Origin of the sequence: Paenibacillus ottowii (assembly GCF_050516475.1) — a bacterium.
GTDB lineage: Bacteria > Bacillota > Bacilli > Paenibacillales > Paenibacillaceae > Paenibacillus > Paenibacillus ottowii.
The window spans coordinates 4690384-4748054 of the sequence record NZ_CP191577.1 but is presented as its reverse complement, the minus strand read 5'-3'; the positions used below and the strand labels follow the sequence as shown (position 1 = coordinate 4748054).

Here is a 57671-nt window from a genome sequence, read left to right as displayed (position 1 = left end):
ATGAATTCCAATTACGCTTTGCATGAGATGCTGGAGGTTCATGAAATAGCTGCGTTTAAGACCGTTTGCAACACTAAATCCAAAACCATGCAAGCTCTCGTGACAGACCCGGAGCTCACGCAAATTTTGCAGCAAGACGTGCAATTATCACAGCAGCAACTTGAGGAGCTCAATGGAGTGTTGTCTAAAATGAACCTATAGGAGATAAAAACATGAACACAATATTAGAACACATGACAGGGCTTCATACACTGACCGACGAAGTCATCGCAATGGATTTTTTGATGAACGCCAAGAGCGGTGTCAGAAACTACGCTATGGCCGTGACCGAATGTGCCACCCCCGAAATCAAGCAAATTTTGATGAAACAGCTCGACGAAGCCTTAGACTCCCATGAAAAGATAACAATCTACATGATGGAGCGAGGGCTATACCATCCTTACCATGTTACAGAGCAAATTCAGCTCGATCTGAAAAACATTCAGACCGCTATGAACATTCCATCCTGACACCGTATTTCGTTCCGGCAAAACGCGCAAAACCACAAAGGTTTGGGCGCGTTTTTGTTCGATTAGACTTCACCGAACAAAATATTTCCAGTGTCAAGAATTCAACATAACTTAAGGAAGCGTTCTGTTTTACTCTATTAATTTTAAGCCAACTAAGAGTCAACTAACATTAATTTTATAAATCCTTAAAAAGAAAAACGAACTTATTCCCTAATAGGAGCAGTTTTTCTACTATTTGAGCAATACTTCTATCCATTTCTGCAATCGTGTATGCATCCAGGACAAAGCAATATAATTTATCCTCAGGCAGGTACTTGACGGTACAACTTCAATGCAATTCTCCGTTTCCAATAACTCTATGATCAAAGGTCATTAAGCTATCCCTGTATCCCGTTTTTCTTGGATTCACCGAGTGAATCTCTTCCCTATCTTAGTCTCGAAACGAAAACTCAACATCTTACTCCTTGCACCATTCAAGTTAGTCTTTTTAATGTAACCGTCATTCCGTGCGACGTTGTATAACTACCTGCCAGCTCCTCTATTTTGTTCTGCTTGTTTGCCTTTTTCATACCAATGTCAAAGCTAAAATCCCAATTTCCTTTTATTAAGGTTTCGTTCCTTCGTTCAAGCGATCCAATACTCCCTTCTATCTTATTCGCATCACCAATGGCCAGTTTCTGGCGATCATGCTTTCCATTTTTATCAGAAGTGCAATTATCACTCGATTCTTCCCCCAGTAAGGTGCATAAAAAAATAGTATCGAGGGAAAATAAGTAAAAATCGATTACCGAGGTTACTATTATGCAATTTAAATGGCTTAAGAAGAAATTGAAAAATTGGGAGATTATCCTTCCAAACTCCGACACACCTGTAACAACTCAGCAGAGTACGGAGCCGCATACAGCCGATCTGGATCTAAGATTAGACTGGCTCAAACAGCATCTCTCGAATTCTTCAGATCTTGCGAGTCATACCTTTGTTGCCGGAGCGGGGTTGAAATGCGCCCTTCTATATATCAAAGGAATGATTGATCTAAAAGCCATCGAACAGCATGTACTGAATACGGTGGGAGAGTTTGACCCATCCTGGACAGCCGAGGATATCAGCATGCATATCTTTGTGTATAAGCGGCTCCCAATTGCTCATCAAAGTGTTTACTTCAGTATGCAGGAAGCCTACCTAAGCCTGTTGGAGGGAGGAGCATTACTGCTTATGGACGGGGAGTCCCGCATGCTTGCGCTCTCAGTGACAGCCTTTGAACAGAGATCTATTCAGGAAGCTCCGAATGAAGCAGTAATTCGAGGACCTCGTGAAGCTTTTATAGAAAGTATGGATACCAATCTAACCATGATCCGAAGAAGGCTCAAAACGCCATCGTTCAAGATGGATCTGATGCATATTGGCACCGAGACTCAGACCTCCGTATCCATCGTTTATTTACAGGGAAAATGCAAGCAGAATTTAGTCGACGAAGTGAAAAAGAGACTATCTGCAATCGAGATTGACTCCGTTCTCGGCTCCAGCTACCTAGAGGAATTTATAGAGGATTATCCTTTCTCTCCTTTTCCCCAATTGCAGTCTACTGAGCGGCCGGATGTGGTCTGTGCCGCGCTGTTGGAAGGAAGAGTAGCCATTATTGTGGACGGTACGCCTATTGCTCTTATTGCACCAGTCACCATCTTCATGCTGCTGCAGTCAGCAGAAGATTATTACCAGCGGTTTGTTGCAGCGAACTGGATTAGGGTTATTCGGCTGCTCTTTCTGTTCATTTCGCTATTACTACCGTCTGTATACGTAGCTATAACGACATTTCACCCGGATATAATTCCAGAAAGGCTATTAATTACGGTAGCTTCTTCAAGGGAAATTGTACCCTTTCCCGCACTGATCGAAGCCTTTCTAATGGAGCTGTCTTTTGAAGCTCTGCGAGAAGCAACCGTTCGGATTCCTAAATCAATCGGTCAGTCTGTATCCATTATTGGGGCCTTGATCATCGGCAATGCTGCTGTTGAAGCGGGTATTGCTTCAGCTGCAATGGTGATTATTGTGGCATTAACCGGTATCGCTTCTTTTATCATCCCCCATTTTGACTTGGGACTTGCCTTCAGACTACTCCGATTTCCCATCATGATTCTGGCTGGTACATTTGGATTGCTTGGCATCGCCTGTGGGATCATTCTAATCTATCTTCATTTGCTCGATCTTCGTTCTTTTGACCTGCCCTATTTATCCCCGATAGCACCACTTCATACGAATGATCTTAAGGATACTATTTTAAGAGCCCCATGGTGGGGGATGAAGAATAGGCCTTCTTTCTTCGACGGTAAGGGTCGAAGTAAGCGTTTGAAGACGCGAAGTTGGGGGCATGCAAGAGAAGAGGAGGAGTGAAAATAGATATGTATATGTTAAAGTTCCTAAAACTTTTTTTGGCATGTATCCCTGTATGTATGTTATGCGGTTGTTGGTCCAAGATTGAAGTAAATGACAGAGCATTTGCCAGGGTTATGTTGCTTGATAGAACCAACGAGGGTATAGAAATGACATTGGGATTCCCATTGCCGAACCGACTGTCAAGTACTTCTAAAGGCGGGGGCGGTGGGTCTTCGTCTAAGCCGTTTACTTTTGTAACAAAAACAGGCAGAGATGTTGGAGAAGCTTTTCGGAAGATACAAGCCGATTTGCCCCGCAAAGTTACTTTCGGTCAACTGAGACATATTGTAATGGGCAAGGAATTTGCCCAGTCGGGGATAAAGCCTGTAGTCGATTTCTCTGCACGTGAATTGACGATCCATATTAATGCTTACCTGTTCATTAGTGAGAATAAAGCGAAGAGTGTAATTTCCATTCCTGTTACGTTCGAAAAATTCCCGTCAGACATTCTTACGCAATTTGCTAATGAGCGTCAGACAATAATGGTCACAGTGAAGGATATGCTGATGTCTGCCTTTAATCGCGGTGATCTTGTTATTCCCATGCTTGTTTTTGGTAGAGAAGGCGTTGAAACTGAAGAAAATAAGGAGAATTGGATGGGTACGGATGGAGCGGGAGTTATCAGGAACGGTAAAATGATAGGCAAATTAACTGACGAGGAGACGCAAGGCGCTCTATGGGTTCTCAAGCAGTTCAACTATTCTTCGTATGATGTTAATTCTCCTACGGATAACAAGCCGGTCAACTTACTAATCCGGAATGCTAAGACTCACTTAAAAGCACAAGTTCATGGTGACGACATTTCAATTCAAATTGAATGTAAGGCAATGGCGGGTATTCAGGAAACAGAATCAACTATAGATGTCACTGAACCGACTGAGCTTCGAAAGCTTGAACTGCTGCTAAATGAGAAAATCAAAGACCGCATCCGCCGTGCTGTGGCTGTATCTAAGAGATTGAAATCAGATGTTTTTCAGTTCGCAGATTATATTAAATGGAGATATCCCGGTAAATGGAAAAACCTTAGGCCCGACTGGGGAGAGCGTTACGCTGACCAGGTGAGAGTAGATCCTAGGGTTAATATTTCTGTTAAATGGTTCGGTACGTCGCAGAGACCTCAGTGGAACATAATCCTACCGAATACGGAGGAAGACAAATGATTATGATCGCCATTGTTTATGGTGCAGTAGGTATTTTAGAATGGAGATACCAGCGGAAAAATAAACGTTCTATGCGTAGTGTCATGATTCTGGCGTGTTTATGGCTAGTCATATTCACCGGGATGGAAGTTACTTATGCCTTAAAGGATCGATGGTCCCTTGGGCTGGTTATCTCGTTTATTTTTGAGCCCATACAGAGGTTTTTATTCATCGGAGATTGAAGGAGGCCCCATGGGAAAAATAACATCGCTTCAGGTGTACATGTTCTTTGCTCAATTCCTTTTCTCAAGTACGATCGGGTTTTTCATCAGCCCCTTGGTTAAACATGCCGGATATATGTCTTGGGTGTCGGTATTACTCGGAAGTCTAATCGGGCTTCTCATAGCCTATCTAACTTATAGGTTGTGTCTTCGCAGACCTACCCATTTTCTTGGACAGTACGGAAAGGACATCTTGGGCAGATGGATCCATTATCCGCTGTTTCTAACCGTCATCTTTGTCAATCTGTTCTCAGCCGCATTTATCATGCGCCAGTTTATTGACTTTGTTGTACAAATATACTTGCCTGGGACACCGGACTGGCCTGTAGCAATTTTATTTGGGTTTTGTGTAGCCCGAGTGGTTCGTTCAGGCCCAGTTGCGTTATTTCAAAGCGCTCAAGGCGTGTTCTTCTTAAGTATAGTCTCAGTTCTGGCATTCCCCCTATTCGCCTCGAAAGAGATGAATATAGACATGGCAGTTGCATTGGTTACAGCTAGGCAACCAGCTGGAATATGGAATGGCACAATGATCGTCGTGGCCCTGTTCAGCGAAATGGCTTTTATTGTGTACTTATTTCCGTATTTTGTAGGTACCGACAAATTAATGAAATCACTAATGGGGGCTACGGCTACAGCTGTTGTAGTTATACTTGCTGTCCTGCTAGGATGCTTATTCTTATTTGGTTCAGACCTAACAGCAAATCTAACCTATCCGACATTAGAATTAATTCGTTATATTCATGCGGGGGTTTTCCTTGAAAATTTGGATCCGCTGCTGATTATCTTTTGGCTATTTAGTATATATCTAAAGATCTCACTCTTCCTGCTTATATCCGTAAAGGGATTTGCTCACTTGGCTGGAATGAATGATCATAAACCGTTTTCTTACATTATGTCTGTGGCCATGGTGGTCATGTCGATTAATATGTTCAAATCTACGGCCCACTTAGAGGAAGTCACGAATCGGAGTGAGACGGCATTTCTTCTTTTTACAGGAGTGACTCCCGTCTTATATTATCTGGTGGACCGGATTCGTTTCGGTAAGCTGAAGAAGAACACTAATCAACCAGAGACCAACAATTAAAGAATACCTGTTAAGAAGTACTTTGATATTGTAATGATAAAAGCCTGAAAATTGGTCAGCCCCCTGTCAATTTAATTCCACGGCTATAGCATTGATGAACTCGCTCCCATATATGAGATAATAACGATACAAGCAACTGTATATCTACGTTTTTATAGAGTCAATCAAGGTACTAACTGGAGCGATTTAGGATAGATAGAAGAATTGAATGGATAACAAAAAAAGCCAGCAGAATACTCTCCTCGGCTCTTTTTCTTCGCTGTTTACTATTTTGAATTTTTCATGTATTGAAAAACTGACTTACATTCCCTCGTACTGGATGTGTCTGCTCCCTATACTCACCATTCGTATAGCTTCCAATTACCTTACGCCAAAAGGATTGAGCCGGTCTATTCGTGCTCATCTGCGTCACTTTCCACCGCCCGTTAAAACGTCCAAACAGCTCATGAGCCGCCCAGGTGCCTACACCGTTGTGCCGATAAGGACGAAGGACAAAGAACTCCGCCATGTAATAGTCAGCTTCTCGATTGCTAGACATTCTGTCAACGAGGGCAAAGCCCACAGGAATATCCTGTCTCCAGATCAGAAATGGCAGCTTTTGTTCACCGCTCACCCAGTATTGATACAGGTCTGGATAAGCCGGGAATGTTCCCTTCTCAGTGACATCAATTCGCAGATAGTCTGTGAAATCGTATAAATAAAATTGCATGAGCTGCACAATAATGTCCTTCTGCGACTCAGGTACTCTCTTTATGGACAGCTTCAATTCTGATTTGATATTATACCCCATACCTTCACCTCTCTTGGCGATTCAGTTCATTCTTTACTTCATGACTTCCCATCCAGTGCTGTTCAAAATATGCTAAAATACATATATTATGACCGGACGAGGTGGACCCTATGAACATACAAAAGATCATCGACCGACGCAAACTGGATGAAAAGATGCCGGATCTGCCATGGTACGTACAGCAATTTATGGATTACAAGCTTCCCGACCTCTCCCCGTCTACTTTGCTGGAATATGTGCGGGATTACGAAGCTTTTTTTTCATGGCTTCGCTCGGAAGGCTTGTCTGCTGGAGACACGAATGCCCAAGTTACGCTAGAAGAATTAGAGACACTTCATATGGATAGCATTACAGGCTTTCGCTTGTTCCTGTCTACTAAAAGTGAAGGCTCCAATTCCCGTATCACCATTTCACGCAAGCTATCGTCCTTGCGTTCACTCTTTCATTATTTGAGTCAAATTGCTGAGGATGAAAACTTTTATCCATTGCTCAAGCGCAATATTATGGCCAAAGTCGAAATTAAGCGTGTACATAAACCCAAGGATACAGCCGCCAAGCTCAAAGGCAAAATATTGGAAGAGGATGAGCTGCTTGAATTTATCGGCTATATTTATGAAGGCTACGGAAAAGATTTGGCCGACAACAAGCAAGCCCTGTACTCCTATGAATTAAACAAGGAGCGGGATGCCTGTATCGCAAGTCTTATACTGAATTCAGGACTGCGTGTATCCGAAATCGTCAACTTGAACATCGATGATCTCGATATAAACAATAAATTACTGTATGTGTACCGCAAAGGAAATAACGACGAAACTTTTAAAACGCCAGTCTATTTCCGCGAGCAGTCCAAAGATGATCTCGTACTTTATTTATCCTTAAGACATACCCGTTATCGTGCTCCAAAAAAAGAAAAAGCTCTTTTTGTCGCGCGTCCCAACGGCAGTACAGAGGGCAAACGGATGACTAAAAGAGCGATTCAAGCCATGATCATCAAGTATGCCAAGCGGTTTGGCAAGCCGTATTTGACCGTTCACAAGCTCCGTCATTCCTTTGCTACTGACTATTATTTACAAAATGATATTTACAAAACCAAAGAACAGCTGGGTCATGCTTCGACAGAAACAACGGAAGTCTATGCCCACCTGACTGACAAAACAATGTCTCAGGCGATCGAACGACGGATAGAGACTCGGACTGACTCAGCCGAATAATGGCCCTCTCAACTCTGCTCTGTCTGGAATCCTGCTCTGTGCCTCTGAATTTGTTCGAGCAGCCAGCGACCTGCCGGGTTGCTGGCATTGGCAGGAAATATTTGCATCGTTTTTTCATCTGAGTAATATCCCTGAGCCCAATCCATGTGGTTCTTCCAAACGACTACTCCCTGTACATTTGCGAGCTCCTGAACAAGCTGGGCATCTGATTGTTCTCTCACCATGACCAGCTTTGGATAATTTTCCTGTTTGAAGCCTTCCAGCAACACACAGTCATAGGCCTGAAAATGTCGGATGAGTCCGATCACAGGCCGAGTATGTTCCTCTAAAATGGCTGTTCTTCCTGCCGAGACAATCGCTACGCCTTCGGCGCCTGCCTGTCGGTGCTTGTACGTATCTGTTCCCTCATGATCCATCTCAAATTCATGTCCATCATGCTTGATCACTGCTACACGTAGTCCTGACTGCTGCACATAACGAATTAAACCTCCGAGGAAGGTTGTTTTTCCTGTATTTTTGAAGCCGACGATTTGACATACAAATGGACTTTTTGTATTCACGTCACCTGTCCACCTTGAAGCACCAGTACTTGCACCTCTTCACCTTCGCGCAAGCCTTCTGTTGTGGGAGGAATCACGATCAGACAATCGCTGTCCTTAATCGTAACCATGACACTGGATTCATCTACTCGCGCAGGAATCGCATATACTTGCCCGCCTCGTATCTCTAGAGAACTGCGGACAAAGCGAGTATAGTTATTTACCTTCGTATAATCTGCTCTCAGCTTTGCTGTCCAGGTTTGCAAATACGGATGTGCCGAAGATAACATCATTTGAATAGTCGGTCGTACAAACAGCTCACAACCCACAAAACAAGCGCCGGGATTGCCTGAGAGCGCAAATAACAGCTTGCCGTCTATCACTGCGGCTGTGGTTACACTGCCTGGACGCATCGTAACCTTGTTGAACAGCATATTTACGTCTTCCTGTCGTACGAGATCACCCATGATATCATAATCCCCCACCGATACTCCACCACTCGTAACCACGATATCATAGGCTGCTATCGCTTCTCGGACAGAAGTACGGGCAAGGTTCAAATCATCATGAATGGCTTGCAGGATGAACGGCTCTCCTCCTGCCTCTCTAATTTGAGAAGCCAGCATATATGTATTACTGTTTCGAATTTTCCCTGGTTGTAACGGTTCGTCCACTGCGAGCAATTCTGAGCCTGTAGAGAAAACGGCCACCCTTGGCTTCCTATAAACGGGCACCCGATGTACACCAAAAGTAGCTAATACCGAGACGTGCCCAGCTCCGATATGAGTTCCCTTACTGAGCAAAAGCTGACCTTCCTTAATCTCATGACCAATTTGCGTCACATTTTTGCCAGCTTCCATACGCTTCTTCAAGCCAACGTATACTTGTCCATTTTCCTCACGCAGCTGTGTGGCCTCCAGCATAACCACCGTGTCTGCCCCTTCAGGTAGTTGTGCTCCTGTCATGATGCGGGCTGCCATTCCTGTCTCCACCCGCTTATCCGATACGGTGCCACAAGGAATTTCATCAATCACGCGTAGCCAGATTTCCTGACCGGTCGAACAGACTTCAGTGTCAGAGGCAAGAATGGCATAGCCGTCCATACCAGAGCGACGAAAGCGGGGATACGGATGTGGTGCAGTCAAGTCCATTGCCAGATAGCGACCATGCGCTTGCTCCAGCCCTACATCCTCCCTTTCTCCCTGTTGAACATAGCTAGCTATCCTGCTTTGTGCCTCTTCCACCTTAACTGCTTTACGTTGGAATTTTTCTGTGTTTAAAGGCGTCTGATTCATGTTCTCACTCCGTTCTTTAAAAAAAATACCTCTTTCTGTTATAACGCTAAAACCGTTATCTGGCAAATCCGGACAGCGTTTATTTGAATTGCGGCAAATCTTGATCCGCCAAAAAACAGCCTGAATAACATATCACGGCTGTTTTGGGTAGATTTTAGTTTTGATTTTGCAAAAGATTACGTAATTTCTCTAGGTTGTATTATTTTTACCGAAATAGATCGAATCTAGTGGAACATTATATAACGAGGACATTTGCTGCGCTCGAGCTATTGTTAAATCGGAGGAATCTTCCTCTATATGTTTTAATTCATTCATCGACATACCAAGTATATTGCAGGCTACTAACTCACTATATCCTGAAGCGAGTCGTGCCATCTTTATTGTATAAGAGCTAGTGCAAGTGACATTTTCATTTTTATCTGCGACCATCCAATCAACTCCACAATATAATTGATAAAAAACTAATTTACCTGTATACTTCTGAACGAAACACTTTCCCCTGTTAGGAGCAAGTAAGGTGCAAAAACTTACTCGGGGGAAATGCCTTTTGAAAGAGGAGCTCAAATCTCATGGACGCACTCAATCTTGGCTCGCCCGACGAACTGGATATTCGCGGCAACAAATATCCAACTGGATCGCGGGACGTGACAAAATGTCATTCGAGGCGGCAGTCCTCATTTCTAGAATATTGGAGTGTAAAGCTGAGGACTTATATGAGTGGGAACTTGCCTGACAAACAGGCATTTCCTTCGAGCCTTTTGTACATGCCGGCATTTACAATATATATCCTGCTTTCCTCCTCCTTTTCTTATATGTAGATTGTTTATATCTTATTTTAAAAGATTGTTATTTTTTTCATAATCAAATTTTATCACATAGAAGATGATTAAAAACGGGAAATATGTCGAATTAAATCGAAACTGTCCGGCTTATCCTAGTCTAACTGATTATTGACTTATTCATTCAAATATGATGATAAAAATGACCCCTGAATTTTCACGGGTCATTTCCACAATTTTTTAAGTGCTTTAAGTTTATTATGAGACATAGAGCAAGTGAAGTCGGATCCTGCGAATCGTACCAAACCTCCAAATGCGTTACATTCAATCTCACAAACCAATTCTAGATTGATCAGGGTGTCTTTATAAGCTGGATATAGATACGAAAAAGCTTCCCTACAAGCCTGGGCCGTTAGCCCGATTGTATAAGAGCGATCTCCAGAGTGGAAACGTGGTACATAATAATTTTTTTTAGGTTCCCACATATCCATACTAAGCATATTCCCTACCTTAAAAAAACCGCTCACCGCTGCTTTACCCACTATCTTAATTTCCGATCCGAAAATATAACGAATTTCTCTATCGGCATTCATTGCATTCTCATATATTTGTTTCCACCGAGATAAATTTGCTGAATTTATACTTTCTTTAATGTCTTGATTTTTAAAAACAACCTGCCCCCCTCCATAATCTCCCGTAACGATCTTGTCCACTTGTGTTATGTTAACTAAATTAGATCCGTCCAAATTGCAAAAAGTGGGTAAGCCTACGGAACATTCATGGAGGGTGGTGGGAACTGTAAATCTTCCATGAGAAGTATGAAAAAGCGGGATGTGATAATTGCTTTTAGGCTTCCACAATTCAATCGCAACTAGGTGATTCTCACAAAAAAAAGAGCAATCTCCAAGTGAATTGTCATCAAGCAATTGAGTGGCTAGGATTCGCTTTCCCTCTTCCATTAAATTCAGTTCTTTTCAGTTTTCTTCAACTCAGCTGGTACTGATTTAGCGCCGAATATTGTTTTTTCTTTTTTTGTAGACTCGTTAGCGTATTTACCAAGGCTTATACTTAAAGCTCTCGCCAATTTCTTATCCATTTTCGCTCACCTCCTTTCCATAAAGGAAGAATACTGAATGCTTGTATAACTATAGATAAACATATTATGTGAGATTGTACAAAAAAATTAAATATGCAAACCAAAATACATATCGTTTTATAATATTTGTGATATTTGGTCTTATTAATATAGATAAAATGATTGGGAGCATATACTACAAACACTAATAATGAACAAGCATTAATTATCAAAATTGTTGATAAACTTAAGGAAACAAAAGGTATAGTTACACATACGGCTGTCGTAAAACAGACACAAAGGGTAAGGTTGCTGAAGTGTACCCCTCCTGAAAATCTCCTTACAAACATGATCGTAGCCAGAGCTAGTAATGCTCCCCAAAAATGTCCTGTTATCCAGGCTATAACTGCGACCATTAGTACTGCCGAAATTTCGGTAATTTTTATACCAATCGCATATTCCATCACTTCTACACTTGTAGGTCCATCTGGATCAGCTTTCTTTATTTCTGATGCGATGTGCCTCGATAGCGTTTCTAGCATCTTCGTAATCTCCTTTCTCTGAAAAGAAGTACGATATTCCGAAAGTTAACAACGAGATAGAAAGTAGTCCTATCGTATTGGAGTTATAGAGCATATACAAAGTAACAAGAATAGTGACAAATGATATTAGGGAACCTATAATGAACATTTTATTGAGGGGTGATAGGTAATTTTCACTTTTCAAAAAATCATGTGGGGGCTGAATGATAAATGAGAAACCAAAGTTGTATTTCCCCATGACAAAAGAAATAAAGTACGCAGTAAAAATAGAAGCTAGCTGTATAACGTAAATGGAAGAACCAGATGTATTATTAATAATACCAGGTTGTGCTACTCCAAAAAAATTTGCAAAAATATATACAAATAGCTGTAGGTTAATGTAAGCTGTTAGACCAGAACCTGCAGAAAAAGCTGCAAGATATGTTTTAATCCCCAAACCAAATCTTAAGAAGAGAACCATTATCAAATACTGAAGCGGAAAATCTAATTTAGGCATGCCTATAACCTCTCGCATGAGATAGGAAAACAAAGCTATGCCAATTGCATAGATAAGTATTTTTCTTCGATTTTCCCACACAGGAAGCATATAAAGCTTCAAGACCAAAGTAACTGCCGCTAAAGCATCGAAAAAACCAAGTAAAATATACAAAAGAGCAGATAACACAGTTACATCATCCTCCTATTTCGCCTGATGTAATTGTATATTTTACTAATAGATGTGGCAATGAAATAATCTAGTAAACTGGCAATTATTGTGCAATGTGAGGTAAATTTTTTTCCATTTAGCTTTTTTCTTCAAATTCTACATCCTTTTATGCTAAAAAAGTCACCCAAGGGAGTGACGTTGTTTTTTGCTAATGTATGATGTTGGTTTTTTTTCGATATCAAGGTTATAATCTACTTAATTTGGGGTGGAGGGATTATAGTGGCTTTAAGTGACAATTTTAAAAAATTACGTATAAAATATCAATTAACTCAACAAGAGCTTGCTGAGATCGCTGGGGTTACCAATAAAGCAATCTCAGCTTGGGAGAGCGGACTTTCTGAACCACGGATGGGTGCTATAGAAAGGATAGCTCGTCATCTCCATATCAAAAAAAGCAACATCATTAAAGAGGATGGCATTGAGCACATTAGCTCTGTTCATAGGTCAAAGTAGACGGCCATAAAATCGAAGTGAGGAAACATCCATTCAATTTATATTAGTAAATGTTAAACAACAAAAAAAGGAACTGTGCAACACAGTTCCACAGTTCCGCAAACATAACTCATTATCTTCGACTTCGCCGACTAATTTTACCTGATCCGCTGCGTGTTTTAGGCTTACTATACGATTTACGTGGTGAACCAAATATGCTGGAGCCGCCACTGCTGCCTCGGTCACGTGAAATCGAGCCTCTGCTTGGTGAACTGCTGGAGCCTCTATCGAATAGGCTTCCACTTGATCCGACGCTTGAATCTGAATTTTTTCCTCTACGGGTAACTGAGCCCTTTCGCTCCACCGTTATCGGCGGGATCGCTTTTTTCTCCTGTGCTGTTGGAGCATGATATTGTCCTTGTGAAGGTCGGTATACATCTCTGCTCGAATAACCTCGATAGGAGCCAGACCCCCGCAACGAATCGAACAGAGCATCCAGCACGGTTGCAGTTAAGTATCCTTTTAGAAAGCTGGAACTGTAATTTTGCTCGACATACTTTTTACTGTCAATTTCAATGAGTGTATCTTCCTTCTTAGCTGGATCTTGCTGCAAATGATACCACTCATCGCTATATACCAGAAACATCCGCTCATTGCTTTGAGGTGATATTTGCTCCGGTGTACGCTGTTCTTTCAATTCCTCCGCTACTTCGGGAACTGTTTTGCCTGCTGCCCGATACACGTACGAGGTCGAATTCCCACTACCACTAACGGATTCCAGCGGATACGTATCTTTTACATTTGGCGCACCGCAGCCGCTTAGTACGGATATAAACAAGCTCAGCGCCACAATGACCTTTAGTGCATAATGCCAGGTGCGTTTGCTCATGTGTAACCCTCTCCTAGCTTGCCCGAATAACTTTGACGTCTCCTGTAATCACTTCTTCTCCTTCATAAAGCATAAAGCGACCGTCCTGCCACTCTACCCGCAATAAATGGTAATCATCAGACTGGTACTGCCAAACATATTGCTCTCCACCCTGTCGGAAAGGAGCACGACCCATAACGGTAACATTCCCAAAATACTGTTCTTCCAAATGATAAGTTGTATCATCCAGCTCTAAAATGGTTGGTACTTCCTCCGGGTTGTCTAGTCTGCCGTCGATGGCCTGATATAGTCCGAATTGCAGTGTTTCTCTTTCCTCGATATGAAGATAACTCACTTGGTTACCATCCTGAAGCGTCAAAACAACGGCATTCCGGGCACGATTATGTACACGACCTACCACCTCATAGGTGACAAGCGATACCTCACAAATATCCCCAGGATGTAAGTCAAGCATGCTTTTTTCCGCTTTCGGCGGTTCAGGCTTGGCAAATAGATTCGAAATTCGTTTCCATACACTCATGGTCCTATGCTCTCCTTTCTTTGCCTAGAAGCATGCAGTAATGATCAAGGCACCAACCAAATGCAACGCCCCTGAAAACAGGCCAAAACCAATTTTACCTTCCTGGGTCCCTTTATCCAGATCAAACTGAGCCCAATACCGCAACAGCAGACGCACAATCACTTCCAAAACAAGTAAGATAATAAAGGCAATCACAGAATACACAAGCGCTTCAAGTAAATTATTAGCTGTAGCAATCGAACCTGATAAAATATATCCTTGTGCAATCAGCTTCATAATCATTCGTACCGTTACGGCCATATTTCCGGCTTTGACTTCGGCAAAATCCTTATACTTTGTAAATAAAGAATCGACATACATTAATACGAACAGCAAAATAGCTCCCGCACCCGTCCATACTAGCATCGCTTTCATCGTTTCCAAAAAATGCATCTGTTACCATCCTCCACATCTTCTTGACTACCTATATTGATTTACGCCCCTAGGCAGGGAAAAGCGAAGGAGAAAACATTTCTCCTTCGCTTACTGAGATTACACTAGCGGCAATACTTAAAAAAGTTCTTATTTGTTTTCGTATTGCTTCAGCAACGCAGCAAGTTCGTCGTCCACCGCGCTTTTCTTATCCAGCTCTTTAAATTCTTCATCCAGCGATTTTTCCTTGGAAGCCATTTCGTTGCTCGCTTCAGCACGCGCTTCTGCTTGCAGCATTTTTTCCTCCATACGCTTCAATCCGGCTGTTGCTGTATCAGAGCTAAAGCCGTTCATCGCTTTGTTAATTTCAGTCTGTGCTTTAGCTGCGTTATAACGGGCAACCAGTGTCTCGCGCTTGTTTTTCATTTCTGTAAGCTGTCTACGCATTTCATCCAGCTTACCGCGCAGATTGTCAGCTGCAGCTTTATTTTGCTCATAACCAGCTTTGAACTCGTTCATTTTTTGCTCGGCAGATTTCTTTTCTTCCAACGCACGGCGAGCAAGATCCACATTTTGTGCTTTTGCAGCCGTGTGAGCCTGTTCTTCGCGTTTTTTCACCAAAGCTGCCTGTTCTTCATATTGCTGTTTGAATCTCTTTTCAATCGCAATTTGAGCGGCTACCGCTTTCTCTGCGTCTTCCAGATCCTCTTGCATATCACGAATGTATTGATCCGTCATTTTTACTGGATCTTCTGCCTTGTCGATAATGGCGTTAATGTTGGACATTGTAAGATCTCTTAATCGTTTGAAAATAGACATGTGAAGTTCCTCCTAGAGTTGAATGCTTAAATTTTAAGCTCTGTACACATGTTTACGCAAGCTTTGCAAAGAGGTTTCAAAATTATCTAAAAGCCGCGTAAATAAGGCTCTGGAATATCCGCCTGTACTTTTAGCTCACGTGATGCATGCAGCGCCCAGTAGGGATCACGCAGCATAGCACGCCCTATAGCTACCAGATCAGCTTCATTCTGCTGAACGACTCGACGGGCATCCTCATAATCATCCAATAAGCCGACAGCAATGACAGGCACATTCAGTTTTTCACGGATGGTATGAGCCAAATCCACCTGATAGCCAGCACGCGCAGACGGACCTCCGCTAGAGCCAATCGGACCCTCACCACCAGAAGAAATATGGAAAATGTCCACACCCGCATCACGATATCGTTCCCCTATGGCTGCTATGTATTCAACATCATATCCGTCTTGTACATATTCTTTGGCAGATATCCGCATAAGCAAAGGCATATCAGCAGGAAGCACCTCTTTAACAGCATGTATGACCTCGACACCAAACAGTGACAAATCCTGCCCATACTCATCTTCTCTGGTATTTGTTAATGGGGAATGAAATTGATGGATCAGATATCCGTGAGCGCCATGAATCTCTATCGTGTCAAAGCCAGCTTCTACCGCTCGGCGCGCCCCCTCTTTGTAAGCCTGAACCAGTTCCTTGACTTCTGCTCTCGTCAAAGCGTGCGGCTCTTTAAATCGCTCACTAAAGGGGATCGAGGACGGACCTACAGGTAACTCAGCGTCTTCGGCCTTGCGCCCAGCATGGCCTAATTGAATGGCGATTTTGGCACCATGCTTGTGGACTTCCTCTACAATTTTTTGATATGCAGGAATATGTTCGTCACTCCAAATGCCCAAATCACGATCCGTAATGCGTCCATCCGGATGAACTGCTGTCATTTCCACTATGATGAGCCCAGTCCCTCCTACCGCGCGACTTACATAATGGACATAATGCCATTCCGTCGGTTTGCCGTCCTTGGCCTCCACACTGTATTGGCACATGGGGGGCATGACAATCCGATTTCTTAATGAAAGCCCCTTTAATTGATAAGGAGTAAACAAGTCGGTCACTTTTATCCATCCTTCCCTCAGTCTGTATCATTATAGATAGCATCCCCATTATACACCAGCTATCACGGTATACCGAATCCTTTGTATGACTAACACTTACGAAAATGCTTCAGTTTTTGCTTATGTTTATGAGAATGTGCATTTCCTTCGTCATTTTCACGGATATCCATTTCATGATGTACTTCTCTTCAGTTGTATAGAGCTTCACTCATCAGCAGCATAATTTTGATAGGACAGGTACATAATAGCTGAGAGCACCACTAGGTACCACTGCACGGAAAGGGGGAATATAAATGCGGTACAGGAGAGCTTTGCCGTGTTTAGCGCTGTTACTAGCATTTTCAAGTTTTCCCGTATACGCGGACACGCCTCCCTATATTGGAACGCCCCATCCCAAGGAAGCTGCTGCCGCTACTACTGAACATCCAAGAAAAGATCGAGCTGCTCCAACCTTAGCGGTGCTGCGAAAAAAGCATGCGGACATTTTTAAAATGTGCGGCCCGCACACCCGCCAAATTGCCTTAACCTTTGATGATGTGCCCGATTCAAGGTATACGCCGCAGGTTTTGGACGTATTACACGCAAACGGCATCAAAGCTACTTTTTTTATCGTCGGTCATCGTGCTGAAAAACATCCGGGGATCATACGCCGTATCATCCGTGAGGGTCATGCTATAGGAAACCATTCCTATACTCATCCGGATTTCAGGAAGGCCACCCCCGAACGATTCCGCTACCAGATTACAAAAACAGAACGCATTTTAGAAGCGAGCGCAGGCTTCCGACCTAGGTTGATACGACCACCCTATGGTGAAATCACGGAGCCTCAAATCCAGTGGGCACGTCGTCATGGATACATGATTGTCAATTGGAATGTGGATTCTCTAGACTGGAAGGGATTAAGCAAAACACAAATTCAACGTAACGTAATCCCGGCTACCGGGCCTGGTTCCATTATTTTAATGCATGCAGGTGGAGGCCAAAGTTCTAATTTGCAAGGTACTGTCCAAGCCTTGCCAGGCCTAATCCACTCTCTAAAAGCTAAGGGCTACAAATTCGTCACAGTCCCCCGGCTGCTTCACACACCGGAACGACAATAAGAGTATGCTAAGCTTCGACGATAAACTCCAACTACGTAAAAATGCTGTCTTGACGAGCAGAATATTTCTGCTTGTAAGACAGCATTTTTTAGCGATAAGCAACTGGCCATGATAAAATATCATCCCAGTTACGAATTTTATGTTATACGACACAATAATAAGTTTACATAATACTTATTATGTTATTCAAAACACTTCTAGGGCAGAATGTTATTTATCAATGACGTACAGTTTCACATCTTGAAAACCGAAGTCGTTTACGAATGATTTATTGCCAGGGATAAAGATATCAATCCGCTTCCCGGTAATGGCGCTGCCCTGATCACGGGCCACGGCCACAAAAGAATGGTCCGGCAAGCCGGGATGGGAATAGCCTGTAACAAGTACCTTGGTTCCCATCGGAATGACTCTCGGGTCTACCGCAATAGTACCTAGCTTAAGCGGATTACCATAGTAATCAACTGCACCCCATTTGCCGTTTTCATCGGTTGCGGCAGAATATGCCGTTGCTTTAACATCAACCACTTTACTATAATTGAATGTCTTACCCCATGCTTCAATTGTTGGCTTCTCATTCGCTGTTGCTTTTTCCGTAAGAAGCTGTGGCTTCGAATCCGAAGCCGCCTCCACACTTTTTTCGTCTGGCACTTTAATCTGCAGACCTGCGTATATGTTGTTGGACGCAATATTCGGGTTAGCCTTCGTCAATTCATCAACTGATACTCCATAACGTTGGGCAAGCAAAAAGAAGGTATCGCCTTCTTTAGCAGTATGAAGCGAAGCAGCATCTGCTACTCCAGTTGTCTGTGCCAGCCCTGCAATTGCTGCGGCAAGCACCGCAAATTTCATAGCTTTTCCAATATGTTTTAAGCGTTTCAAAGATATGTACCTCCTCTGTTATGCCTGCGAGGTTAGCTGTCGGATTCGGGCTCAGGAGAAGCCCTATGCTGCGCAATTCACCCCTAGGTCATATTCCACACTTTTTATGATGTATTGGAATAATGGCCGTTATTACGTCCCCCGCACTTCCCATAGTTTGAGCCCAGCTCCTAAGTATTTATTATCATAAGTGCTGCCTCGGTAAGTTTTGGCTTACTGCATAATATCACAATTTTGTAACCTTATCTGCATGAAAATGTTGGGAACATTGAACATCATACTATACTCATTACAATTTTGTCATTAAGAATCCGTTTTTTGTTACGGAAATATGGAGATATGGTGACAAAAAGAGAAAAGCCCTCCGTGAACCATCGTCACGAGAAGGGCCTTGTCAATATTTTATAAAAGCATTTTCTTACAGTACTTTAGCAAGAAAGTCACGAGTACGATCATGGCTTGGAGTACCAAAAACTTGCTCTGGCGTGCCTTGCTCTATAATTTGCCCGTTGTCCATAAAGATGATCCGATCCCCTACCTCACGGGCAAAGCCCATTTCGTGCGTCACGATCACCATCGTCATGCCGCCTTCAGCGAGCTTCTTCATTACGTCTAGAACCTCTCCAACCATTTCAGGGTCCAGAGCAGAAGTAGGCTCATCGAACAGCATTACGTGCGGCTGCATGGCCAAGGCACGTGCTATCGCAATACGTTGCTTTTGGCCGCCGGATAACTGGTTCGGGTAGGTGTTCTTTTTATCCTCAAGACCTACGGTTCGCAGGAGTTCCAGCGCGATTTTTTCTGCTTCTTTCCCCGACTGCTTTTTCACCTGCGTTGGTGCAAGTGTCAAATTCTGCAATATCGTTTTGTGCGGAAACAGATTAAAATGCTGGAAAACCATTCCCATCTTCTCCCGGGTCGCATTAATGTTATGACCACGGGCAGTAATCGGCTCACCCTCAAACAAAATCTCCCCTTCTGTTGGCTGTTCCAACAGATTCAAACAACGCAAAAACGTACTTTTTCCCGAACCACTCGGTCCGATGATGACGACTACTTCACCCTTAGCGATATCTATATCAATGCCTTTTAAAATTTCATTTTTACCGAACGATTTACGCAGTTGTTTAACGGTGATCACTGGCTCTCAACTTCCTTTCCCATAAACCCAACAGCTTGGATAAGCTGAACGTCATTACAAAATAAATAGCGGCTGCGATTACGAACGGGCTTAATCCTTCATAGGTAATATTCTTAATGACCTGGGCTTGGTACATAATATCCACCATCCCAATGGTCGAAATAATAGATGATTCTTTAATGATGGTAATGAACTCATTACCAATAGCAGGCAATATAGATTTAAATGCTTGCGGTAAAATGACATGACGCATTGCTTTGCCTCGCCCCATCCCGAGCGAACGGGCAGCTTCCATCTGTCCACGGTCTACGGCCTGAATACCCGCACGGAAAATCTCAGCCAAATATGCCGAGCTATTCAGAGACAATGTGATCACACCCGACTGGAGTGGGGTAAAATTGATACCCAGCGTCAAAGCAACTCCGTAGTGAATGATCATGAGCTGTACCAGCATAGGTGTACCGCGAAGGATCTCGACATATGTGGTACCTAACCACTCAATGATACGTATACCACTCATTCGCAGCAAGGATATGATCAGACCAATAATGAACCCAAACAATACTCCGAGTGCAGACAACAACAGAGTGTAGCCAAGACCCGTAGCGTAAAGACTACGGTATTTCATAAATATATCTACAATACTATTCGAAGAAACCTGTCTGTCGGCAGACAGTGCACTCGCTTCTGTAGAAAACTTCTCAATCGCCCCCTCCGCTTTCAGGCGAGCCAACGTTTTATTTACAGAGGCAAGCAATTCAGTATTTCCTTTACGGATACCTACGGCAGTTTCTGCACCTTCATCTTCAGGTACTGCCTTGGCAAGTGTTACGGTACCGTCTAGCGTGTATCCTTTAGCAACGGTATCTTCGATTACAACTGCGTTGACACGCTTGGTCCGAAGCTCGAGTACCAGATCGGATATTTTATCCAACGAGGTAACCGAAGCATTAGGCACTTTTTGTGCAATTTCTTCTTGTATACTCCCCTTCTGTGCACCGAGCTTCTCTCCTTTCAGAGCAGCCATCGTTGAATATTTGTCCTTATCCTCCGGGCGTACCATAATGACTTGTTTGGAGTGATAGTACACATCCGAAAAATCAATGCTCTTTCTGCGCTCATCCGTCGGTGTCATACCGGACAGTACCAAGTCTACACGACCACTTTGCAGAGCAGGCAGCAAGGAATCAAAGCTCATGTCCTCTGGGACCATCTCTGCGTTCAGATCCTTGGCGATTTCCTTGGCAATCTCCACATCGAACCCAACAATGGTTTTCTTACCGTTAATGACTCTATAAAACTCATACGGCGGAAAGTCGGCACTCATGCCCACTACAAGTTTTTTCTGTGGTTTTGCTTCCGTTCCGTATGCATTGAGCATGGGAAGACCAGCCAACAGCAAGATAACCGCCGTCAAAACCAGGGCGGTAAAACGATATGCCTTTTTCAATCTTTTTTTCTCTCCTTAAATTCTTTATAATAAATAAGATTGTGTCATTATAAATGAATATGCATGATTATGCAATGAATGTTATAGTACAAATTTAGTTCATCTTTCGCACGACCTACATTACAGCTTATATAAAGGAGTTTTCAGCATGGATTTTAAACAGACCATTCAACACACCATTGAGCAGCATGCCGAACGGTTTAAGGACATTTCGCTATATATTGGCGCAAACCCTGAACTTGGAAACGAGGAATTTCTGGCCTCTGCCCGTTTAAAAGAGGAACTTGTTTTTCACGGATTTGATGTTCAGGCACCCGTATTGGGTATAGAAACAGCCTTTATTGCTACTTACAAAGCAGCCAAGCCTGGACCCGTCGTTGCTTTTTTGGCAGAATACGATGCCCTGAAAGGACTGGGACACGCCTGTGGGCACCATTTGATATGTATGATGAGTACAGGCGCTGCCGTTGGTCTCAAATCGATCATCGACGAGACTGGTGGAGAAATACGTGTATACGGCACGCCTGCCGAAGAAACACGCGGTGCCAAGGTTCCAATGGCAGCGGCTGGATTGTTTGATGATTGCGATATAGCGATGATGACACATCCCTTCGACCGCTACGAAAAATCAGGAAAATCGCTGGCGATTGATGCTGTGCAATTTGAGTTTTTTGGTCAATCTGCTCACGCCGCTGCCAGTCCACACGAAGGGATTAATGCTTTGGACGCCGTGATTCAAACATTTAACGGGATCAATGCATTTCGGCAACAGGTGAAAAGCACAGTACGTATCCACGGCATCATTAATCAAGGTGGGCAGGCTGCCAATATTATTCCTGATTACGCCTCAGCCCAATTTTATGTGAGAGCCGCTACGCGGCAAGAACTAAACCCGCTTACCCGCCGGGTAATTCAAATTGCTGAAGGAGCTGCTTTACAAGCCGGGTGTCGTTTGGAAACCTCCAATTATGAGACTTCTTACGATGAAATGGCAACTAACCGTGTACTCTCTGACACTTTTACCGCAAATTTAATACAGGCGGGGATTGCACAAGAAGATATTACAGAAGGCGAAGATCATGGATCGATGGATATCGGAAATGTATCACTCCATTGTCCTGCGATCCATCCGTACATTCAAGTTATTGACGAGAAGCATGCCTTGCATACACCAGAATTCAGGGATTTGGCAATGCAGGACCGCGCAATGGAAGGAATGCTGTTGGCGGCGAGAACCTTGGCATGGACAGCTTATGATGTAATCACAAATCCTGAGCTGCTGGCACAGATTAAAAAAGAATTTGCCCTGCTGAATAGCAAAAACTAAAATCGGAAATATCCTCTTCTTGTTGAAAGGAGTGCCATCATGAACAGTATGAGCAGCTTTTGGACGTTGTTTATTGTGGTTGACCTCATCATTTTTTGGTTCATATTTCGTGCTATACGCAGGAATCGGGGCAACAGAAGCACTCGCCGCCGGAATGCATTTTTCCTTAGCTCCCCGTCTCCTTCGTCACTCACACAGGAGCGTCATCCAGAGATTACAGAGCTGGAGGAACTCCTAGAGCGTTCCATTCCAGCTTTCTATGCTCAAAACGTAAAGCAACGTGTCATGGAAGCCCATCCTAGTCTGACGGAACAAGAATATGAGTGGCGCTGGCATGAGCTAAAACGATACTTCATGCTATGCGCCATTATGAATCGGGTGCCTATGTTCAGTAGTGATGTGGATGAACTATGGCACGAAATGTTAATGTTTACGCGCGAATACCAGCAGTTCTCGGAAGCTTTTTTTGGCCGTATGCTTCACCATGCCCCCCATTCGGGCGGCTCTCAGCCAATGCCAGAGGAGCGGGCATGGTTTGACTGGTTGTATGTGGAATGCTTTGGCTGGAATCGCTATAGCGCCAGTTTGTGGGGGACTTTTTTTAATCATCCACTACCGAACGGTGAGCTTTCACATTATTACAAAATGACATCTTCTGTGGAACCGATAGGTGACCGATGGAATATACGTGAGAATATGGGCATTTCAAAGCAGGCACAACAAGCAGTTCATAAGATAGTAAACCACCTCCGTGAGCGGGTAAAAAAAGCTGTAGATGACCCTGAGGGCAAGCAGTTGCCCAAAGTCAACTATTTACAGATTGACTATCTGCTATTAGCTGTTGTGTGGTATTCATGGTATCAGCCTGATCAATTTGCCATACACATGCACCCAGACTCTACAAATAGTGCCGCACTAGCCAGCACATCGGGCTGTAGCTCCGCCAGCGGCTGCTCGAACTGGGATACGCACCACTCACACCATCATTCCTCCCATGGCAGTTCTCATGATGGAGGATCTTCTCATCACGATTCAGGTGATTCCGGGAACCACTCCTCATGCAACAGTTGCTCTTCATGTAGTAGCTGTGGTGGCGGAGGCGACTGACCGCAGCAAAAAAGGGAATTCCTTAGCCAGACCCTGGCTAAGGAATTCCCTTTTTATTAGCATAAATATGGTTTCCTACCCTGTTTAATCGCTCTTTACTAGCGAACGGTAAATATCCATGTACGCCTCAGCCGATACAGCCCAACTGTATTCTCCTGCAAAGGCCGTCTGTGTAAGTTTGTTCCAATGCTCAGGTTGGCGATAAAAATGAATAGCACGACGAATAGTATGCAGCATATCATGTGCATTGTAGTTCGTAAAACTAAATCCGTTACCTTCGCCTGTGGATTCATTGTATGCCTGTACAGTATCGTTCAGCCCTCCAGTTTCTCGCACTATGGGGATACTTCCATAACGAAGCGCCAGCAGCTGGCTGATTCCACAAGGCTCAAATCTCGATGGCATAAGATACATGTCACTTGCCGCATATATTTTTCGTGAGAGTGGCTCGCTAAAAGTAAGCTGGGCTGACATTTTCAGAGGATATCGTCCCGCTGCTTCCCGGAACCAGTGCTCAAAAGCAGGGTCCCCTGTTCCCAGAACGACAAACTGGATATCGTCATAATATAAGATTTCATCAAGCACTCTTGTCACCAGATCCAGCCCTTTCATGTCCACAAGCCTGGTTACCATCGCGATCATAGGTACGTCTTGACGCACTGGCAGCCCCAGTTCCTTTTGCAGAGCAATCTTATTTTCCTTTTTCTTTGCCAAATTAGTACGGTACTTCGTATAAATAAGATTGTCTGTGGCAGGATTGTAGCTTTTAGTGTCAATTCCGTTTACAATCCCCGTTAAGCGTCCATGCTCTCCTAATTTACGAAGTAGCCCCTCCAGTCCGTATCCGTAAAATTCCGTTTGAATTTCCTTTGCATAGGTTGGACTCACGGTCGTGACATGATCCGAAAAAGTAAGCCCACCTTTCATAAAATTCAATCTGCCATAATACTCCACACCCTCGGGGGTAAAATAGCTTCCATCCAAGTTAAGCAGCTCCGTTAAGACCTCATACGGAAAATCACCCTGATACAACAGATTATGTATCGTAAATACCGTGTGAATATCGTTGTAAAAGGGCAAATGTCGATAATCGGCATTCAGAAGCAATGGAACCATCGCCGTATGCCAGTCATGACAATGCACAATATCCGGCCGAAAATTCAGTTCAGGCAGCACTTCCAAAATCGCTCGGTTAAAGAAGGAAAAGCGTTCTCCATCATCCATATAACCGTAAATACCGTCACGGCCGAAGTAATATTCATTATCTATAAAATAAACCCTGATCCCATCCAACGTCAGTTCCTCTACTCCACAATACTGATCACGCCAGCCTACAGCCACATGCTTGACCGTTACTGGACGCAGAGACTTCTTATACATATCAGGAATGCCTGCATATTTAGGTAAGATGATTCGGACGTCGCACCCTGCCTGACGCAGTGCCTTTGGTAGTGCACCGATCACATCCGCCAACCCGCCTGTTTTAATAAATGGATGTGCTTCTGCTGCCGCAAACAAAATGTTCATATGTGCTTCCTCCTTATAGGGTTAGTTTACTTTTTTTAGACCTACGTGGTGTCTTCTTAAGTATAACGATGCTTAGGGGCGGAATAGTCACCTCCAAGCTGTGTAGCTGCCCGTGGTAAGGAATTTTGGAGGTTCGTATCACTGTGGAATTGAGCTGACCACTCCCCCCAAAGTCCTTATGATCGCTGTTCAGCAACTCCATATAGCCCCCTGCCTTTTGCAATCCAATGCGATAATTATCTCTTTGCACGGGCTGAAAATTAATGAGAACAACTAGCGTATCCCCCGTTTTTTTGCCTTTACGTAAATACGTAATCACACTCTGCCCACGGTCTTCAGCTTCAATCCATTGGTAGCCATCCCACGAATGGTCCAACTCCCATAATGCTTTCTCCTCAAGATATAAATGATTCAGTGCTTTCGTATATGCATGCAAAAATCGATGACTATCATAGTCCAGCAAAAACCAGTCAAGCTGCTCCTCATCCTTCCATTCAATAAATTGACCAAACTCCCCTCCCATGAATAAGAGCTTTTTACCTGGTGAGGTCATTTGGTAGCCAAGAAGCGCCCGTAGTCCAGCAAATTTTTGCTCATAAGTGCCGGGCATTTTATCAAGCAGCGACTTTTTACCATGAACAACCTCATCATGCGACAATGGCAGTGTAAAATTCTCGCTGTACGCATAGGCTATGGGAAATGTCAGCAAATTATGGCGCTCGGGTCGTTGATGAAACTCTGTTTCCATATAATCCAGTGTATCGTTCATCCAACCCATATTCCATTTGTAATTAAAACCGAGCCCTCCATCGCTTACTGGGGAGGTCACCATCGGCCAAGCGCTCGACTCCTCTGCCATCATGAGTGCATATGGATAATAGCGAAATACCGTCTCATTCAGCTGTTGAAGGAAGGCAATAGCCTCTTCATTTTCAATTCCTCCCTTGGAGTTGAGACAATATTGCCCTTCCTGCTTTTCAAAATCCAGCCGCAACATACTCGTCACTGCATCCACACGCAGACCGTCAATGTGGTACACATCCATCCAGAACAATGCATTGGAGATCAGAAAAGAACGTACTTCTGGCTTGCTGTAATCGAATGTTAGGGTTCCCCAACCCGGCTTTTCCGCAAGGAGAGGGTCTGCATATTCGAACAGCGGTGAGCCGTCAAATCGTCTCAATCCATGAGCATCCTTGGCAAAATGAGCCGGAACCCAGTCCATAATCACTCCAATTCCCGCTTGATGGCAACGATCTACTAAATACATAAAATCATGTGGTTCACCGTAACGGCTTGTGAGTGCAAAATACCCAGTGAGTTGGTAGCCCCAGGAAAGGTCATATGGATGCTCACTCAGCGGCATCAACTCAATATGTGTATACCCCATATCAGTCACATAAGGTACGAGAAGCTCAGCCATCTCCCTGTATGTATAAAACGTACCGTCTGCTTTTTGCTTCCAAGTGCCTAAATGAAGCTCGTATATATGTAGAGGCTTACCATAAGGCGCTCTACGTTTGCGGCGCCAAGCCGCATCGTTCCATACATAACCATCCAGTGAAGCTACCACTGAAGCCGTTGCCGGTCTCACTTCAGCACGTATGGCGTAAGGATCTGCCTTTAGAAATCGTTCACCATTTGGGCCGGTAATGTCGTATTTGTAAAATGTTCCTTGGGATATCCCCGGAAAAAAACGACTCCAAAAACCGGATTTGGGAACCCTATATAAGGAATCCTGTTCCCCATTCCAGTTGTTGCGATCTGTAGCAAGCCCGACATGGAGAGCATGAGGAGCCCAGACCGTAAAACGAACGCCCTGTTCTCCGTTCTCCACAGTAAGGTGGGAACCCAAAGATCGGTAGCTATGATAAAGCGTTCCTTCATGAAACAAATAAATATCTTCCGATGATATCGTCTGTTGCGGAAGAGTTTGGTCTGTCATCACGTCACCACCCTTTTATGTTTGTAATCAAAAATGTATGAATCGGTAATGCATTCGCTTTTAGGTCAAAGCTGACCTGAGTTATTACCCCATTCTAGCCACAATGAACAGAAAAATGACTAGGAAAAAAATAAACCTTAGTTTTTGGGGAATCTTATATACCTGATGGTTTCAAGAGTACCCCATACCGTTTATGTATGTACTACAACAGACAACTAAACCGGGAGGGAAACGAAATGTTTAATAAAGAATGCATTGCCATGCTGCTGGCAGGCGGAGAGGGACGCCGTCTTGCTCCCCTTACTTCAACGATTGCGAAACCCGCCGTACCTTTTGGCGGTCATTACCGAATCATCGATTTTCCTCTCAGTAATTGCGTAAATTCAAACATTGATACTGTAGGTGTACTGACGCAATATGAGGCGGAATCCTTGCACGAGCATATTGGAGACGGAACTCCGTGGGGTCTTACAAAAACGGATGACAAAGGAATCACCCTGCTTCCTTCTTATAATACAGGTAACGCTGAATACTTAGGAACGGCAGATGCTATTCATAAGAATATCGAATATATCGACAGCCAAAATCCAGAGCATGTGCTTATTTTATCTGGTGACCATATTTACTATATGAATTATCGTGAGATGCTGAACTATCATAAAGAAAAGGGAGCTGCAGCAACCATTTCTGTTATGGAGGTTCCTTGGGATGAAGCACACCGTTTTGGTGTTATGAGCGCCGACGAGGATCTGCGCGTCACTGAATTTGCTGAGAAACCGGAAAAACCGGAAAGTAATTTGGCCTCTATGGGGATTTACCTCTTCAAATGGGATTACTTAAGAAATTACCTGTTGGAAGACGCACAGGACCCTCAATCCAGTCATGATTTTGGCAAAGATATTATACCTAAAATGCTGGCGGATCAAGAATCTTTATACGTTTATGAATTCCAGGGCTACTGGAAGGACGTAGGTACAGTTAAAAGCCTATGGGACTCCCACATGGACTTGCTGGAGGAAAATTGCGCAATTGACCTTCAGCGTCAAGATTGGCCGATGTATACACGTGAACGCCGCACAAGGCTGAGCGCGCAAAAGGTGCCTGGTCGTAAAATGCAAACATTGGGTAGCCTCCTGCATGATTCCTGCCAAGTCGAAGGTCAAATTGAGCGCTCTGTCGTGTTTAGTGGCGTCGAGGTGGGTAAAGGCTCAACCATCAAGGAAAGTATTGTTATGCCTGACACACGTATTGGGCGCAATGTGCATATTGAGCACGCAATTATCGGTGAAGGTGCTGTGATTCGTGACGGCGCAGTGATTAAAGGTAATCCGAGCGATATTGTGGTAATCGGGCCCAATGAAACGGTATTTGGGAAAATGGCAGTACGACCGCAAACTACTCGTTTGCTAAAAGAAGTCTACGAGCGTAACACGCGCTTACGTGCGGAAGGCTTTACTTCATAACTGTCCTCTAAATTTCAAACAGCCAGCCCTCTGTTTAGTGAGGACTGGCTGTTTTTATATTGCGATCTTACATTTGGCTTTAAATCTGCCCTTCTGAGAGTTGTGATGTTTCCACAGATGACTCAGCTTGCAAAGCTGGCAATGAAACTGTAATAGTAGTCCCAGCGCCCAGTTCACTTCTGATGAGCATCTGACCATGGTGTCGCTCAACAAACTGTTGCGAGATTGCCAAGCCCAAACCAGTTCCCCCATTTTGGTGGTCAACCTGGAAAAAACGATCTCTGACTCTGGCAAGGTTTTCTTCACTAATCCCAATCCCTGTATCCTGCACCGATACCTCGATATTGCCCTTGATCCGTTGAAGAGACAGATAAATAATCGAGCTCTCATGCGAAAATTTGATGGCATTATCCACAATGTTCAAAAATACCTGTTTCAGACGGTTACCGTCTCCATGAACGAGATAAGCCGTTTCCTCGGAATCAAGTTGGAGCTTAATCTGCTTCATCTCAGCCTTGGCCCATACGTTCAGCATAATTTCCTGCAAAAGTTCTCGAAGATCAACTGTTCCCATCACAAGCTTCATGGCATTTTGTTCCAATTTGGAAAAATCGAGAATTTCCTCTACCAAGCCGATCAGCCGATCCGTTTCCTTCGATATAATCTGCATCCCGATTTTCGTCTCTTCCGGGTCATATCCGCCAGAATTTAACGTTTCACTCCAGCCCTTAATGGAAGTAAGTGGCGTACGCAGCTCGTGTGAAATGGAAGAAATAAAATCATCCTTAATCTGATTGGTTCTGACAATCTCCTGAGCCATGTAGTTTAACGTCGATGCCAGTTCTCCCAGCTCATAGCGATAATCGCCTTTGATACGTGCATCAAATCGACCCTGGGCCATCTGAGCAGATACATCACGAATATTGTTAATCGGTCTGACAATAGAGTTGGCAAGCCCTGTACTCACCACAAATACAATGATCAGCACAGCTGCCATGACTCCCACTGAAAATAGTGTAATGATGAACAACTTGTCATTTACTAATTCCAGCGAAGTCGTATACCGGATAATATACACCTGATCTCCGACGATATTGTCCAGCTTTTGTGATACCGCCATCACCTGCTGCCCCGTACCGGGTTGCTTTCCAATCCATTTGCCTGTATCTCCAGCTAAGGCTTGCGTCACATCACTTGTTTGCACATTTAGATCTGAAGCAAAATTTGTCGAGTTATCAATTACATTTCCCTGTTCATCAAGCACTTGTAGTTCGGTTTTGGGCAGAGAAAAATCTAACAAATAGGATTGTAATGATTGCTCGGACTCCTTGAATTTGGATGCAAATTCACTTACCGTTTGAATGCGGTTTTCGATCTTTTTATAAATGGTGTCATAATAATACGACCGGAGTGCAAACATAAATATGACTTCTACTAACAGAAGCGCCAGGAACACTACAAAAAAATAGTGAAGCACAATCTGTCGGCCAATCCCCCTTTTGATCATTGAGACTGACCCTTCCATTTATATCCATGTCCCCACACGGTTTGTAAAAAAGCCGGCTCGGAAGGATTGTTTTCAATTTTCTGCCGCAGACGTCGGATATTCACATCTACAATTTTCGGATCGCCCATATATTCCTTGCCCCATACGTGGTCAAGTAGAACATCACGGCTGAGCGGTGTATTTTCTTTTTCCAGAAAAAACTGAATCAGAGAAAACTCTGTCGGTGTCAGCTCGATCAGCTGCCCGTTTTTCTTGAATTGCTTAGCTATCAAATCCAGCGTGAACGGACCGGACTGGAAGGACACCTTAGCTGCTGTTTCACGATGTACGTTCACGCGGCGCAATAGCGATTGAATACGGGCAATTAGCTCAGTCGGACTGAAAGGCTTGCTCACATGATCATCAGCTCCTACAGACAAGGCATACACCTTATCCTGTTCCTGTACCTTGGCTGTCAGAAAGATGATGCCAATACGTTCATTCGTTTCCCGAATTCTCCGACAAACCTCAAAGCCATCCATCCCTGGCACCATTACGTCAAGCAACGCGATATCAATGTCCCGCACTGTGTTCAAAATATTCAGAGCCTCATGTCCTTCTGACGCCTCCAGCACCTCAAAGCCGTTACGTTTCAAGTTAATGACAATAAAGCTACGGATCGATTCCTCATCTTCCATGATTAAAACTTTACTCACTCTACTCTACCTGCCTTTCCCCCAACTTGTCTTTAATGGTTTTACGTGGCTCCAGTTCACTGGATCGCTTAATGCCAATTACCTGTGCATTCGTTCGCCACAATTGGCTATAGCCTTCATTATTTCGCTCCCATTGTGACAATGAGAAATATTTAATTTCCGCTATTGTTTTGTCTGTATCCTCCAAAATAAATCGCAAATAGCTATCCTTCCTGGAAACCTTGGGATCAATAGTCACCTTGCCATGCAGCTCTTTCGGTAACCTGAAGTAGACCTGTTCGTTAGAATCTCGATACTGCTGCTGTTTGAAAATCGTTCCTTTGGCCCCGTCCCACTGATAGAACGATACAAAATACGGAACTTCATCCAGCGGCCTATTGCTCCAGCCTTTAGGCTTTTCCAAGTTCCCGAATTCGAGAATACCGTCACCGTCCACATCACCACTGGCGATGGTAGCATCCTTGAAGGTAACATCCATGAGATTGAGCTTTCTGAGTTTACCTTGATCCATCACGATAACATTGGATACCGTAGTTGTCTCGGCGATTTTTGTATCAATGATGATCCCCTGCCTACCTTGAGCCACCTTGCCAGCGACAACATTGTAGATACTTAGGGCCTGACTGTCCAAATCCAGCGATCCGATTTCCTTAAAGCTCCCTCCGCTAAACTGGAATGTTTTGACGGTGAAAAATTCATTACGACGGAGCAAGATAATCGTCAAGTCATTTAGATTGTCTCCGTTCAAATCCATTTTTTTATGGTTAAAATCGTCTACAACAAAATCCGTATAGCCTGTTGCATATATTTTTTCCAGCGTTCCTCCAGTATAAGAGTATACGATAAGGCCCTTCTGGTCTCCGTTCTCGCCACTGTCTCCGCTCGAAAAGCCAGCTACTATATCAAGCGTACCGTCATTCGTTAAATCTACAAGTTTAAAGGATTCCAGCACTGTGCCTTCCCCATCAAACGTAAGCTTCTTTACCCATGTGCCTCCTTGATCTTCAAACAGGGCACCATGTATTTTTACGCTCTCATCTGGTGTTTCATAAAAGAGAACTGCTTCGTCTATGCCATCATTATTCAAATCTCCCGTCCGAATTGGCGTAGGATCGTCCGGATCATTCGGTCTTAAAGGCTGTACCGCCCCTAATTGCGTATTCACTGCACCATTCAGCTGTTGTTTCTCATCAGACATCGTTGGTGTCTGCATCAGCGAAATCGGATCGCTAATCACATTACAGCCGCTTAAAAATCCAGCAAGAAGCAGCAAGGAGCAGCAGCCAGCTACCATTTTCAACAGCATTTTTTTCACTTTCTTGCCGTCTCCTTCACAATTTGTTCTTTTCTACCTGAGTTAATCGTCTTCCCTGAATATCAAACACAAATTTGCCCTCATTCAGGCCCCAGATTCGGGAAGCATAACGTTCAGCCATTTCTAGCGGCAGTACAGTAATCATCGTTACTCGCTCGTCAGAACACAGCTTGCGAAAGGTTTCCAGTACATGCGCTGCCGACGCAGGGTCAAGTCCATTTACAGGCTCATCTGCTAAAATAACTTTGGCTCCGTGAACTAGGGCACGCGCAGTGGCTACCCGCTGCCGTTCGCCGCCGCTGAGCTTGTCGCATTTATCATGCGCCTTATCCAGCAGACCCAGTTCCTCTAGAACATCCATCGCTCCCATATAATCGTCGGAACGCACCATGCCAGTCACCATTCTCCACCAGGGAGTCTGACCGGATCTGCCAATGAGCACATTTTTAAGAGCGGTCCGATTCATATTAAGATGCGGATTTTGCTCCAGATATGCCCATTCCCGCTTTATTTTCATCTTGCCCGTCCACCCGGATTTCAGTACATCATTGCCACCAACTATCAAACTGCCTTCTTCCCAAGGCTCTTGTAAAGCAAGACAGCGAAGAAGTGTCGTTTTACCACTTCCGCTTGGCCCCACTATAGCAATGAATTCACCCTGATGAATTTCAGCATCAATCCCTTGAAGCAACGGGGTACGTTCAGGCCCCACTCGCTTGGTCAGCTTCCGAATTTTAATCATCTATGATTCCCCTTTGTCCGCCATCAATACATATTTATATTTTATAGTAATTGTGAAACAAATACCATGCAAACCGCAGTTTTAAACCGCTGGTACTCTTTTTCGGGAAAACAGACCTAACAATCCGAAAACAATATAACTACCTCCAAGGACTAGAAACATACTGCCCTGAGTTCCAACGTCCAGCAACCCTCCGCTAATATTAGGTCCAACCACACTTCCCAGATTAAAATGAAAGGATGCGAGCACATTCGCTGCCGCTAAAAATGATTTGGGCAACAGATCAGCCGCATAGGCCAAACCGAGCGAGAAAAAGGAGCCTACCAATCCACCTGCGATGGTCAGCAATATCAAAGTGAACATAAAATGATTGCCACTCCATGGTAGCAACATAAAGATCAACCCTCCTGCTATACCTACGCTCATTAGCACCTTCTTACGGCCCCAACGGTCACTTAATATACCTAAAGGCAGTTGCAGCACTAAGCCTCCCAAACTGACGAAAGGCAGCAAGGCAGCAATTTCATCAGTATGAAAGCCAATGCGCAGGCCATAGACTGGAAAATTACTGTTCAAGCTCGCTTCCATATAACCGTATAGAAATGCAGGCAACAGAGCGTACCATGCCCAGCTATAGCTGCGCCGGAATCTATGTGCGGGACGCGATTCGGTCTCCTGCTTCTCCGGTCTGGAGTCAGGCAGCTTGATTAACACCAGCAGCAGCACTAGCAAGCATAATAAGGCCAAAGCAGCAAATGGAACCAGCATTCCATAATCGAGTAGCCATAATCCCAATGGTCCTAATGCAAACCCTAGACCGTAAGACATGCCATAGAAAGAAATGTTGCGGCCTCGATTCTCTGGCGGAGTTACCAGCAATATCCACAACTGCGCAGAATAGTGCAGCGCACTGTCACCTATACCTACTAGCAGACGCAGTATGAACCAGATCCGAATATCAGGGATTAGCGGGAACAGCAGCAGCGTAATAAGCACAAGCACAAGACCACCGGCCATCAGCTTTTTGAACCCCAACCAACCCAGAGTACGTTCAGCCACCAGTGTCATGGCAAATGAGCCAATATACAACGCAGCCGCATTCATGCCGTTTAGCGAAGAAGAAACTCCCATTTGTTCCAAAGAGATCGACAATATAGGTAGCAGTAAGCCCTGACATAACCCCGCAACAATAATAACTGCAATTAAGATAAAATAATGAACACGTAACGACGACGACATCCTAGCTCCTCCTGCTCGAACAAATAAATTGTTACCATCATAAAATGGATGCTTAGAAATGATTTGCATTTGTTTGATACCATAATCAATAATAATTCTTATCACGATGTCTACCATGATTTTCTGAAAAATCGGGTTATTACATATTAAAATGTTTTTAGTGTATTAAAGAGAGAAAGAAAAAAATCGCCATCTGAGATGACGATTTTACGGATAGAGCTTGTCTGGTATGTATCTAACTCCATTCAGTTAGGGAGCCTCGTATGTTCAATCCGACCAAGTTCACGTCACAACGCACTATTTTATATTATAGTGGACAATGCCCAGCAGAACAAGCCATAATAAATAAGTGGGCAATTTCAAAATGCTCATATTTTGCTTATGGACGGGCTTTAATTACGTTCACCGCTCTGGGCTAGAAGACAGAATAGGAGGCATTTGGTTCCATGAGTTATCAAATTAAAATAGACACTTCTCCAATTTATGAATTGCTGGGCAGCTTCATGGCCTATGTAACTAAAAAGTGGGTCCAAGATATGGACCTGGGTCATGAATGGATCGACAAGGTGGATGCACGTTTACAACAGGAAGTTCGTACTGAGCTTGCTATAGCTCAGTATTGCCCTTTTAGCGATTATGACGCACTCTATGCCTGGGCGTTACTTCGCCCTGAATCGGATGAAATATCCGATTATATCTCTTATTTGGACAATGGACCGGACAAAGAGATGTTTGAGCTGCTTGTTCCGCATATTCCTTTTTTAACCTTTGAAGAATCTATACGCATTCGTAAGGTATATGCACCGCTCCTCAGATTGTGGGATCGTGATTATTTTCGGGCCCTGGAAGGCGAGCTGCGTGTGTTGGCAGAAGAAGACGCTGCAGAAAAGCGAATGCTGTTAAGCAAAATGGAACCAGAAGCACTTGTTGAATATGCAACAGCTGGACTAGTTGTGCCACATATGGAAGATCTCGATACCGTAGTGCTGTTTCCAGTCGTTCACAATCGTCCAATTAATTCATACTGCTTTTATACCCGTACACTGCTGATCCAGTATCCCGTAGATATTCCCGAGGAAAGTGAGGAAGAACCTCCTACGCTTCTACTACGGCTCACTCGTGCGGTCAATGATCCGCAGCGGCTGCGCATTCTACGCTATCTAGCTCAGGGACCTAAGTCCCTCGAAGACATGCGCCATGATTTGAGCCGATTGGAAGATACTCTTATGTCTGATATGATGATTTTGCGTGTGGCTGGCTTGCTCCGCATTCACATTGGACGCTATCACAAGGAAAAATTCAGCATCCGTCCCGACGGTGCGGCTGATTTGCAAGTGTTTTTGGAAGCCTATATTGGATTGTAATTTGAATTGAAGCTCTACTGATAAACCGAACACCGTTAAAGCTTTGGCTTGGAAGGAGTATGCATCATGTCGTATCCGAAGCAGAACATTTTATTTGATCTTGACGACACTTTGGTCCACTGCAACAAGTATTTCGACCTTATTCTCAACCACTTTTTCGATTTGCTTCAGGAATGGTTTGCATCGCATAACCTAACGAGAAATGCCATCCGTGAAAAACAAATTGAAATTGACGTGGCTGGAGTTCACCAGGTGGGTTTTGCTAGCGAACATTTTCCACAATCTCTAATAGATACTTACCAGTTTTTCTCAGAACAATTCGGACGCCGTACGGATGCTCGGGAAGAGCAGGAGCTTCGCTCGCTTGGCCGAAGTGTGTACGAGCAGGAAATCGAACCGTATCCAGGTATGGCCGAAACGTTAAATTCACTCCAAAAAGCAGGGCATTCCCTCCACCTTTATACTGGCGGTGAGCAGGTCATTCAAGAAAAAAAGATTAAACAGATGAAGCTGGCTACTTACTTTGATGACCGCATCTACATTCGCCAGCATAAAAATGTCGAAGCCCTGGAAGAAATCATCCAAATGAATCGGTTGGACCGAAACATCACCTGGATGATTGGGAATTCCTTACGCACCGATGTATCTCCAGCCCTTGCGGCAGGTATTCATGCTGTGTATCTGAAGCAGCCTAAAGAATGGATTTACAATATGGTTGAAATGGTTGAATTGCAAAAAAATGCGAACTCTGTAATGTACACGATACAGAAGCTAACAGAAGTGCCACGAGTGATTCACGAAAGCATACAATTGCATCAACAAAAAAGGACCCTTGGATAAGGTCCTTTTCTTTGTTGGTAATTATTATCTCAGGTATCCTCCCGAACGCTAAGTTTTCCTGTTTCTGGTGCATCCAGAACAATCCGCGCTTTGACGGTCGATCCGTCTTTACGCTTAAAAGATAGCAATTGCGTCTGCCCCTTCGCCAACAGAGACTTGAGCATGGTTTCAGTAATCTGCTTGCCGGCATATTCCTTCCAAATGACAAAACCACAACCCTGCTTATAGTGGCTGCACCCATACCCTTTACGGCCTTCAATTATGCTTCCACCGCAATTGGAGCACGGACAGCTGCCCAACGTCTGTCTTTGACTCGCTAAAGTATCTGACTGTCCATCAGATGAGCTTCGCACAGTTTTTGTAGCCGAGCTGCGTCTTAAGGATGGCGCTAGCACCGTACTTCCTGCACTGCTACCGCCCCCTGAGGTTGTGCGACCCATTCCTTTGGCGGCAGCACGTCCACTCGCACCTACACTGCGGGCGTTTCCCTTCCCTCCCGAGCGATTGTTCCTGGTCTCCTCGCCAAAGGCATTGGCTGGAGCAGGCTGCTGCTGCCTTACCTTATCAATGATGGACAACGTGAATTTTTTAACATTATCCATAAATTTCTCCTGAGCTGCCTCACCCTTCGAGATCTGATGGAGACGGCGTTCCCATTGACCCGTCATCTCCGGTGAGGCTAATAGATCTACACCGGCATGACGGATCAGATTAATAGCCATCTTTCCTTTATCCGTAATAAGAATCTTTTTGCCCTTCATTTCAATGTAGCCGACCTTCTTCAATCGTTCAATTGTGGCAGCTCGGGTCGCAGGTGTACCTAAGCCGGCATCCTTCATAACCTCACGCAATTCCTCATTTTCCATCTGCTTACCCGCGCTTTCCATCGCTTTAAGCAATGTGCCCTCCGTATAGCTTTTAGGAGGCTGAGTCGCCTTTTCTTTCATCTCAGCGCACACACAATCCACCGCACGCCCTGCATCAATTTCAAACTTCTTGTCCGTCCACTCGTCGGTTTCCTCTTCATCCTCTTTTTTAGACGATTTACCCTTTTTACCTTTATCCTGATCAGCCTTGTTCAAAACCACTTTCCATCCCAGGGACAGAAGCTCCTTAATATTGGTTTTAAACTGATGTTTGTCCACCTGCGTCATTACCGTATGCATTTTATATTCAGCCGGCGGAAAAAAATGCGACAGGAACCTACGAATAACCAGGTCATAGATATTTTGTTCCTCTTTGCTTAGCGTTCCTGGTCTTTTTAACGTCGGCAAAATAGCATGGTGATCCTCAACACGAGACGGATTGCAGACCGATTTATTCTGTTTATGGACCAAATTAGGATTTGCTTGTTGTACCAGCTCAGCATAAGGACCTGTTCCCAGCATCCGTAATGCCTTATGCATACCGTCTATATTCTGCTCTGTCACATAGTTAGAGTTCGTACGCGGATAGGAAATGACCTTGTGACGCTCATATAGTGCTTGTGCCACATCCAGTGTTTTTTTGGCTGAATAACCGTACTTGGCATTCGCCTCCCGTTGAAGCAGCGTCAAATCGTACAACTTAAAAGGATACTCCTTTGTCTGCTTCGTATCATATTTGGTGATCTTCCCTTCTTTTCCGCGAACCGCTGTAGCGATTTCCTCGGCTTCTTCCGGTTTCGTCAGCCGATCTCCCTGCCATGCCCCTTTGTACTTAATCTGATCTTGTGTAAACTCAGCCCACACGTCATAGAAGGTTTGAGACTGAAATGCTTCAATTTCCTTTTCTCGATCATGAATCAATGCCAGCACGGGAGTCTGTACCCGTCCTACTGACAGCAGTGTGTTATGTCGGGTTGTGAACGCTCTGGAGGCGTTCATGCCAATCAGCCAGTCCGCTTCGCTTCGTGCCCGCGCAACTTGAGTCAGGAATTCAAACTCCGAGGCATCTCGCAATCGTTCAAAGCCTGTCGCAATACTTTCCGCCGTCAAGTCCGAAATCCACAAACGCTTAACCGGCTGTCGGAGCTTTAGCTGCTGCTGAATTAACGCAAAAATATGTTCACTAATGGAAAGTTCGCATATGCATGTTGTGAAAAAACCTTTTATATGTCCTACTCCGTTTAATCCAACGACATCTAATAATTTCATAACTTCACTCCTCGCATAGGGATTTTTTCGTCTTTTAGAGAGCTGGATTAAACCAGTTAAAGGATGCATAGAATCAAATGCATATTTATACATTTTGAGTTGTAGTACTTGAGTCATAATGACGCACGCTTTTCAATAAAAAAAGAGCAACTTAAAAGAAATCATACGGGACTCGATTGAATCCTGTAATGAAATCTTACAAGTGCTCTTTTGCCGCCTGGCTAGAGCTCGATGCAACTCTTGTCACATCTCGCATAATGATTCATAGTCATACGTTTAATTTAATTATTTTACCTAGTCTTGTCAAGATAATATCCTTACTTCGGTTTAAATTCAAAACCGACCCTACCTTCTTCCTTTTTCCAGACAAGTGCGGCCTCGAAAGTTTTGTCACCTTTTTTGAATCCCTTAATAAGGTTTGTCCTCCCTTTCCCCAAAAACCTCTTGATCTGCGTTTCTGTTATGGTTTTACCCAATACTTTTTTAGAAAATGAAAAATCGCATCGCGGCCTTGCCGAGCAACTATAAGCCGCCCCTTTATCTATAACATCCTCTTTGCATTTCGGACACGGACCAAGACCTAAACCTCCAGAAACCTTATCCGCTTTTTCAGTCTGCTCTTTACTCTCCATACTTTTTGCTGTAAAAGTCCAAGTCATCGAGTTTCGAATTGCATCATCGACAATTTTTTGCGACAATCTTTTAGCCTGCTCCATAAACGATTGCGGGGACGCATTGCCTTGCCCGACATCATGAAGTCGTTGTTCCCACTTGGCTGTCATTTCTGCGGATGCTAATATGCTGTCGCCTAAAGCATCGATCAATATAATCCCCTTGCTTGTAGCATAAACCATGTTTTTCTTTACCTCAATATACTTGCGGTCTTTAAGAACTGAGATGATACCGGCACGCGTGGCCTCCGTGCCCAATCCTTCTGTTTTTTTAAGAATTTTCTCTAACTCTGCGTCTTCAAGATGCTTTCCAGCCGTCTTCATTAAAGTAATCAATTGCCCTTCGGTGTATCGCTTTGGAGCCTGAGTTTTTCCTTCTTTTACAAGTAATTCTTCAACTGTTCCTGAGTCGCCTTGCTCCAATGGAGGTAATACATCTGGTTCGGATTCTTCCTGAGAATCAGAATCATACAGAACTTTTCGCCAACCTTCCTGCACAATAAGTCTTCCTTTGGTGAGAAATGTTTCTTGATCACCTACGACTGTAATTAAGCGCGAATAATCAATAATAGCCTTATCATAATGCGCAGCTATCAGCCTCTTGACAATCAGCTCGTATAAATTACGCTCTTCTGGTTTCAATCGTCCGATTTGGGGGATCACTTCTGTTGGAATGATCGCATAGTGATCACTTACTTTTGCCGCATTGACAAATCTCTTATTATTGGCAATAGATTGTATGGGCAAAGGAAAGAAATCCTTGAATGATTCTTGACGACTTAACTTTGAAAGAATCTCAGGAAATTGCCTGGCTTCTTCAGGTGTTACATAAGCCGAATCCGATCTCGGATAGGAAATGTATCCTTCCAGATAAAGCTGCTGCAGCGCATTTAAACAACTTTGAGGCGAATATTTATAAATTTGATTGGCAACTGCTTGCAATGAAGATAAGTTAAAGAGCTGTGGCGGTTGAAATTCTTTTCGCTCTCTCTCAATTTCATTGACTGATGCCAGCTTATTTTCACAGTTTCTTTTGACGGACTCCGCTTCATCCCGACTTGCAAACCGTGTTTGCTCCTCCCGAAACCATGTGCCTTCATAGACAGTATCATTTATTAGGAATTTGGCTTTTAATTCCCAGAACGGTTCCGGTTTGAAATTCTGAATTTCTTTCTCGCGTGCTACGATTAGCGCCAATGTCGGACTTTGTACACGCCCAGTTGAGAATACTTCTCTAATTCCTCTACGCTGGAACAGAAGTGAATATACCCGTGAACCATTCATTCCTACGAGCCAATCAGCGCAAGAACGGCTAACGGCTTCATAATATAAGGACCGGGTATCCTCTTCACCTTTCAAATTCATAAAACCTTGTTCGACGGCTTTGGGTGTTAACGATGATATCCATAGCCGTTTCATAGGTTTGTTCACTCCAGCAAGCTGAACCGCTATGCGGACTATGTACTCTCCTTCCCTCCCGGCATCCCCGGCATGGACGATTTCTTTGATATCTGGACGCATTAAAAGGGATTTAATCACTTGAAATTGCTTGGCTTTAGAAGGAGAAACGCGATGTCTAAATTTTTCGGGTAATATCGGCAAATTGTCTAGACTCCACTTCTTAAGACTAGGATCGTATTCCTCTGGAGGCACCAATTCGCAAACATGACCAACAGCCCAAGTCACTAGGGCTCCTTTTGGAAATGTATCGTTCGGTGAGATTTCAATATACCCTTGTTGTTTTTTATGTTTAAAAGGTGAAGCCAACTTCGCCCCTTGATCCGGTTTTTCCGCAATAATAAGTTTCAATATGTCACGGACCTTTCTGAGAGAACTATAAATTGATTATATCAGCAAATCGGTTCAATTTCATGACTTAGAATTATATACAGCAAAATGATAATAAGTGGTATGAAATAGTTGCTGGGCTTCACTCCCTCTTTTTTTATATCCATTCTTAGGTAAATTCAATTTTCTTTTCAGACATCACATTGAATCTTGATAATTAGGGCTTTCTTAGCGGATCATGTTTTACGATGTTACGAGCAAATGAACGGCGAGCCTTGACAAAAACCATTGCAAAAGAGGCAAAAAGAGACCCCGAAGTCTCTTTTCAGGTTCATCACCAGCAGTTGTGTAAGCGCAAAATAGCCCCCACCTTGTTCCCAAGATGAGGGCCTGTTAGTCTTAGTTTGATTGAAATAGGCGGCACGTCAGTGGGAGCGAAGGCGACCATGGCAACAATTCGTCTAGCTCAACCGGATCTTTCGGATTCGCAAGCTGCGGAAGCTGTTCGAGCAGGTCCGTCAAATACTTGAAAGGATTTAGCCCGTTTTTCTTCGCTGTTTCAATGACACTGTAGATCGTTGCACTGGCTTTTGCTCCGTGTGGCGCATTGGAAAAAAACCATTTTTTTCAATGATAACGAGCGAATACCAGCCGCTTCCGTCCGGTGAAGAATAGACGGTCGAGTACGCAAACCACATCGCCCCGGCATCGTGTCCGCTGTCGATATGCAATTTCACCTTCAATTTGTCATTAGTCCTATTGGCGATCCGCCAACATTTTAACTTTATCTTGACTAGCTTAAACCATGCTATTAATAGTAAACAAAGTAACGAATTTCACCGATAATGTTACTTTGTTTACGGGATATCTTAACTCTGTAAACAACGTATTCAGCGTAGTGGTGCCTTTACAATGAGAGGCATCGGATAACCTTGCTAGGTAGGGCTTGCTGAACGGGTCACATTTTACAGTGGAACGAGCAAGCGGACCGCGAGTCTCAACCACAGCCATTGCAAAATAGACAAAAAGAGAACCCGAAGTCTCTTTTCGAGGTTCATCACCAGCAGTTGCAGCCCGATCACGGTCTCGCTCGTCGTCTGAAGGTGTGCTCGAATACGGCCAAACCCATAACTGCGCTTGCCTTCGCCGAACTTGCCTTCCACCGCATTGCGTGCGGCTGCATCCGTCTTGGCGATTTTCTTTTTCTCCTGCTGATCGGCTGACGGACGACCCAACTGCGGTCCGCTTAAGCGAATTCCCTCTTTGCAGAAGCGCAAGTTGTCGCGGGTTCGATAGATCTGGTCGGCCAGCACCGCTTTGGGATAATAACCAAATCTGGCGCGGTAACGTCTACGGCGTCCTGCAATGTCTGCCCTTCGTTGTAGCTATCCCACGACAGATGCTCGTGGAAAGCGTAGCCGTTCACCACGCTAATCGCCAGCTTCTCTCCGAACTCGACGTTTGCCCTGGCTTTGCCGCGCACGATCGGTCTGACATGTGGCTGTGCGATACTGACAATCCGATCCGATATGCTGTGTGTCCGCTTGTCATACATCGTTTGCTGCTGACGATAAAGCTCTTGAATGACCAGCAGTTCCTTGTACAAACGCCGCGGCAGGCCGCTCGTCATATCGGCGAGTTCGGCGATCATGCGTAGATCACGGGAAACGAACCTGAGCTGCTTGCCGATCGCTTTTCGTATCGCGCGCGGCTTCACGCGCCGCTGCTTGGCAACCGCCAGATAGGCTTTGCGGGCACGCTCTCGGTATGTTCTGGGCTTGCGGGTCTTTCCACGTTCTTGGTTCGTGCAGGATGTCGATGATCTTCTCCAGCTTTTCTCTGGCCTGATTCAGTAACGACAAATCCGTCGGGTAGGCGATATCCGCCGGCGCGCAGGTAGCGTCCAGCAGCAGTTCGCCCTCGTTCGTCAGTTCCATCTGCTGTGGCTGCGTTTCTGAAGGCTTACCGGACGCTGCGTCAGTTCCGCTGCCAGGTTCATCGTCGTCCGATGAATCATCCGACACTTGCGCGCTTCTTCCAGAGCGATCCATTCATTCACTTCATCCAGAATTTCGCCACCCAATCGCTTGCGGAAATGCGTCATGAGAGAATGATGAAACGGACGGCGGTACCGATATTCCGGCAGACCGAGGAAGTACTGCAGATACGGGTTCTCCAGAATCTGACGAAGTGTCTCCCGATCATCGGTGCCAAGCCGCTCCTGGATGATGAGTGCGCCGAGCGCGATACGGATCGAAACGGCTTTTTGGCCCTTGAGGCTTTTCTTGAAGTTTTTCGCATACTTCTCTTCGAGCATCCACCACGGAATCATCTGGGCCAGCAGCACCCAGCGGTTATCTTCTGCGAGCTTTCCGCCGAACGGCAGAAAAAAGTCGACGGGCAGGTTCATCTGGTTCTCGGTTCGCTGATACAATCCTGACGCCTCCAAGTGCACGGTTTTTCACGGGGCTGCCCCGTTTTCCTTCGACATAAGAGGCCCTAAACCCTTGTGCCTGTTGGAGTTTTGATTCGTTCAGCAAGCCCTAGGTAAACCGTGTCCTATGGGCATCGGCGCACGTGTTTAGACTCCGATGCCGCGAGGCTCATTGTCAAGGCGAATACGTTGTTTACATGTCTTCGATGTACACGCCCTTGATAATCAAGGATTTTCTAAAAGCGAGTTGAGATAATTAACGAAAATATACGCTAAGTATTAAACGGATTAATGACCCTTTGGCGGCTCAAACATCATATTGTTTAACTGGTTCACAAAAATACCTTCGTTCGGGCCCGGGGTGTTTCGAAATACTTTCGCTTCTTCCACTAGAACCTCGTCCGCATCCGTACCAAGTACCTTCATCGTTTCATCAATGAATGATGCTAGTAGCATAGAGCTCGGATCGTTATTGAAATACGTTTGAACCCCTGGCGGCGCAATTTCCAGGATTTTCACCGATGTGTCTTTAAGCATGTACCGTTGGGATAGCGTATAGGAATGGAGCGCTGCTTTCGTCGCACTATAAACAGCAGCACCCGCCAGTGGCACGAATCCAAGTGACGAAGTCGTATTGATAATAACCGCTTCTTCTTTGGACTTCAAATGCTCGAGTATCTACATAACTTTTCACAAATAGTATATTGTACATATTTTTTAGAGAGAATGCCTGTTTTAGGACTTTCTCTTTGTTCTTATTCAAAAATTTAATTGTACAATTCTCTAGAGCCTGTACGCAAACCTATTTGAGCCATAAACGAATTGAAAGCAGCGTCAAAAAAGCCATGAACATGTTCGCTGTTTTTTCATAGCGAGTAGCCAAGCGTCGATAGTTTTTTACTTTGTTGAAAAAGCATTCAATTAAGTGTCGCTCTTTATACGTTTCAGAATCTAACGGGCGCTTTACCCGCCGATTGCGTTTGCTTGGGATAACCGGAGTGATCGGGAAACGATTCTCCATAGAAAGGAGGTGATCCAGCCGCACCTTCCGATACGGCTACCTTGTTACGACTTCACCCCAATCATCTACCCCACCTTCGGCGGCTGGCTCCTTGCGGTTACCTCACCGACTTCGGGTGTTGTAAACTCTCGTGGTGTGACGGGCGGTGTGTACAAGACCCGGGAACGTATTCACCGCGGCATGCTGATCCGCGATTACTAGCAATTCCGACTTCATGCAGGCGAGTTGCAGCCTGCAATCCGAACTGAGACCGGCTTTTCTAGGATTCGCTCCAGATCGCTCCTTCGCTTCCCGTTGTACCGGCCATTGTAGTACGTGTGTAGCCCAGGTCATAAGGGGCATGATGATTTGACGTCATCCCCACCTTCCTCCGGTTTGTCACCGGCAGTCTGCTTAGAGTGCCCAGCTTGACCTGCTGGCAACTAAGCATAAGGGTTGCGCTCGTTGCGGGACTTAACCCAACATCTCACGACACGAGCTGACGACAACCATGCACCACCTGTCTCCTCTGTCCCGAAGGAAAGTTCATGTTTGGTGGCGATAGCGGAGGGGTTCCACACGTACCCATCCCGAACACGACCGTTAAGCCCTCCAGCGCCGATGGTACTTGGACCGCAGGGTCCTGGGAGAGTAGGACGCCGCCAAGCGAGTTTTATAATTATTATTCCCTGATAGCTCAGTTGGTAGAGCACTCGACTGTTAATCGAGTTGTCACAGGTTCGAGTCCTGTTCGGGGAGCCATTTGCTCTCATAGCTCAGTAGGTAGAGTGCATCCATGGTAAGGATGAGGTCACCGGTTCGATCCCGGTTGAGAGCTTGTTACAGGATGGCCCGTTGGTCAAGGGGTTAAGACACCTCCCTTTCACGGAGGTAACAGGGGTTCGAATCCCCTACGGGTCATAGGATAGTATGGAGGCTTAGCTCAGCTGGGAGAGCATCTGCCTTACAAGCAGAGGGTCGGGGGTTCGATCCCCTCAGCCTCCACCATATTTTATTCTCTTACATGGATGAAATATAGGAGAATTGTGAATCATATGCATATTGGGGATTAGCCAAGCGGTAAGGCAACGGACTTTGACTCCGTCATGCATAGGTTCAAATCCTATATCCCCAGCCATATTGAGAGCCATTAGCTCAGTTGGTAGAGCACCTGACTTTTAATCAGGGTGTCGAAGGTTCGAGTCCTTCATGGCTCACCATTATATTATATGCGCGTGTGGCGGAATTGGCAGACGCACTAGACTTAGGATCTAGCGTCTTTGACGTGGGGGTTCAAGTCCCTCCACGCGCATCTTGTTTTTGCGGACGTGGCTCAGCGGTAGAGCATCGCCTTGCCAAGGCGAGGGTCGCGGGTTCGATTCCCGTCGTCCGCTCCATATTTGCGCCCTTAGCTCAGCTGGATAGAGCGTTTGACTACGAATCAAAAGGCCGGGAGTTCGAATCTCTCAGGGCGCGCCATTTTAAAAAAATACAATATCGGGATGTAGCTCAGCTTGGTAGAGCACCTGGTTTGGGACCAGGGGGTCGCATGTTCAAATCGTGTCATCCCGATACTGATTTGCGGGTGTAGTTCAATGGTAGAACTTCAGCCTTCCAAGCTGATAGCGTGGGTTCGATTCCCATCACCCGCTTACTGATTACCTAGAAGCCGAAAGGCTTCTTTTTATTTTGTCCACATTACATTAACTTTTATGTGTATATAGACCATCAAATGATGCCTCTTGTCATGCACGGTTGGGGATGATCTGTGCATATTCTAAATAGGCTTCTAACACTTGACTCGGATTTCCCCTCTTACGTCCCCCTTTTTCCTGTAGAAAGGCTAAATTCGTGATCAAATCCATTGAACATTTGAATCTTGAGATTATCGTGGTACGGATCCATGGGGATTACTTTCCATCTGCTTCTTTTGTTGTACACACTCCTCTTTATTTATGTGGGTAAAACGTAGGGAGTTATGAGTAATCTGATCTGGAATACTGGGATTATTCCTTATTTGTGTGTATCTTTGTGGATAGAGATCAATGAAATTCACGTTGTCAACAAATAATAAACATATTCACATCATGACAAAAGTTTTTCACTTTTGAAAACACACTTTTTACGAGAGACTGTGCATAAGTTTCGCGCATCTATAGTGTAGATAATCAATTTTTTATTTATTTTCATTTTATTGTATAAAATACCAATATATTCTCTAAAAAAGTATTTAAAAAGGATGATTTTTTACTGTAAATTTTGCAGCTTTTCATACGTTTTTATTGTATGATGTTAAGAAAGTGTCAAATTTCGTGTGTAAACGTACCTTTACTACAACTGAATATGATGTGGAACAGATCAGATGGGGGGAAAAGCATGACTGAGCTTACGTTAACCGCTAACAAAAACCAATCCAACAATCTGCTACGGCGGGACGTTCGTTTTCTAGGCAATATTCTTGGTGAGGTTTTGGTTCATCAGGGTGGCAACGAACTTTTGGATATCGTGGAGAAAATACGTGAGGCAAGTAAATCGTTACGTGCTGGGTATCAGCCGGAGTTATACGAGAATTTCAAACAAATGGTCAGTGGACTGGATACGGATATTCGTCACCAGGTTATTCGTGCGTTTGCGATTTACTTTCAGTTGGTGAATATCGCTGAGCAAAACCATCGTATTCGTCGTAAGCGGGATTATGAGCATTCCGCTGGTGAAGAGGTTCAACCGGGTTCGATTGAAAGTTCCGTTCAGGAGCTTAAACAAGGAGGCTTCTCGGCTGAGGACGTAAGCAACATGCTGAATGAACTCTCTTTGGAGCTGGTCATGACCGCACATCCTACAGAAGCAACACGACGAGTAATTCTGGACATCCACAAACGTATTTCCGAAGACGTCATGCTGCTGGATAATCCGATGCTTACCTTGCGTGAGCGGGAACAGGTACGAGAGAATTTGCTTAATGAAGTAATTACGCTGTGGCAAACGGATGAGCTACGTGATCGGAAGCCAACAGTATTAGATGAAGTAAGAAATGGAATGTATTATTTTCATGAGACCTTGTTTCATGTATTGCCGGATGTATACCAAGAATTGGAACGATGTCTGGATAAATATTATCCTGAGCAAAAATGGCACATTCCAACTTATTTGAGATTTGGTTCTTGGATCGGTGGAGACCGAGACGGGAATCCATCTGTTACATCTCATGTGACTTGGGAAACATTACGTATGCAACGCAAGCTAGCTTTGAGAGAATATCAGCATACGCTGAAGGAACTCATGGGCTACTTGAGCTTCAGTACCAGCATTGTACGAGTTTCTGATGATTTGTTGGCTTCTATTGAAGAAGATCGCGCCCACATCACACTTAAAAAAATGGAAGTATGGCATAACGAAAAAGAGCCTTATCGCATAAAACTGGCATATATGATTGCTAAGGTGAATAACGTTTTGGATGAAAGCAAGCAGGGGACCAAAGAGCGCTACAGTTCCGCGGAAGAGCTGATTGCAGATCTGAATGTGATTGCCAACAGCCTGCGTCATCATTTTGCTGATTATGTGGCAGACACCTATATTCAAAAGATGATTCGTCAGGTAGAGCTGTTCGGGTTTCATACAGCTACGCTGGATGTGCGTCAGCATAGCCAGGAGCATGAAAATGCGATGACTGAAATCCTTTCTAAGATGAACATTGTGTCAGATTACAGTAAGCTGTCAGAGGAAGAAAAAATAGATCTGCTGGAAAAGCTGCTAAATGAACCTCGTCCGATTACTTCGCCATATTTAAAATATAGCGATAGCACACAGGAATGTCTTGATGTATATCGCACGATTTATTTGGCTCAGGAGGAATTCGGCAAGCAGTCCATTACAAGTTACTTGATCAGTATGACTCAAGGGGCCAGTGATTTGCTGGAGGTAATGGTGTTATCCAAAGAGGTGGGCCTGTTCCGCATCGAAAAGGATGGCACTGTCATCTGTACGCTGCAATCCGTTCCTTTGTTCGAAACGATAGATGATTTGCACGCTGCACCTGATATTATGAGAAGATTGATGAACCTGCCTGTGTATCGACAATCTGTGGCCGCAATGGATGAGCTCCAGGAGATTATGCTTGGTTACTCAGATAGTAATAAGGACGGCGGTGTGGTTACAGCGAACTGGGAACTTCGGGTCGCAATGAATAGCATTACGGAAGTAGTAAATGAGTATGGTGTAAAAGTGAAGTTCTTCCACGGGCGTGGAGGGGCTCTGGGGCGTGGAGGAATGCCGCTTAATCGCAGTATTCTGGCTCAGCCTCCTCATACCATTGGTGGAGGAATTAAGATTACGGAGCAAGGCGAAGTGCTATCATCCCGCTATTCGCTTAAGGGGATCGCATATCGTAGCTTGGAGCAGGCGACATCGGCGTTAATTACCGCTGCCGCATATCATCGCTCAGGAAAGAAAGAAGTGTTCGAGGAGAGCTGGGAGGAGATTATTGCCCGTATTTCCGAGGTATCACTGGAGAAGTATCAGGATTTGATTTTCCGAGACCCTGATTTCTTCACGTTCTTCAAAGAATCTACGCCGTTGCCTGAAGTGGGCGAGCTGAATATTGGCTCTCGTCCGTCCAAGCGTAAGAACAGTGAACGTTTTGAGGACTTGCGCGCCATTCCATGGGTTTTTGCGTGGACACAAAGTCGTTACCTGCTTCCTGCTTGGTATGCGGCAGGAACAGGCTTGCAAAGCTACTATCAGAACAATGAAGAGAACCTTAAAGTACTGCAAACGATGTTTAGGGAATCTGCCTTCTTCCGTTCGCTTATAGATACACTGCAAATGGCAATCGCCAAAGCGGATTTGCTGATTGCAGAGGAGTACGCTGGGATGTCGGATAATGAAGAAGCACGCCAACGTATATTCGGGCAGATTTCTACAGAGTTCAAGCTGACATCTGAGTTGATTCTCAAAATAACCGGACAATCCGAGATTTTGGACGATGTACCTGTTATTCAGGAATCTATCCGGTTGCGTAATCCTTATGTGGACCCGTTAAGTTATTTGCAGGTTCAATTGCTAAGTGAGCTACGCGAGCTGCGCAATCAGAACGGTGATGACGCTGAGATGCTGCGTGAGGTACTGTTGACGATTAACGGAATTGCCGCAGGCTTAAGAAACACAGGCTGATATAGTTTGGCTGTATGATACAGGCAATCGGGTACTCTCTGGAGTGCCCGATTGTGCTGTGTTTATAGTAATGTCGGGCGTATTTGTGAACTGTGTCCCCACTTCAGTTGATTTCTGGATAAAATTAAACTACGATGAATAATCATAAACATTTAATAAGTAACCCATCAGCAAGTCTGGGGGAGTATAGAGTGGATAATATGGAAAGCCGCTTGGTTAGGCTGGTGCAGAAAGGTGATCAGCGAGCTTTTGCGGAGTTAGTCGAGTTATATAAAGATCGGATTTTTCATCTTTCCTACCGGATGCTAGGTAATCGTCATGAGGCAGAGGATTTGGTGCAGGAAACCTTTTTGCGTGTGTATCGAAATTTGGAAAAGTATGACCATGGACAGAAGTTCTCAACCTGGATTTATCGGATTGCTACAAATCTGTGCATTGATCGTCTGCGAAGAAGAAAACCTACATACTCACTGGATGCTGAAATGAATGATCAGGAAGGTGTTGATGGGTATGCCATGCTTGCCAGCGACGAGCTTACCCCTGAAGGAAGTACGCTGTTGTCGGAAACGCAAGCTTTGATTCATGACGCCATTGACAGCCTTCCGGATAAATACAAGACGATTATGGTTTTACGGTACTTGCAGGAGCTTTCCTTGCAGGAAATTAGCGACGTGCTCAATCTCCCAGTTACTACAATTAAGACAAGAGTACACAGGGGACGGGATTTTCTACGCAAAAAACTGGAGCACAAGCTATAAATAATGTGCATACATTCTAGGAAAAGTGCCTGCCTAGATGTTTTTATGAAACATAATGCCCGTTGTAACGTATGTAAGATGAGCAAAGTTTCTAAGCCGGAGCATTTTATGTTGAGAAACACGGAAGAATATTAGAAAGGATTGGCTCATATGGATTGCAAACAAGCCGTCTCTTTTATGCATGACTATCTAGATGGCGACCTGTCTGAGCAGGACAAACATGAGTTGGAACAACACTTGTTAGACTGCCCGGAATGCCGCATGCGTTTTAAAGAGCTGGAGCGGACGGATGCGATGCTTTACGGTACACGGTATCATCAAGTGCCGTGTGTATCAGATGAGCTGACATTTCGCATTATGAATGCTTTGCCGCCGCATAAAAGACAACCTGCGGTGCCTATGCTATCTTGGGTGAAGAGGCATCCCGCTGTAACAGCCGCCGCCTTCTTCCTTATTGTGATATGCTCAAGTATGGCCAGCTTTTCCAGCACGGACCATCAATTGGTAGTCAAAGGAAGCAATCTAGATCAAGTTGTAATTCAGGGCGATACTGTAATTGTACCTGAAGGAAAATCCATAGCCGGAGATTTAACAGTACAAAATGGTGAGGCCCGTGTATACGGCGATGTGGAAGGAAATGTTACTGTGATTGACGGCTCTTACTATCAAGCTTCAACCGCCCATATTGCAGGACAGGTTAAAAGTATTGATCAAACTCTGGACTGGATTTGGTACAAGGTTACCGATCTGTTCGGGGGACCGTCTTCTCCTTAAGAGAAGCTCAAAATGGCAAGAACGATATCGAGCGCCTCTTTCCGCTGGAAAAGGCGTTTTTTTGTATATGAAGATGGCGATTTGTACTGTATTTTACTGATTTTGGAGGTTCTTTTGTCACACAGCTTGCAACGCGAGCCTGATCGTTATAACCTAGATAGAGAGAGCATACTGTGTACATATTACACCCACTCACTACAGAAAATTGCGGGGGCATGCGCATGTTGGATTATTTTGCGGACCTGACTTGGAAAGAGTCCATTAAAGATATTATCGACATTTTGATCGTAACCTATATTATGTATCAGCTTATTTTACTTGTTCGCGGAACGCGGGCAGTTCAATTGTTAAAAGGGATTCTGTTCCTGGTCGTTATTTGGGCGGTTAGTACCTGGTTTGATTTGTACACACTCAAGTGGTTGATGAATCAGATGTTCACCTTTGGTGTAGTGGCAATTTTCATTATTTTTCAGCCTGAGTTACGTCGTGCTTTAGAGCAGTTGGGGCGTGGTAAACTATTTGGGCGTTCGTCAGTAGATGATGAAGAAATCAATAAGTTAATTGGAGAAATGATTAAGGCGCTGAATTATTTATCACGTAGAAAAATAGGAGCATTGGTCGTATTCGAGCGCGAGACAGGGCTGAACGAATATACGGAGTCTGGTATCAAGACACAGGCTGTAGTTAGTTCTGAACTGTTAATTAACATCTTCATTCCCAATACGCCTTTGCATGATGGTGCGGTGATTATACAAAATAAACAGATTGCCTCTGCGGCCTGCTATTTGCCATTATCGGAAAATCCCTTCATTAGCAAGGAGTTGGGAACACGTCATCGGGCTGCGATTGGGGTCAGTGAGGTAACGGATGCCGTAACCGTCGTGGTATCGGAGGAAACAGGCCAAATTTCGTTGGCTATCAATGGACAGGTCGTGCGTGACATTAAGGAAGAATCCCTGATCTCCAAGCTGTACGAGGAGTTGCGGCCAACACCGTCTTTGAAGGAAAAACGCGGCTCATTCTGGAATCGGAGGGGAGGCCGTGGAAATTCATGATGGACAAATGGATTAACAATAATACGATTTCCAAGATTTTGGCGCTTGCGGTTGCTATAATGCTGTGGGGAATGGTTCATCTGGATACAGGTACACCTTCGTCTACGTTAACCGTTTCTTATAATAATAAAATAATTGATAATGTGGCCATACAGGCTAGTGGTCTGGATGAATCAAAATATGTGCTGTCTACGATGGACACTGATCATGTAAAGATGGAGGTCAGAGGACAGCGTTCTGTCCTGACTACTTTTTTTGCGGATAATTATCAGGCCAAACTAAACTTAAGCGGCTTAGGAGCAGGTACAAAAACATTACCGCTTGAACCGGATTTGCCGGATGGGGTGGAATTGGTATCGATGACTCCTAACCGTGTTACAGTAACAATTGAGGAAAAACAGACGAAATCATTTAATGTATCTATATTACCTAAGGGTAATCCGGATGCGGGGCTACAGCTTGGTAAGCCTGTGATAACTCCTCAAACGGTAAAGGTGACTTTACCCAAAAGTCAGTTGAATACCGTCACTGTGGTACAAGGGGCAGTTAACACGGATGGTATCTCAGAAAAGTTTGAACAGAAACGTGTAAAACTGAAGGCTTATAACAAAAAGGGACAGGAACTCACAGGTGCGGTCATTGAGCCATCCACTGTGTCTGTTGAAATCCCAGTCACTCAGCAGGCGAAGTCTGTGCCTGTCAAAATAGTATATTCTGGGGAATTACCTGATGGATTGGCGCTTTCAAAAGTAAACGCGAACGTGAAAGAAGTAGCAGTATATGGATCGCAGGATGTATTAAGCAGTCTCAGCTCTTATGTGACGGCTACACTTGATCTAAGTCAATTTACGGAAGCGGGGACCCGTACGGTTCAAGCTAATTTGGCAGCTCCCTCAGGTTCTGATAAAATCGAGCCAGGGTCAATACAAATTCAGGTGACCGTCGTTCCTTCCAATGAAGTTACAGACACGGAACGGACGCTGTCAGGCATCCCAATTGTTTTACAAGGTGCAGGAGATGGAGCGAATGCGACTGTTACAGCACCCGTAGGCAAGACGATGGATGTTACTGTGAAGGGCCCGCAGGATCTGGTAAACAACTTAACCAATGATGACGTTAGTTTGGTGGCAAATATAAGTGGCCTCTCGGCTGGTCAACACGAGGTCACTCTGAGAGTAGGCTTGCCTAAATACATTACGCAAGTCGGGAATGCCGGCAAACTCAAAGCAACGGTAAACATTGAGGGCCCTTCTACGCCTGCTGTAACGAATCCAAATAGTGAGAATGAATCAAACCCCTCTGGTGGCGATAAGGGGCAGGAGAGGCCACAGGAGGGGCAAGGCAATCAAGGTGGCAACTCTGACGCTAATACCGGGGACAACGCAGCTGCGGAGGATAAAACAAGTCCTCATAACGGCGCAGAATCTTCTGTGAATGGAACCTCGGAGGGCAGTCAGCCATAACATGTTTTATCTGTAGTAAAGGATCAAGATTTATTAGACAAAAAAAGGGAGTCATTTTACATGGGGAAATATTTTGGTACAGATGGTGTACGAGGCGTTGCTAATCAGGAACTTACAGCCGAACTGGCATATAGTATTGGCCGCTGCGGCGGATATGTTTTAGCAGGTAATGTAGAGAAACCAACAGTTGTTATTGGCATGGATACACGGATATCCGGATTGATGTTGGAATCGGCACTAGTAGCCGGTTTGTTGTCTATCGGGGCTAATGTGGTTCGTCTAGGTATTGTTTCGACACCTGGGGTGGCCTATCTCACACGACAATTGAAAGCGGACGCTGGTGTAATGATTTCGGCATCCCACAATCCTGTCGAGGACAACGGGATTAAGTTTTTTGGTGGCGATGGGTTTAAACTAACGGATGAAACGGAATTGAAGATTGAAGAGCTCATGGATGCAAAAGAAGACCAACTGCCTCGTCCAATTGGCAGCGGATTGGGGACGGTCGTTGTAGACGAGCATTCCCGCTATGATTATCTGGAGTTTTTGAAAACAACAATTAGCCATTCTTTTGAAGGCTTAAAAATAGTGTTGGACTGTGCAAACGGAGCAGCTTATGAGCTGGCGCCGAAGCTCTTTGCGGATTTGGGAGCCGAAGTACACACGATCGGCGCGGAGCCAAACGGATTGAATATCAATGATCATTGCGGCTCGACTCATCCTGAAAAGCTGAAAGAAGAAGTGCTCCGCTTGAAAGCAGATATTGGGCTTGCCTTTGACGGGGATGCCGACCGCCTGATCGCAATTGATGAAAATGGGGAAGAGGTAGATGGAGACTACATTCTCTGTATTTGCGGAGATGCAATGAACCGCGCTGGCAAACTCAAGGATAGCACTATTGTATCGACAGTAATGAGTAATATCGGTTTTTATAAAGCTACTGAAAAACTAGCTCTCAAGACTGCAAAAACTGCGGTCGGAGACCGTTATGTGATGGAAGAAATGCGCCGGGGTGGATTTAATCTGGGCGGTGAGCAGTCTGGTCATGTTATCTTCCTGGATCACAATACGACAGGTGATGGCATGCTGACAGGGATACAACTAGTAGATACGCTGAAAGCTTCCGGCAAGAAGATGAGCGAACTAAAATCGCTTATGAAACAATATCCGCAAGTACTTGTGAATGTACGCGTGCAGGACAAACGCAATTACGAGGGGAATCCTGCGATTGCAGAAGCCATAGAGCAGGTGGAACAACAATTGGGCGATAATGGGCGTGTATTGGTCCGTGCCTCAGGTACAGAGTCGCTTATTCGTGTGATGGCCGAAGGCCCGGATAAGGATGAGCTGGAGCAATTCGTCGGACAGATCGTAGACGTCGTGAAAAAAGAATTAGTTTAAAATTTTGTAAACGTGGGTTGCCTGTTAAACCTAAGCAGGCAACCGCGTTTGCGGTTATTCATTAACGATTCATTGCCTGTAGGGTTTAATTATGAATAAAGTGTCATTGCCAAATGATGCTCTGCTGAATATAATATAGGGATGTTGTGACTCAATTAGAGAAAGTGAGGGTTGTGAGGTAATGTAATACAAGCGCCAGAGCTTGATTTTGTGCGGGGGAACTTGGTGGAGAAAGCAATAGATTCCGATGGTATTGCCCGATATCAGTTCACGACAAAGCAAGCTGACGAGGTGAAGGTGTTCGAAACATTCGGCGGGGACCTTCCGGTGAAGCATCAACCCGTAAACCGGCAGCGGAAAATAAACAGGCAACTGTTTACACAACGCACCGGTAGATGCCCTTATTATTTTATAATCTAAATTAAAAGATTCATTTCATGAATGTGCGGCCATCATCATTGGCGTGCGCGGTTTGGGAATTTCGTTACATTCGTGAAGAGATGCCTGTAAATTTTATAGTTATCATTGACAACTTCATAGATGAATGAACTTTATTCCACAATCTACCGCACACGTTAACCCTGTGATGAGTCGTCTTGTGAAATGATGATCGGGAGGATAACGAATATGTGTGGCATTGTAGGATATATTGGTAATCAGAATACGCAAGAGGTATTGATTGACGGACTGAAGAAGCTGGAGTACCGCGGGTATGACTCTGCGGGTATTGCCGTGTTTACAGATTCAGGACTGCAAGTAGCCAAGGCGAAAGGTCGTCTGGCGAATCTGGAAGCTAAACTGGATGGTACGCCGTTGGTAGGCCATGCAGGTATCGGGCATACACGTTGGGCAACACACGGTAAGCCTTCTGATGAAAACTCGCATCCACATTTGGATGAGAGCCAAAAGTTTTCTGTAGTTCACAACGGAATTATTGAGAACTATTTGGAATTGAAGGAACAGTTGATCAGCGAAGGTCATACCTTTATTTCCGAAACGGATACAGAAATCATTTCCCATCTGGTTGCGCGTGAGTATAAAGGGGATATTGTTAAAGCAGTACAAAAGGCAATTACCTTTATGCGCGGTGCTTTTGCACTGGGAGTGCTGACTGAGCACGAGCCTAATAAGCTGGTAGCTGTTCGTCAAGCCAGCCCGCTGGTTATTGGTGTGGGAGAAGGCGAGAACTTTATCGGTTCCGACATTCCGGCTATTCTGAAATATACACGCAATGTATTTATTTTGAATGATGGCGAAATGGCTGTTCTGACTAGTGATGCTGTCGAATTAATGACAATCGAAGGCCAATTTATTTCTCGGGAAATGATTCATGTCGAATGGGATGCTGTAACAGCAGAAAAAGGCGGCTATGAGCATTTCATGTTGAAAGAAATCCACGAACAGCCTAAGGCTTACCGTGATACGATGTTGGGTCGTATTGATAAAGGCACTAAAAAAGTTGTTCTTCCAGAGCTGAAGCTCACCGAAGAACAAATTAAAAATATCCGTAATATTCAAATTGTAGCGTGTGGTACAGCTTACAATGCTGGTTTGATTGGTCGTACGGTGATCGAAAGTCTTGCTCGTATTCCAGTAGAAAACGATGTAGCTTCCGAATATCGCTACCGTTCCCCAATCGTGACACCAGAGACCTTGGTGATCGTGGTGAGTCAATCCGGTGAAACTGCTGACACCTTGGCAGCACTGCGTGAAGCACAAGCCAATGGGGCACATGTGCTGGCGATTACAAACGTAGTTGGCAGTTCCATCGCCCGTGATGCAGATGACGTATTGGTTACACTGGCAGGACCGGAAATTGCCGTAGCCTCCACCAAAGCGTATTCTTCCCAGTTAATTGCATTTTATCTGTTGGGTCTGTATCTGGCTCAAGTACGCGGCACACAAACGGATGAGCAAGTAGCTCATGTGCTGGCTGCTATGGAATCACTGCCAGAGCAAGTTGAAGAGATGTTGGGTAAAGCAGATGCGATCAAAGCCTATGCTGAGCAAATCGCTAGCAACAAGCACTTGTTCTTTATTGGTCGTGGTCAAGACTATGCTGTAGTACAGGAAGGTTCCCTGAAACTTAAGGAAATCTCCTACATTCATTCCGAGGCATATGCTGCTGGTGAGCTGAAGCATGGTACACTGGCATTGATCGAAGAGGGAATTCCAGTTATCGCTTTAGTAACTCAGGAATCCGTGTTGGAAAAAACCGTGAGCAACATTAAGGAAGTTAAAGCTCGTGGCGGTGACGTGCTTGCAATCACGTATGAAGAGCATGCTGTGGAACTGCTGAAATCCGTGGATCAAGTATTTGCAATTCCAAAAACACTTCCGATTCTGTCGGCTGCTATTTCAGTTATAGCTCTCCAACTGTTGGCTTACTACGCATCCCTTGCACTGGGCCATGATGTTGATAAACCACGTAACTTGGCGAAAAGTGTTACTGTAGAATAAAGAGTATCTTAACAAAAGTCCGATTGTTGTGTACAGACAATAAAGTTGTGTACTAAACAATAAAGTTGTGTACTAATCGAGAAATAGACAATAAAGTTGTGTACTAATTATTAGTATCAAATAACAATAATATCTCTTCTTAAGTAAGTATTTAACAAAAGCCCGATGAGCAAGTATCATCGGGCTTTTTTATTAAATTAAGAAGGGGACTGCTTGGGCTTAATCAGAACGAACATAAGTTACATAACGAATCAAATACCCTCAAATCCTTTCCTGTAGTTGTATCGAAAGTACTCTTTAATGATTTGGAGCAGGAAAATTTCAAGTCTCTGTTGAAAAATTTTATGAGAGTTCAGAAAAAT

49 protein-coding genes, 11 tRNA genes, 3 pseudogenes, 1 riboswitch and 1 other annotated feature are annotated in these 57671 nt (G+C 44.5%); of the genes and pseudogenes, 34 read left to right on the top strand and 29 right to left on the bottom strand.

What is annotated here, in order from left to right; all coding sequences use genetic code 11:
• From ACQQ6X_RS22170 to ACQQ6X_RS22145, 6 genes are all read left to right on the top strand, one after another.
• Positions 1 to 201: a hypothetical protein gene (locus ACQQ6X_RS22170; protein WP_305167060.1), complete on the top strand. Its 201-nt coding sequence runs from the start codon at positions 1 to 3 to the stop codon at positions 199 to 201.
• An 11-nt stretch (positions 202 to 212) separates the two neighbouring features.
• Complete coding sequence (locus ACQQ6X_RS22165) at positions 213 to 509, top strand: spore coat protein (RefSeq protein ID WP_305167059.1); 297 nt, start codon at positions 213 to 215, stop codon at positions 507 to 509.
• An 801-nt stretch (positions 510 to 1310) separates the two neighbouring features.
• Entirely contained in the window at positions 1311 to 2897 is a 1587-nt protein-coding gene (locus ACQQ6X_RS22160) for a spore germination protein (protein ID WP_305167058.1), read from the top strand.
• An 8-nt stretch (positions 2898 to 2905) separates the two neighbouring features.
• A complete protein-coding gene (locus tag ACQQ6X_RS22155; RefSeq protein WP_326403111.1) occupies positions 2906 to 4099 on the top strand; it encodes a Ger(x)C family spore germination protein in 1194 nt (397 codons plus the stop codon).
• Positions 4096 to 4320: a hypothetical protein gene (locus ACQQ6X_RS22150; protein WP_305167057.1), complete on the top strand. Its 225-nt coding sequence runs from the start codon at positions 4096 to 4098 to the stop codon at positions 4318 to 4320. The genes ACQQ6X_RS22155 and ACQQ6X_RS22150 overlap by 4 nt, the downstream gene beginning before the upstream one ends.
• A 10-nt stretch (positions 4321 to 4330) precedes the next feature.
• Complete coding sequence (locus tag ACQQ6X_RS22145) at positions 4331 to 5443, top strand: GerAB/ArcD/ProY family transporter (RefSeq protein WP_305167056.1); 1113 nt, start codon at positions 4331 to 4333, stop codon at positions 5441 to 5443.
• A 280-nt stretch (positions 5444 to 5723) separates the two neighbouring features.
• Here the strand turns inward: ACQQ6X_RS22145 and ACQQ6X_RS22140 are convergent, their stop codons facing one another.
• Entirely contained in the window at positions 5724 to 6233 is a 510-nt protein-coding gene (locus ACQQ6X_RS22140) for a GNAT family N-acetyltransferase (RefSeq protein ID WP_305167055.1), read from the bottom strand.
• A 110-nt stretch (positions 6234 to 6343) separates the two neighbouring features.
• Here ACQQ6X_RS22140 and xerS point away from each other — a divergent pair, with 110 nt between their 5' ends.
• Positions 6344 to 7444, top strand: coding sequence for a tyrosine recombinase XerS (gene xerS, locus ACQQ6X_RS22135; protein WP_305167054.1), 1101 nt, complete (start codon positions 6344 to 6346; stop codon positions 7442 to 7444).
• 8 nt (positions 7445 to 7452) lie between these two features.
• Here the strand turns inward: xerS and mobB are convergent, their stop codons facing one another.
• The gene (gene mobB / locus ACQQ6X_RS22130; protein ID WP_305167053.1) at positions 7453 to 8004 is read right to left on the bottom strand and encodes a molybdopterin-guanine dinucleotide biosynthesis protein B; all 552 of its coding nucleotides are present in this window, start codon (positions 8002 to 8004) and stop codon (positions 7453 to 7455) included.
• Positions 8001 to 9278 carry a molybdopterin molybdotransferase MoeA gene (locus tag ACQQ6X_RS22125; protein WP_305167052.1) on the bottom strand — a complete coding sequence of 426 codons (1278 nt, stop codon included), beginning with the start codon at positions 9276 to 9278 and terminating at the stop codon, positions 8001 to 8003. The genes mobB and ACQQ6X_RS22125 overlap by 4 nt, the downstream gene beginning before the upstream one ends.
• 517 nt (positions 9279 to 9795) lie before the next feature.
• Between ACQQ6X_RS22125 and ACQQ6X_RS22120 the strand changes: the two genes are divergently transcribed.
• Positions 9796 to 10011 carry a helix-turn-helix transcriptional regulator gene (locus ACQQ6X_RS22120; protein WP_016820733.1) on the top strand — a complete coding sequence of 72 codons (216 nt, stop codon included), beginning with the start codon at positions 9796 to 9798 and terminating at the stop codon, positions 10009 to 10011.
• 270 nt (positions 10012 to 10281) lie between these two features.
• On the opposite strand, the gene ACQQ6X_RS22115 is transcribed toward ACQQ6X_RS22120, so the two are convergent.
• The 4 genes from ACQQ6X_RS22115 to ACQQ6X_RS22100 are packed head-to-tail and all read right to left on the bottom strand — an operon-like array spanning position 10282 to position 12338.
• A complete protein-coding gene (locus tag ACQQ6X_RS22115; protein ID WP_305167051.1) occupies positions 10282 to 11016 on the bottom strand; it encodes a hypothetical protein in 735 nt (244 codons plus the stop codon).
• Positions 11017 to 11021: 5 nt separating this feature from the next.
• Complete coding sequence (locus ACQQ6X_RS22110; protein ID WP_262348612.1) at positions 11022 to 11153, bottom strand: hypothetical protein; 132 nt, start codon at positions 11151 to 11153, stop codon at positions 11022 to 11024.
• On the bottom strand, positions 11126 to 11596 hold the full coding sequence (locus ACQQ6X_RS22105) for an accessory gene regulator ArgB-like protein (protein WP_369425871.1): 471 nt from the start codon (positions 11594 to 11596) through the stop codon (positions 11126 to 11128). The genes ACQQ6X_RS22110 and ACQQ6X_RS22105 overlap by 28 nt, the downstream gene beginning before the upstream one ends.
• 28 nt (positions 11597 to 11624) lie before the next feature.
• Positions 11625 to 12338 carry a hypothetical protein gene (locus ACQQ6X_RS22100; RefSeq protein WP_305167050.1) on the bottom strand — a complete coding sequence of 238 codons (714 nt, stop codon included), beginning with the start codon at positions 12336 to 12338 and terminating at the stop codon, positions 11625 to 11627.
• Between the two features lie 261 nt (positions 12339 to 12599).
• Between ACQQ6X_RS22100 and ACQQ6X_RS22095 the strand changes: the two genes are divergently transcribed.
• Positions 12600 to 12833 (top strand): helix-turn-helix transcriptional regulator, encoded by a 234-nt coding sequence (locus tag ACQQ6X_RS22095; RefSeq protein WP_305167049.1) that lies wholly within the window; start codon positions 12600 to 12602, stop codon positions 12831 to 12833.
• 112 nt (positions 12834 to 12945) lie between these two features.
• On the opposite strand, the gene ACQQ6X_RS22090 is transcribed toward ACQQ6X_RS22095, so the two are convergent.
• The 5 genes from ACQQ6X_RS22090 to ACQQ6X_RS22070 form a co-directional block, all read right to left on the bottom strand.
• On the bottom strand, positions 12946 to 13701 hold the full coding sequence (locus ACQQ6X_RS22090) for a DUF4247 domain-containing protein (protein WP_305167048.1): 756 nt from the start codon (positions 13699 to 13701) through the stop codon (positions 12946 to 12948).
• Positions 13702 to 13714: 13 nt separating this feature from the next.
• Complete coding sequence (locus ACQQ6X_RS22085; protein ID WP_063210612.1) at positions 13715 to 14221, bottom strand: DUF4178 domain-containing protein; 507 nt, start codon at positions 14219 to 14221, stop codon at positions 13715 to 13717.
• A 24-nt stretch (positions 14222 to 14245) separates the two neighbouring features.
• Positions 14246 to 14653 carry a DUF350 domain-containing protein gene (locus ACQQ6X_RS22080; RefSeq protein ID WP_013371429.1) on the bottom strand — a complete coding sequence of 136 codons (408 nt, stop codon included), beginning with the start codon at positions 14651 to 14653 and terminating at the stop codon, positions 14246 to 14248.
• Positions 14654 to 14782: 129 nt separating this feature from the next.
• Positions 14783 to 15451: a PspA/IM30 family protein gene (locus ACQQ6X_RS22075; RefSeq protein WP_063210614.1), complete on the bottom strand. Its 669-nt coding sequence runs from the start codon at positions 15449 to 15451 to the stop codon at positions 14783 to 14785.
• Between the two features lie 86 nt (positions 15452 to 15537).
• Positions 15538 to 16560 carry an NADH:flavin oxidoreductase/NADH oxidase gene (locus tag ACQQ6X_RS22070; RefSeq protein WP_305167047.1) on the bottom strand — a complete coding sequence of 341 codons (1023 nt, stop codon included), beginning with the start codon at positions 16558 to 16560 and terminating at the stop codon, positions 15538 to 15540.
• Between the two features lie 293 nt (positions 16561 to 16853).
• On the opposite strand from ACQQ6X_RS22070, the gene ACQQ6X_RS22065 reads away from it, so the two are divergent.
• Entirely contained in the window at positions 16854 to 17660 is an 807-nt protein-coding gene (locus ACQQ6X_RS22065; RefSeq protein WP_305167046.1) for a polysaccharide deacetylase family protein, read from the top strand.
• A gap of 210 nt (positions 17661 to 17870) precedes the next feature.
• Here ACQQ6X_RS22065 and ACQQ6X_RS22060 read toward each other — a convergent pair whose 3' ends face one another.
• The 3 genes from ACQQ6X_RS22060 to ACQQ6X_RS22050 all read right to left on the bottom strand — a co-directional run bounded on the left by ACQQ6X_RS22060 (position 17871) and on the right by ACQQ6X_RS22050 (position 21130).
• Entirely contained in the window at positions 17871 to 18539 is a 669-nt protein-coding gene (locus ACQQ6X_RS22060; RefSeq protein WP_305167045.1) for a 3D domain-containing protein, read from the bottom strand.
• A gap of 6 nt (positions 18540 to 18545) precedes the next feature.
• Positions 18546 to 18713, bottom strand: a riboswitch (cyclic di-AMP (ydaO/yuaA leader).
• Positions 18714 to 18957: 244 nt separating this feature from the next.
• Positions 18958 to 19680 (bottom strand): amino acid ABC transporter ATP-binding protein, encoded by a 723-nt coding sequence (locus ACQQ6X_RS22055; RefSeq protein ID WP_063210621.1) that lies wholly within the window; start codon positions 19678 to 19680, stop codon positions 18958 to 18960.
• Positions 19667 to 21130 (bottom strand): ABC transporter substrate-binding protein/permease, encoded by a 1464-nt coding sequence (locus ACQQ6X_RS22050; RefSeq protein ID WP_305167044.1) that lies wholly within the window; start codon positions 21128 to 21130, stop codon positions 19667 to 19669. Before ACQQ6X_RS22050 ends, ACQQ6X_RS22055 begins: the two co-directional genes overlap by 14 nt.
• 148 nt (positions 21131 to 21278) lie before the next feature.
• On the opposite strand from ACQQ6X_RS22050, the gene ACQQ6X_RS22045 reads away from it, so the two are divergent.
• Together ACQQ6X_RS22045 and ACQQ6X_RS22040 are read left to right on the top strand one after the other, a co-directional pair.
• Positions 21279 to 22457 carry a M20 family metallopeptidase gene (locus ACQQ6X_RS22045; RefSeq protein WP_305167043.1) on the top strand — a complete coding sequence of 393 codons (1179 nt, stop codon included), beginning with the start codon at positions 21279 to 21281 and terminating at the stop codon, positions 22455 to 22457.
• A gap of 39 nt (positions 22458 to 22496) precedes the next feature.
• Positions 22497 to 23564, top strand: a complete 1068-nt coding sequence (locus ACQQ6X_RS22040; RefSeq protein ID WP_305167042.1) for a hypothetical protein — start codon at positions 22497 to 22499, stop codon at positions 23562 to 23564.
• Between the two features lie 84 nt (positions 23565 to 23648).
• Here ACQQ6X_RS22040 and glgA read toward each other — a convergent pair whose 3' ends face one another.
• Positions 23649 to 25091 (bottom strand): glycogen synthase GlgA, encoded by a 1443-nt coding sequence (gene glgA / locus ACQQ6X_RS22035; RefSeq protein WP_305167041.1) that lies wholly within the window; start codon positions 25089 to 25091, stop codon positions 23649 to 23651.
• 13 nt (positions 25092 to 25104) lie between these two features.
• Complete coding sequence (gene glgB, locus ACQQ6X_RS22030; protein ID WP_305167040.1) at positions 25105 to 27036, bottom strand: 1,4-alpha-glucan branching protein GlgB; 1932 nt, start codon at positions 27034 to 27036, stop codon at positions 25105 to 25107.
• A gap of 236 nt (positions 27037 to 27272) precedes the next feature.
• On the opposite strand from glgB, the gene ACQQ6X_RS22025 reads away from it, so the two are divergent.
• Positions 27273 to 28499, top strand: a complete 1227-nt coding sequence (locus ACQQ6X_RS22025) for a glucose-1-phosphate adenylyltransferase (RefSeq protein WP_305167039.1) — start codon at positions 27273 to 27275, stop codon at positions 28497 to 28499.
• 79 nt (positions 28500 to 28578) lie between these two features.
• Here the strand turns inward: ACQQ6X_RS22025 and ACQQ6X_RS22020 are convergent, their stop codons facing one another.
• The 5 genes from ACQQ6X_RS22020 to ACQQ6X_RS22000 all read right to left on the bottom strand — a co-directional run bounded on the left by ACQQ6X_RS22020 (position 28579) and on the right by ACQQ6X_RS22000 (position 33997).
• Positions 28579 to 30006 (bottom strand): sensor histidine kinase, encoded by a 1428-nt coding sequence (locus ACQQ6X_RS22020; RefSeq protein WP_305167038.1) that lies wholly within the window; start codon positions 30004 to 30006, stop codon positions 28579 to 28581.
• Positions 30003 to 30701 carry a response regulator transcription factor gene (locus tag ACQQ6X_RS22015; protein ID WP_007432526.1) on the bottom strand — a complete coding sequence of 233 codons (699 nt, stop codon included), beginning with the start codon at positions 30699 to 30701 and terminating at the stop codon, positions 30003 to 30005. The genes ACQQ6X_RS22020 and ACQQ6X_RS22015 overlap by 4 nt, the downstream gene beginning before the upstream one ends.
• Position 30702: 1 nt before the next feature.
• Entirely contained in the window at positions 30703 to 32007 is a 1305-nt protein-coding gene (locus ACQQ6X_RS22010; RefSeq protein WP_305167215.1) for a hypothetical protein, read from the bottom strand.
• A 25-nt stretch (positions 32008 to 32032) separates the two neighbouring features.
• Positions 32033 to 32758 carry a phosphonate ABC transporter ATP-binding protein gene (locus ACQQ6X_RS22005; protein ID WP_305167037.1) on the bottom strand — a complete coding sequence of 242 codons (726 nt, stop codon included), beginning with the start codon at positions 32756 to 32758 and terminating at the stop codon, positions 32033 to 32035.
• 81 nt (positions 32759 to 32839) lie between these two features.
• The gene (locus ACQQ6X_RS22000; protein WP_305167036.1) at positions 32840 to 33997 is read right to left on the bottom strand and encodes an MFS transporter; all 1158 of its coding nucleotides are present in this window, start codon (positions 33995 to 33997) and stop codon (positions 32840 to 32842) included.
• Positions 33998 to 34443: 446 nt separating this feature from the next.
• Here ACQQ6X_RS22000 and ACQQ6X_RS21995 point away from each other — a divergent pair, with 446 nt between their 5' ends.
• Together ACQQ6X_RS21995 and ACQQ6X_RS21990 are read left to right on the top strand one after the other, a co-directional pair.
• Positions 34444 to 35361: an ArsR family transcriptional regulator gene (locus ACQQ6X_RS21995; RefSeq protein ID WP_305167035.1), complete on the top strand. Its 918-nt coding sequence runs from the start codon at positions 34444 to 34446 to the stop codon at positions 35359 to 35361.
• A 66-nt stretch (positions 35362 to 35427) separates the two neighbouring features.
• Complete coding sequence (locus tag ACQQ6X_RS21990; RefSeq protein ID WP_305167034.1) at positions 35428 to 36201, top strand: HAD family hydrolase; 774 nt, start codon at positions 35428 to 35430, stop codon at positions 36199 to 36201.
• 29 nt (positions 36202 to 36230) lie between these two features.
• Here the strand turns inward: ACQQ6X_RS21990 and ACQQ6X_RS21985 are convergent, their stop codons facing one another.
• The 7 genes and pseudogenes from ACQQ6X_RS21985 to ACQQ6X_RS21955 all read right to left on the bottom strand — a co-directional run bounded on the left by ACQQ6X_RS21985 (position 36231) and on the right by ACQQ6X_RS21955 (position 44250).
• The gene (locus ACQQ6X_RS21985) at positions 36231 to 38336 is read right to left on the bottom strand and encodes a type IA DNA topoisomerase (RefSeq protein ID WP_305167033.1); all 2106 of its coding nucleotides are present in this window, start codon (positions 38334 to 38336) and stop codon (positions 36231 to 36233) included.
• 317 nt (positions 38337 to 38653) lie between these two features.
• Positions 38654 to 40816 carry a DNA topoisomerase III gene (locus ACQQ6X_RS21980; RefSeq protein WP_305167032.1) on the bottom strand — a complete coding sequence of 721 codons (2163 nt, stop codon included), beginning with the start codon at positions 40814 to 40816 and terminating at the stop codon, positions 38654 to 38656.
• Between the two features lie 378 nt (positions 40817 to 41194).
• Positions 41195 to 41422: pseudogene (locus tag ACQQ6X_RS21975) on the bottom strand (transposase domain-containing protein); the annotation flags it as partial.
• Positions 41332 to 41532 carry a hypothetical protein gene (locus ACQQ6X_RS21970; RefSeq protein ID WP_264218275.1) on the bottom strand — a complete coding sequence of 67 codons (201 nt, stop codon included), beginning with the start codon at positions 41530 to 41532 and terminating at the stop codon, positions 41332 to 41334. The gene ACQQ6X_RS21970 and the pseudogene ACQQ6X_RS21975, both read right to left, overlap by 91 nt.
• A gap of 228 nt (positions 41533 to 41760) precedes the next feature.
• Positions 41761 to 43229 (bottom strand): annotated as a pseudogene (locus ACQQ6X_RS21965) (IS5 family transposase).
• A 288-nt stretch (positions 43230 to 43517) separates the two neighbouring features.
• Positions 43518 to 43904: pseudogene (locus tag ACQQ6X_RS21960) on the bottom strand (SDR family NAD(P)-dependent oxidoreductase); the annotation flags it as partial.
• Between the two features lie 127 nt (positions 43905 to 44031).
• Positions 44032 to 44250 (bottom strand): transposase, encoded by a 219-nt coding sequence (locus tag ACQQ6X_RS21955; protein WP_430493495.1) that lies wholly within the window; start codon positions 44248 to 44250, stop codon positions 44032 to 44034.
• A 15-nt stretch (positions 44251 to 44265) separates the two neighbouring features.
• Positions 44266 to 44919 (bottom strand) — a sequence feature (most likely nonfunctional fraction of RNA operon).
• Between ACQQ6X_RS21955 and ACQQ6X_RS21950 the strand changes: the two genes are divergently transcribed.
• The 19 genes from ACQQ6X_RS21950 (at position 44916) to glmS (ending at position 57309) form a co-directional block, all read left to right on the top strand.
• Positions 44916 to 44991, top strand: a tRNA-Asn gene (locus ACQQ6X_RS21950). (Overlaps the previous feature by 4 nt.)
• Before the next feature lie 3 nt (positions 44992 to 44994).
• Positions 44995 to 45067 (top strand) — tRNA-Thr (locus ACQQ6X_RS21945).
• A gap of 11 nt (positions 45068 to 45078) precedes the next feature.
• Positions 45079 to 45150: transfer RNA gene (locus ACQQ6X_RS21940), tRNA-Glu, on the top strand.
• 11 nt (positions 45151 to 45161) lie between these two features.
• Positions 45162 to 45237: transfer RNA gene (locus ACQQ6X_RS21935), tRNA-Val, on the top strand.
• Between the two features lie 55 nt (positions 45238 to 45292).
• Positions 45293 to 45367 (top strand) — tRNA-Gln (locus ACQQ6X_RS21930).
• Positions 45368 to 45373: 6 nt separating this feature from the next.
• Positions 45374 to 45449: transfer RNA gene (locus tag ACQQ6X_RS21925), tRNA-Lys, on the top strand.
• Between the two features lie 11 nt (positions 45450 to 45460).
• Positions 45461 to 45541, top strand: a tRNA-Leu gene (locus tag ACQQ6X_RS21920).
• 10 nt (positions 45542 to 45551) lie between these two features.
• Positions 45552 to 45626, top strand: a tRNA-Gly gene (locus ACQQ6X_RS21915).
• Positions 45627 to 45631: 5 nt separating this feature from the next.
• Positions 45632 to 45708 (top strand) — tRNA-Arg (locus ACQQ6X_RS21910).
• A gap of 19 nt (positions 45709 to 45727) precedes the next feature.
• A tRNA-Pro gene (locus ACQQ6X_RS21905) sits at positions 45728 to 45801 on the top strand.
• Between the two features lie 9 nt (positions 45802 to 45810).
• Positions 45811 to 45881 (top strand) — tRNA-Gly (locus ACQQ6X_RS21900).
• A gap of 724 nt (positions 45882 to 46605) precedes the next feature.
• On the top strand, positions 46606 to 49398 hold the full coding sequence (gene ppc / locus ACQQ6X_RS21895) for a phosphoenolpyruvate carboxylase (RefSeq protein ID WP_305167023.1): 2793 nt from the start codon (positions 46606 to 46608) through the stop codon (positions 49396 to 49398).
• A 191-nt stretch (positions 49399 to 49589) separates the two neighbouring features.
• Positions 49590 to 50156, top strand: coding sequence for an RNA polymerase sigma factor SigW (gene sigW, locus ACQQ6X_RS21890; RefSeq protein ID WP_058712327.1), 567 nt, complete (start codon positions 49590 to 49592; stop codon positions 50154 to 50156).
• Between the two features lie 150 nt (positions 50157 to 50306).
• Positions 50307 to 50930: a zf-HC2 domain-containing protein gene (locus tag ACQQ6X_RS21885; protein ID WP_063212531.1), complete on the top strand. Its 624-nt coding sequence runs from the start codon at positions 50307 to 50309 to the stop codon at positions 50928 to 50930.
• 221 nt (positions 50931 to 51151) lie between these two features.
• Entirely contained in the window at positions 51152 to 51985 is an 834-nt protein-coding gene (gene cdaA, locus ACQQ6X_RS21880) for a diadenylate cyclase CdaA (RefSeq protein WP_013373237.1), read from the top strand.
• A complete protein-coding gene (locus ACQQ6X_RS21875; protein ID WP_305167022.1) occupies positions 51982 to 53448 on the top strand; it encodes a CdaR family protein in 1467 nt (488 codons plus the stop codon). Before cdaA ends, ACQQ6X_RS21875 begins: the two co-directional genes overlap by 4 nt.
• Positions 53449 to 53508: 60 nt before the next feature.
• On the top strand, positions 53509 to 54849 hold the full coding sequence (gene glmM, locus ACQQ6X_RS21870) for a phosphoglucosamine mutase (RefSeq protein WP_063212533.1): 1341 nt from the start codon (positions 53509 to 53511) through the stop codon (positions 54847 to 54849).
• A 225-nt stretch (positions 54850 to 55074) separates the two neighbouring features.
• Positions 55075 to 55269 carry a hypothetical protein gene (locus ACQQ6X_RS21865; protein ID WP_305167021.1) on the top strand — a complete coding sequence of 65 codons (195 nt, stop codon included), beginning with the start codon at positions 55075 to 55077 and terminating at the stop codon, positions 55267 to 55269.
• A 207-nt stretch (positions 55270 to 55476) separates the two neighbouring features.
• Positions 55477 to 57309 (top strand): glutamine--fructose-6-phosphate transaminase (isomerizing), encoded by a 1833-nt coding sequence (glmS, locus tag ACQQ6X_RS21860; RefSeq protein ID WP_305167020.1) that lies wholly within the window; start codon positions 55477 to 55479, stop codon positions 57307 to 57309.
• The last annotated feature ends 362 nt before the right edge of the window (positions 57310 to 57671 follow it).

Bases quoted from the DNA above. Each gene is read 5' to 3' on its own strand.
- ACQQ6X_RS22170 (WP_305167060.1), top strand. From the start codon at position 1: ATGAATTCCAATTACGCTTTGCATGAGATGCTGGAGGTTCATGAAATA.
- ACQQ6X_RS22165 (WP_305167059.1), top strand. From the start codon at position 213: ATGAACACAATATTAGAACACATGACAGGGCTTCATACACTGACCGAC.
- ACQQ6X_RS22160 (WP_305167058.1), top strand. From the start codon at position 1,311: ATGCAATTTAAATGGCTTAAGAAGAAATTGAAAAATTGGGAGATTATC.
- ACQQ6X_RS22155 (WP_326403111.1), top strand. From the start codon at position 2,906: ATGTATATGTTAAAGTTCCTAAAACTTTTTTTGGCATGTATCCCTGTA.
- ACQQ6X_RS22150 (WP_305167057.1), top strand. From the start codon at position 4,096: ATGATTATGATCGCCATTGTTTATGGTGCAGTAGGTATTTTAGAATGG.
- ACQQ6X_RS22145 (WP_305167056.1), top strand. From the start codon at position 4,331: ATGGGAAAAATAACATCGCTTCAGGTGTACATGTTCTTTGCTCAATTC.
- ACQQ6X_RS22140 (WP_305167055.1), bottom strand. From the start codon at position 6,233: ATGGGGTATAATATCAAATCAGAATTGAAGCTGTCCATAAAGAGAGTA.
- xerS (WP_305167054.1), top strand. From the start codon at position 6,344: ATGAACATACAAAAGATCATCGACCGACGCAAACTGGATGAAAAGATG.
- ACQQ6X_RS22125 (WP_305167052.1), bottom strand. From the start codon at position 9,278: ATGAATCAGACGCCTTTAAACACAGAAAAATTCCAACGTAAAGCAGTT.
- ACQQ6X_RS22115 (WP_305167051.1), bottom strand. From the start codon at position 11,016: ATGGAAGAGGGAAAGCGAATCCTAGCCACTCAATTGCTTGATGACAAT.
- ACQQ6X_RS22110 (WP_262348612.1), bottom strand. From the start codon at position 11,153: ATGGATAAGAAATTGGCGAGAGCTTTAAGTATAAGCCTTGGTAAATAC.
- ACQQ6X_RS22105 (WP_369425871.1), bottom strand. From the start codon at position 11,596: ATGGAATATGCGATTGGTATAAAAATTACCGAAATTTCGGCAGTACTA.
- ACQQ6X_RS22090 (WP_305167048.1), bottom strand. From the start codon at position 13,701: ATGAGCAAACGCACCTGGCATTATGCACTAAAGGTCATTGTGGCGCTG.
- ACQQ6X_RS22085 (WP_063210612.1), bottom strand. From the start codon at position 14,221: ATGAGTGTATGGAAACGAATTTCGAATCTATTTGCCAAGCCTGAACCG.
- ACQQ6X_RS22080 (WP_013371429.1), bottom strand. From the start codon at position 14,653: ATGCATTTTTTGGAAACGATGAAAGCGATGCTAGTATGGACGGGTGCG.
- ACQQ6X_RS22075 (WP_063210614.1), bottom strand. From the start codon at position 15,451: ATGTCTATTTTCAAACGATTAAGAGATCTTACAATGTCCAACATTAAC.
- ACQQ6X_RS22065 (WP_305167046.1), top strand. From the start codon at position 16,854: ATGCGGTACAGGAGAGCTTTGCCGTGTTTAGCGCTGTTACTAGCATTT.
- ACQQ6X_RS22045 (WP_305167043.1), top strand. From the start codon at position 21,279: ATGGATTTTAAACAGACCATTCAACACACCATTGAGCAGCATGCCGAA.
- ACQQ6X_RS22040 (WP_305167042.1), top strand. From the start codon at position 22,497: ATGAACAGTATGAGCAGCTTTTGGACGTTGTTTATTGTGGTTGACCTC.
- glgA (WP_305167041.1), bottom strand. From the start codon at position 25,091: ATGAACATTTTGTTTGCGGCAGCAGAAGCACATCCATTTATTAAAACA.
- glgB (WP_305167040.1), bottom strand. From the start codon at position 27,036: ATGACAGACCAAACTCTTCCGCAACAGACGATATCATCGGAAGATATT.
- ACQQ6X_RS22025 (WP_305167039.1), top strand. From the start codon at position 27,273: ATGTTTAATAAAGAATGCATTGCCATGCTGCTGGCAGGCGGAGAGGGA.
- ACQQ6X_RS22020 (WP_305167038.1), bottom strand. From the start codon at position 30,006: ATGATCAAAAGGGGGATTGGCCGACAGATTGTGCTTCACTATTTTTTT.
- ACQQ6X_RS22010 (WP_305167215.1), bottom strand. From the start codon at position 32,007: ATGCTGTTGAAAATGGTAGCTGGCTGCTGCTCCTTGCTGCTTCTTGCT.
- ACQQ6X_RS22005 (WP_305167037.1), bottom strand. From the start codon at position 32,758: ATGATTAAAATTCGGAAGCTGACCAAGCGAGTGGGGCCTGAACGTACC.
- ACQQ6X_RS22000 (WP_305167036.1), bottom strand. From the start codon at position 33,997: ATGTCGTCGTCGTTACGTGTTCATTATTTTATCTTAATTGCAGTTATT.
- ACQQ6X_RS21995 (WP_305167035.1), top strand. From the start codon at position 34,444: ATGAGTTATCAAATTAAAATAGACACTTCTCCAATTTATGAATTGCTG.
- ACQQ6X_RS21990 (WP_305167034.1), top strand. From the start codon at position 35,428: ATGTCGTATCCGAAGCAGAACATTTTATTTGATCTTGACGACACTTTG.
- ACQQ6X_RS21985 (WP_305167033.1), bottom strand. From the start codon at position 38,336: ATGAAATTATTAGATGTCGTTGGATTAAACGGAGTAGGACATATAAAA.
- ACQQ6X_RS21955 (WP_430493495.1), bottom strand. From the start codon at position 44,250: ATGGAGAATCGTTTCCCGATCACTCCGGTTATCCCAAGCAAACGCAAT.
- ppc (WP_305167023.1), top strand. From the start codon at position 46,606: ATGACTGAGCTTACGTTAACCGCTAACAAAAACCAATCCAACAATCTG.
- ACQQ6X_RS21885 (WP_063212531.1), top strand. From the start codon at position 50,307: ATGGATTGCAAACAAGCCGTCTCTTTTATGCATGACTATCTAGATGGC.
- cdaA (WP_013373237.1), top strand. From the start codon at position 51,152: ATGTTGGATTATTTTGCGGACCTGACTTGGAAAGAGTCCATTAAAGAT.
- ACQQ6X_RS21875 (WP_305167022.1), top strand. From the start codon at position 51,982: ATGATGGACAAATGGATTAACAATAATACGATTTCCAAGATTTTGGCG.
- glmM (WP_063212533.1), top strand. From the start codon at position 53,509: ATGGGGAAATATTTTGGTACAGATGGTGTACGAGGCGTTGCTAATCAG.
- glmS (WP_305167020.1), top strand. From the start codon at position 55,477: ATGTGTGGCATTGTAGGATATATTGGTAATCAGAATACGCAAGAGGTA.